The sequence below is a fragment of the Dehalococcoidales bacterium genome (assembly GCA_041652735.1).
Taxonomy (GTDB): Bacteria; Chloroflexota; Dehalococcoidia; order Dehalococcoidales; family RBG-16-60-22; genus RBG-13-51-18.
The window spans coordinates 57,672-105,947 of sequence record JBAZGT010000005.1; the positions used below are offsets into that span (position 1 = coordinate 57,672).

At 56.9% G+C, this 48,276-nt stretch carries 43 protein-coding genes (1 of these 43 cut by a window edge); 16 read left to right on the forward strand and 27 right to left on the reverse strand.

Features of this window, described 5'->3' with window-relative positions; translation table 11 throughout:
• On the forward strand, positions 1-16 hold the 3' end of the coding sequence (locus tag WC370_03165; GenBank protein ID MFA5308469.1) for a serpin family protein. 1,262 nt of this gene lie to the left of the window's left edge; only the last 16 of its 1,278 coding nucleotides appear in the window; its start codon lies off the left edge, out of view; its stop codon occupies positions 14-16.
• A gap of 83 nt (positions 17-99) precedes the next feature.
• On the opposite strand, the gene WC370_03170 is transcribed toward WC370_03165, so the two are convergent.
• The 4 genes from WC370_03170 to WC370_03185 are packed head-to-tail and all read right to left on the reverse strand — an operon-like array spanning position 100 to position 3,750.
• Positions 100-1,047: an SDR family NAD(P)-dependent oxidoreductase gene (locus WC370_03170; protein ID MFA5308470.1), complete on the reverse strand. Its 948-nt coding sequence runs from the start codon at positions 1,045-1,047 to the stop codon at positions 100-102.
• Positions 1,048-1,088: 41 nt separating this feature from the next.
• Complete coding sequence (locus WC370_03175) at positions 1,089-2,030, reverse strand: SDR family NAD(P)-dependent oxidoreductase (protein ID MFA5308471.1); 942 nt, start codon at positions 2,028-2,030, stop codon at positions 1,089-1,091.
• 25 nt (positions 2,031-2,055) lie between these two features.
• Complete coding sequence (locus WC370_03180) at positions 2,056-3,324, reverse strand: hypothetical protein (protein MFA5308472.1); 1,269 nt, start codon at positions 3,322-3,324, stop codon at positions 2,056-2,058.
• 39 nt (positions 3,325-3,363) lie between these two features.
• Complete coding sequence (locus WC370_03185) at positions 3,364-3,750, reverse strand: hypothetical protein (GenBank protein MFA5308473.1); 387 nt, start codon at positions 3,748-3,750, stop codon at positions 3,364-3,366.
• 306 nt (positions 3,751-4,056) lie between these two features.
• On the opposite strand from WC370_03185, the gene WC370_03190 reads away from it, so the two are divergent.
• Complete coding sequence (locus tag WC370_03190; GenBank protein ID MFA5308474.1) at positions 4,057-5,202, forward strand: substrate-binding domain-containing protein; 1,146 nt, start codon at positions 4,057-4,059, stop codon at positions 5,200-5,202.
• On the opposite strand, the gene WC370_03195 is transcribed toward WC370_03190, so the two are convergent.
• The 6 genes from WC370_03195 to WC370_03220 form a co-directional block, all read right to left on the reverse strand.
• Entirely contained in the window at positions 5,199-6,326 is a 1,128-nt protein-coding gene (locus WC370_03195; GenBank protein MFA5308475.1) for a DVU_1551 family NTP transferase, read from the reverse strand. The two genes, WC370_03190 and WC370_03195, sit on opposite strands and share 4 nt — an antisense overlap.
• Entirely contained in the window at positions 6,323-7,381 is a 1,059-nt protein-coding gene (locus tag WC370_03200) for an XdhC family aldehyde oxidoreductase maturation factor (GenBank protein ID MFA5308476.1), read from the reverse strand. The genes WC370_03195 and WC370_03200 overlap by 4 nt, the downstream gene beginning before the upstream one ends.
• 119 nt (positions 7,382-7,500) lie before the next feature.
• Positions 7,501-10,149, reverse strand: coding sequence for a molybdopterin cofactor-binding domain-containing protein (locus WC370_03205; protein ID MFA5308477.1), 2,649 nt, complete (start codon positions 10,147-10,149; stop codon positions 7,501-7,503).
• Positions 10,150-10,317: 168 nt separating this feature from the next.
• Positions 10,318-10,719 carry a hypothetical protein gene (locus tag WC370_03210; GenBank protein ID MFA5308478.1) on the reverse strand — a complete coding sequence of 134 codons (402 nt, stop codon included), beginning with the start codon at positions 10,717-10,719 and terminating at the stop codon, positions 10,318-10,320.
• A gap of 23 nt (positions 10,720-10,742) precedes the next feature.
• Positions 10,743-12,086, reverse strand: coding sequence for an aminotransferase class V-fold PLP-dependent enzyme (locus WC370_03215; GenBank protein ID MFA5308479.1), 1,344 nt, complete (start codon positions 12,084-12,086; stop codon positions 10,743-10,745).
• A 254-nt stretch (positions 12,087-12,340) separates the two neighbouring features.
• Complete coding sequence (locus WC370_03220; protein MFA5308480.1) at positions 12,341-13,147, reverse strand: SDR family NAD(P)-dependent oxidoreductase; 807 nt, start codon at positions 13,145-13,147, stop codon at positions 12,341-12,343.
• A gap of 278 nt (positions 13,148-13,425) precedes the next feature.
• Here WC370_03220 and WC370_03225 point away from each other — a divergent pair, with 278 nt between their 5' ends.
• Positions 13,426-14,325 (forward strand): LysR family transcriptional regulator, encoded by a 900-nt coding sequence (locus tag WC370_03225; GenBank protein ID MFA5308481.1) that lies wholly within the window; start codon positions 13,426-13,428, stop codon positions 14,323-14,325.
• Positions 14,326-14,350: 25 nt separating this feature from the next.
• Here the strand turns inward: WC370_03225 and WC370_03230 are convergent, their stop codons facing one another.
• Complete coding sequence (locus WC370_03230) at positions 14,351-14,560, reverse strand: molybdopterin-binding protein (GenBank protein MFA5308482.1); 210 nt, start codon at positions 14,558-14,560, stop codon at positions 14,351-14,353.
• A 305-nt stretch (positions 14,561-14,865) separates the two neighbouring features.
• Here WC370_03230 and WC370_03235 point away from each other — a divergent pair, with 305 nt between their 5' ends.
• From WC370_03235 to WC370_03245, 3 genes are all read left to right on the forward strand, one after another.
• Positions 14,866-17,577: a GNAT family N-acetyltransferase gene (locus WC370_03235; protein ID MFA5308483.1), complete on the forward strand. Its 2,712-nt coding sequence runs from the start codon at positions 14,866-14,868 to the stop codon at positions 17,575-17,577.
• A gap of 232 nt (positions 17,578-17,809) precedes the next feature.
• Entirely contained in the window at positions 17,810-18,733 is a 924-nt protein-coding gene (locus WC370_03240; GenBank protein ID MFA5308484.1) for a universal stress protein, read from the forward strand.
• Positions 18,734-18,865: 132 nt separating this feature from the next.
• Complete coding sequence (locus WC370_03245; protein MFA5308485.1) at positions 18,866-21,280, forward strand: PAS domain S-box protein; 2,415 nt, start codon at positions 18,866-18,868, stop codon at positions 21,278-21,280.
• Positions 21,281-21,298: 18 nt separating this feature from the next.
• Here the strand turns inward: WC370_03245 and WC370_03250 are convergent, their stop codons facing one another.
• Positions 21,299-21,667, reverse strand: coding sequence for a response regulator transcription factor (locus WC370_03250; GenBank protein MFA5308486.1), 369 nt, complete (start codon positions 21,665-21,667; stop codon positions 21,299-21,301).
• Positions 21,668-21,941: 274 nt separating this feature from the next.
• On the opposite strand from WC370_03250, the gene WC370_03255 reads away from it, so the two are divergent.
• The 3 genes from WC370_03255 to WC370_03265 all read left to right on the forward strand — a co-directional run bounded on the left by WC370_03255 (position 21,942) and on the right by WC370_03265 (position 24,368).
• Positions 21,942-23,102: a trypsin-like peptidase domain-containing protein gene (locus WC370_03255; protein MFA5308487.1), complete on the forward strand. Its 1,161-nt coding sequence runs from the start codon at positions 21,942-21,944 to the stop codon at positions 23,100-23,102.
• Between the two features lie 172 nt (positions 23,103-23,274).
• The gene (locus WC370_03260) at positions 23,275-23,970 is read left to right on the forward strand and encodes a response regulator transcription factor (GenBank protein ID MFA5308488.1); all 696 of its coding nucleotides are present in this window, start codon (positions 23,275-23,277) and stop codon (positions 23,968-23,970) included.
• A 137-nt stretch (positions 23,971-24,107) separates the two neighbouring features.
• Positions 24,108-24,368, forward strand: a complete 261-nt coding sequence (locus WC370_03265) for a helix-turn-helix domain-containing protein (GenBank protein MFA5308489.1) — start codon at positions 24,108-24,110, stop codon at positions 24,366-24,368.
• Between the two features lie 121 nt (positions 24,369-24,489).
• Here the strand turns inward: WC370_03265 and WC370_03270 are convergent, their stop codons facing one another.
• The 6 genes from WC370_03270 to WC370_03295 form a co-directional block, all read right to left on the reverse strand.
• Entirely contained in the window at positions 24,490-25,809 is a 1,320-nt protein-coding gene (locus tag WC370_03270; GenBank protein MFA5308490.1) for an amidohydrolase family protein, read from the reverse strand.
• A 220-nt stretch (positions 25,810-26,029) separates the two neighbouring features.
• Complete coding sequence (locus tag WC370_03275) at positions 26,030-27,034, reverse strand: oligopeptide/dipeptide ABC transporter ATP-binding protein (GenBank protein ID MFA5308491.1); 1,005 nt, start codon at positions 27,032-27,034, stop codon at positions 26,030-26,032.
• The gene (locus WC370_03280; GenBank protein MFA5308492.1) at positions 27,034-28,023 is read right to left on the reverse strand and encodes an ABC transporter ATP-binding protein; all 990 of its coding nucleotides are present in this window, start codon (positions 28,021-28,023) and stop codon (positions 27,034-27,036) included. Before WC370_03280 ends, WC370_03275 begins: the two co-directional genes overlap by 1 nt.
• Complete coding sequence (locus WC370_03285) at positions 28,020-28,892, reverse strand: ABC transporter permease (protein MFA5308493.1); 873 nt, start codon at positions 28,890-28,892, stop codon at positions 28,020-28,022. Before WC370_03285 ends, WC370_03280 begins: the two co-directional genes overlap by 4 nt.
• 11 nt (positions 28,893-28,903) lie before the next feature.
• Positions 28,904-29,821 (reverse strand): ABC transporter permease, encoded by a 918-nt coding sequence (locus WC370_03290; GenBank protein MFA5308494.1) that lies wholly within the window; start codon positions 29,819-29,821, stop codon positions 28,904-28,906.
• Between the two features lie 76 nt (positions 29,822-29,897).
• Entirely contained in the window at positions 29,898-31,550 is a 1,653-nt protein-coding gene (locus WC370_03295; GenBank protein ID MFA5308495.1) for a peptide ABC transporter substrate-binding protein, read from the reverse strand.
• Between the two features lie 417 nt (positions 31,551-31,967).
• Between WC370_03295 and WC370_03300 the strand changes: the two genes are divergently transcribed.
• On the forward strand, positions 31,968-32,423 hold the full coding sequence (locus tag WC370_03300; GenBank protein MFA5308496.1) for an NUDIX domain-containing protein: 456 nt from the start codon (positions 31,968-31,970) through the stop codon (positions 32,421-32,423).
• The gene (locus WC370_03305; GenBank protein ID MFA5308497.1) at positions 32,381-33,892 is read left to right on the forward strand and encodes an FAD-dependent oxidoreductase; all 1,512 of its coding nucleotides are present in this window, start codon (positions 32,381-32,383) and stop codon (positions 33,890-33,892) included. Before WC370_03300 ends, WC370_03305 begins: the two co-directional genes overlap by 43 nt.
• Positions 33,893-33,901: 9 nt before the next feature.
• Here the strand turns inward: WC370_03305 and WC370_03310 are convergent, their stop codons facing one another.
• From WC370_03310 to WC370_03325, 4 genes are all read right to left on the reverse strand, one after another.
• The gene (locus WC370_03310; GenBank protein MFA5308498.1) at positions 33,902-34,279 is read right to left on the reverse strand and encodes a hypothetical protein; all 378 of its coding nucleotides are present in this window, start codon (positions 34,277-34,279) and stop codon (positions 33,902-33,904) included.
• A 30-nt stretch (positions 34,280-34,309) separates the two neighbouring features.
• Positions 34,310-34,891, reverse strand: a complete 582-nt coding sequence (locus tag WC370_03315; protein ID MFA5308499.1) for a hypothetical protein — start codon at positions 34,889-34,891, stop codon at positions 34,310-34,312.
• A gap of 23 nt (positions 34,892-34,914) precedes the next feature.
• Positions 34,915-35,589 (reverse strand): hypothetical protein, encoded by a 675-nt coding sequence (locus tag WC370_03320; GenBank protein ID MFA5308500.1) that lies wholly within the window; start codon positions 35,587-35,589, stop codon positions 34,915-34,917.
• Between the two features lie 99 nt (positions 35,590-35,688).
• Positions 35,689-36,465, reverse strand: a complete 777-nt coding sequence (locus tag WC370_03325; protein MFA5308501.1) for an SDR family NAD(P)-dependent oxidoreductase — start codon at positions 36,463-36,465, stop codon at positions 35,689-35,691.
• A gap of 325 nt (positions 36,466-36,790) precedes the next feature.
• Here WC370_03325 and WC370_03330 point away from each other — a divergent pair, with 325 nt between their 5' ends.
• The 4 genes from WC370_03330 to WC370_03345 all read left to right on the forward strand — a co-directional run bounded on the left by WC370_03330 (position 36,791) and on the right by WC370_03345 (position 42,120).
• Complete coding sequence (locus WC370_03330; protein ID MFA5308502.1) at positions 36,791-37,627, forward strand: SDR family oxidoreductase; 837 nt, start codon at positions 36,791-36,793, stop codon at positions 37,625-37,627.
• Between the two features lie 74 nt (positions 37,628-37,701).
• Positions 37,702-39,813 (forward strand): MmgE/PrpD family protein, encoded by a 2,112-nt coding sequence (locus WC370_03335; GenBank protein MFA5308503.1) that lies wholly within the window; start codon positions 37,702-37,704, stop codon positions 39,811-39,813.
• 254 nt (positions 39,814-40,067) lie between these two features.
• The gene (locus WC370_03340; protein ID MFA5308504.1) at positions 40,068-40,505 is read left to right on the forward strand and encodes a MarR family transcriptional regulator; all 438 of its coding nucleotides are present in this window, start codon (positions 40,068-40,070) and stop codon (positions 40,503-40,505) included.
• Between the two features lie 70 nt (positions 40,506-40,575).
• Positions 40,576-42,120, forward strand: coding sequence for an MFS transporter (locus WC370_03345; GenBank protein MFA5308505.1), 1,545 nt, complete (start codon positions 40,576-40,578; stop codon positions 42,118-42,120).
• A 105-nt stretch (positions 42,121-42,225) separates the two neighbouring features.
• Here the strand turns inward: WC370_03345 and WC370_03350 are convergent, their stop codons facing one another.
• The 5 genes from WC370_03350 to WC370_03370 form a co-directional block, all read right to left on the reverse strand.
• On the reverse strand, positions 42,226-42,531 hold the full coding sequence (locus WC370_03350; protein ID MFA5308506.1) for a ferredoxin family protein: 306 nt from the start codon (positions 42,529-42,531) through the stop codon (positions 42,226-42,228).
• A 10-nt stretch (positions 42,532-42,541) separates the two neighbouring features.
• Entirely contained in the window at positions 42,542-44,488 is a 1,947-nt protein-coding gene (locus tag WC370_03355) for an FAD-binding protein (protein MFA5308507.1), read from the reverse strand.
• A gap of 164 nt (positions 44,489-44,652) precedes the next feature.
• Complete coding sequence (locus tag WC370_03360) at positions 44,653-46,197, reverse strand: DHA2 family efflux MFS transporter permease subunit (GenBank protein ID MFA5308508.1); 1,545 nt, start codon at positions 46,195-46,197, stop codon at positions 44,653-44,655.
• Between the two features lie 19 nt (positions 46,198-46,216).
• Positions 46,217-46,714 (reverse strand): PadR family transcriptional regulator, encoded by a 498-nt coding sequence (locus WC370_03365; protein MFA5308509.1) that lies wholly within the window; start codon positions 46,712-46,714, stop codon positions 46,217-46,219.
• A 220-nt stretch (positions 46,715-46,934) separates the two neighbouring features.
• Positions 46,935-47,135, reverse strand: a complete 201-nt coding sequence (locus tag WC370_03370) for a hypothetical protein (protein MFA5308510.1) — start codon at positions 47,133-47,135, stop codon at positions 46,935-46,937.
• 182 nt (positions 47,136-47,317) lie between these two features.
• On the opposite strand from WC370_03370, the gene WC370_03375 reads away from it, so the two are divergent.
• Positions 47,318-48,085, forward strand: a complete 768-nt coding sequence (locus WC370_03375) for an SDR family oxidoreductase (protein MFA5308511.1) — start codon at positions 47,318-47,320, stop codon at positions 48,083-48,085.
• Positions 48,086-48,276: the final 191 nt, after the last annotated feature.

Consider the following 48,276-nt stretch of genomic DNA (forward strand, 5'->3'; position numbering starts at 1 on the left):
GAATCCCGCGGCCTAAGCCTCCGCGGGGTGGCCAAAAACAGGGGGGCGGGCAGATGTTACTGCCCGCCCCGGTTTTTTTCTTTAAAATACCTTTAACGCTTACCAGTCCGGCGGGCCTACCTGCTTCTGTTTCTCGTAAATGTCGTTATAGTAGACCGTCCCGAAATTCTTGATGATTTCCCAGCGTTTTTCATCGCGCGGCTCATCCGGGATAGCCCGGATAATGGCTTCATGCCGCGCTATATAACCCGCCTTGAACTCGGGGTGGGTGTGGATGAAAAGGTCGTTATTCCGGATACCCCGCAGTACCCTCTCCCCGGTCTCAACCGGGTCCATGGTGGCAATCCGGAAGTTTTCCATCATCTTCTTGGGCGGGGGGCCTTTAGGCATATCGGGCATCTTGGGCGGCCAGGACTCGCCCTCATTCTTCAGGTTCTCCGGCTTGTTCACGAAAGAGGACAGGCCGAGATTAGAGGCCGTCGGTCCGGGTATCAGCACGGAAGCGCCGATGTTCTTGTCCTGCATCTCGGAGGCCAGGCATTCCATCATGGCGAAAACGGCGTATTTACCGGTGCAGTAAATCATGAAGTTATTGGCGGCGGCCAGGCCGCAGGTGGACGAAGTGGAGACCACGTGTCCGCCTTCGCCGTGTTTCATGATGCGCGGTACAATCGTCATGATGCCGTTGACCGTGCCGCCGATATTGACGCCCAGGCTGTAATCCCAGTCGTTATAAGTCAGTTTGTCTATCGGGCCGCCGCCGGAGCCTACGCCGGCGTTATTGACCAGCACGTGTATTTTGCCGTATACCTTTTCCGCCTCGTCGGCGGCTTTGACGTAAGCCGCGCGGTCGGTGACGTTCAGTTTAATCGGATGGGCCGGCAGATTTTTCTCCTTGAAATAGGCCATCGCTTCATCCAGGGCATCCTGCCGGGCATCGACGATGCATACCTTCATGCCGTATTTGGCGCAGGCTTTGGCGATGCCCAGGCCGATGCCGCTGGCGCCGCCGGTAATAAAAGCTACTTTCCCTTTAAAGTCTTTCATGTTTCTTCTTCTCTTTCCTTTCCCGCTTATTTGCGGTCCGCTTACCAGTCCGGCGGGCCTACCGGTTTCTGTTTATCGTAAATGTCATTGTGATATATCGTCCCGAAGCTGCTGATGATTTCCCAGCGTTTTTCATTCCGCGGCTCGTTGGGGATAGCGCGGATAAGCGCCTCGTGCCGCGCGATATAGCCTTCCCGGAACTCGGGATGGGTGTGGATGAAGAGGTCGTTATTCCGGATGCCCCGCACCACGCGCTCGCCGGTCTCCGCCGGGTCCATGAACACAGATTCGACTTCATCCAGGGGCCGTCGCGGCCGCATGTCCTGTCCGGGCGGCGGCTTTGGCGGCCATGTCTCTCCCGCGTTCTTTAAGCGTTCCGGGCGGTTTTCAAAAGAAGACTGTCCCAGGTTTCCCCTGGTCGGCCCGGGGAACAGAATGGATACTCCTATGTTCTTCTCCTGGAGGTCGGTGGCCAGGGCTTCCATCATGCCGGCCACGGCGAACTTGGTGGTGCAGTAGGGAATCATGTTGCCCGCCGCCGCCACGCCCAGGGTTGACGATGTGCTTACGATGTGCCCGCCCTCGCCGTGTTTCAGGAGATAGGGCAGCATCGTCACCACGCCGTTGATAACCCCGCCGATGTTGACCGCCACGCTGTAGTCCCAGTCCTGGAAAGTAGTCCTTTCCGCGGACCAGCCGGCGCTTACCCCGGCGTTATTGATGAGGACGTGTATCTTGCCGAAGACCTTTTCCGCCTCGGCGGCGGCCCTGGCATAAGCCTCGCGGTCGGTAACATCCAGCTTGACGGCATGGGCCGGCAGGTTTTTCTCCTTGAAATAGGCCATCGCTTCATCCAGGGCAGACTGCCGCATATCCGCGATGATTACCTTCATGCCGTGCCTGGCGCATGCCTTGGCGATGCCCAGCCCGATGCCGCTGGCGCCGCCGGTGATAAAGGCTACCTTTCCTTTAATCTCGGTCATGCTTCACTTCTCTTTCTCTCTTTTTTTAATGCTCGATGCCGCAGGAGCCGTCTTTGCACATTGTCGCTTCCGGCATCCGCAGGGGTCTGGCGTCTTTCTTGACGCCGGCCTTGGGAATCCACGGGTCGATGAGTACCGTCTGGAAACAGGAGAAATCAGTGGTAACCCACATGGGATTCATTTCACCGCCGACGACGATGAAGCTCACCATCTCCGGCCGCTTGAAACGGGCGTTGGTCTGGTTCACCAGGTACTCGGCCAGCTTGTCCGGGTCATCGTAACCTTCCGCTTTGATGGCCTTGGGCACCAGGGGGTCGATAACGAAGGTGAAAGAGCCGCCGAAAGGCCCGCCGATGCTCTTCATCACTTCCGCCATGCGCTGGATGGGGCCGGTATTGAAGCCCAGCATGGTCCAGCCGCGGAACAGGCTTACCGTGCTTTCTTCCGGTTTGAACCCCTTGCGTACGTGGAAAGGCTTCCAGATGCTCAGCTCCTCATTTTCCGCGCAGCACATGTTATTGTAGTTGATGGTGGTGCCCGTGCTGGCCGTGAAAGTGGCGCCGGGGCGCACATCGCCGAAGTTGATGCTCATCAGCGTCCAGGCCCGGCCGATAACGGAGTTGGCGTAGTTTATCGGGCTTAAAGCGCCGAGCCCGGAGTTCATGCCTATTTCATTGCGGATGGGGCCGTTGACCACCATCATGCTGGCGAAGGAGGTGGTAGAGCTGGGCATGGAAGGCCGCCCGGAGGCGCCTAACGCCAGGATGACCGGGAAGTGCTCGGGGCGGCAGCCCGCCATAACCGCGATGGCCGCCACTCTCTCCACCGTGTACTGGAGCCGCTCTTCATGGGTGGTGACGGACATCATGCCCACGTACTCATCCGGGGCGCGGTCGGTGCCGGTAAGCATTTCCGCCACGCGCTCTTCGGTGGGCAGGATGATGGGCAGGCCGTCCGTCCAGCCGCTTTCCAGGAACAGGCGGTGCAGATTTTCTTCGGTATCCGGTTCCACCAGGCGCGGCCGTTCCGGTCTTTTCAAGATTTTAGGATGTCTTTCTTCATCCGTCAGCGGCGAGGTGAGGGCGAAAATAACTTCGTCCATCAGGGGCACGCCGGATAAGGGGTCATTTCCCTCTACGTAGCCGTGCAGTATCTCCTTGGGAATAAAGCCGACCGGGTAGGGCGGGAAGCTCCAGCGCAGATTCATGCCGTGAGAGCGTCCGTCACGCTGGACATAGTCCGCGAAACGGGAGGTGACGATAGGGGCGGTGGGAATACCAAAGTCGTTCTCCATTGTCCGGGAAAATTCGGCGATACTCGCCGAGCATCCGTCTCAGCCACCCACGCCGAAGACGACGGCGTCACCGTTTTTCTTGATTTCCGCCCACAGCTCAGGGTCATTGGTGAACATACTGGTCTTTTTGTGGGTTAATATAGTCTTCACATCAGGGCGGTGGCGCGTAAACCAGTCCAGGACTTCGTCCATGAACTCTTTGGCGCCGGCAAAACCCGTGTCAACCAGGTAAACGGTCTTGCCTTCGAGAGTATCCAGGCGTTCCGCCATCTGGAGATGCCCCAGCGCTTCAGCCGTATCCCTGGGCTGATATACGGGGTCGTGGATGGCAAATGGGGCGGAATCGGGGTCTAACATCCGCCCGAAGATGCCCGTGGGCTGGCCCCTTGGGTCTAAAACCGTTAATTTCTCCATATTTTTTTTCATTACTCGCTCCTTTTTATCTCCTTATCTGCTCGTTGTGATAACATATTTTTATGGGCGCTAACAGTAAGTTTAATTGAAATCCAAACAGCTTGAACAAAGGTATCATATCACTAGTAGATATTATATTATATGAAATAATTGTGTAATTCAAATCTATTCAACTATCCAATATTTTAAAGCCGCCGCTCCCCTTTTCCCCCGGCGTCGCCCCCTGTTTTTCAGGCACAAAATTGAACTAAAGTTTTACTTCAAAGTGAATATTTGATATACTTCCCATATTCACATATGGATACTGGAAAATCAAAGATGATTGACATAAGACTGGATTTAAGCTCTTCGACGCCGCTATACCAGCAGATAGCCGAGCAGCTGCGGCAGCTCATCGCCACCGAGCAGGTAAAGCCGGGCGACCGTCTTCCCTCTATACGGCAGCTGTCCCAGTCTTTGAACATCAACCCTAATACGGTATGCCGGGCTTACCTGGAGCTGGAACAGGAGCAGATACTGGTTTCCCGGCGCGGCGGCGGTACCAGCGTGATGTCCCAGGACAAGATATCCAACGTCCGGGTGGGACGCCAGAAAAAGCTGCTGGAAAACATGAACGACGATATTATAAAGTCGTTAAGCCAGGGCTACAGCCCGGAAGAGCTGGAAGCGGCTTTTTATCTGAGCCTGGAAAGGTGGCGGGAGGAGCGGCAGGAAGAGGTCAAGAAACCCGCGGAAGTCCCGGTCGCCAAAGAAGAGGCCAACGTTATCCGCATTGTCGGCAGCCATGATCTGGCCTTGAGCATACTGCTGGACCTGCTCCGGCAGCGCGTGGAGGGTCTCCAGACGGAGGTTACCCATGCCGGCAGCCTGGGCGGGCTGATTGCTCTACAGGAAGAAAGGGCGGATATGGCCGGCACCCATTTGCTGGACGAGGAAACGGGCGAGTACAACTACCCTTATGTAAAAAGAATTTTACCGGGACGGAAAATAGCCATCGTCAACCTTTCTTTCCGCATTCAGGGGCTGATGTACGTTTCCGGGAATCCCAAGAATATTAGCGGCCTGGAAGACTTAAAGCGACCGGGCATTACGTTCGTCAACCGCCAGGGGGGCTCCGGCACGCGGGTGCTGCTGGACTTGCAGTTGAAGCGGCAGGGGATATCGCCGTTTGAAATCAAGGGTTATGAAGTGGAGTTCGATACGCACCTGGCGGTCGCCTCCAGTATCGCCCACGGGGACGCCGATGTCGGCCTGGGCATCGAGGCGGCGGCGCTAAGCTGCGGTCTGGACTTTACGCCGATGTTCCGGGAAAGGTACGACCTGGTGATACCGATGGCCAACTACCGCAGCCCGCGTTTTGCGGTCATGCTGGAGATAATAGACAGCGACGAGTTCAAGAAAATCGTGGATGGGGTGGGGGGTTACGATACTTCCCAGACGGGCCAGACCACCTTTTTATCTTAAGCCGTTAACCCGCCGTCAATAATTTCTTCCAGGGAGCGCTCCAGGATATCTTCCAGTTCTTTTTTTACCTTTTTGGCTGCCTCCAGGCGTTCCTTAATCGCCTCCGCCGCTTCCGGCGTTACCTCAAAGGGGCGGTTGTCCAGGCTGTAGCGCTCTTCCAGGGAAACGGGTTTCTCTCCCCGGATTAATTTATCCGCGATGTAGACTACTTTAGCCTCTAAAGGCAAAGCGGTGTTTCCTCCCGCCAAATCCGAATGCACCGCCACGATGTCCGCCACCTTGCCGAACCCCACCCCCCGCAATACCTCCCCGCCGGCGATATCGTGTTTGGGCTGCCCTTTGGCGATGTCATGCAGGCCGGCGGCGGCATGGACTATCTCCGTGTCCACGGAGTACCCGGCGGTATTCAGCGCCCGGGCGATGGCGGCGGCGGCCTCGGCCACTTTAAGGCAATGCTTGATTCTTTCCGCGGGCAAACGGCAGATGGTATATAATATTTCGCGGCGTTCCTCGTCAGTGGGTAACTCGTAACGCCGGAAACGCTCCAGGATTTTCTGATAGTCTTGCGGCGTGTCCATATCCAGCAGGATGCTGCCGTCGGCCACCGCCACTTCCCGCGCCGTCTTTTCCTGCGTATCCAGGACGGCTTTAAGCCCGCCGCCGCCCTGCCAGGCCAGTATGGCGGGAATGAGGGCGGACGGAATAAGCGGCGGGTGCCCCCTTTTCCCCCCGAACGCCGGGTAAATAATATGGCCGGGGTTTTCCGCCGCCGCGGCCATGAGCTTTTTGATGGTGGCCGGCCGCACCAGCGGTATGTCCACCGGCTGGATGAAAAACGCCTGGTGTTCCGGCTTCAGGCGGCGCAGGCCGGCCTGGATGGAGCTGAACATGCCTTGCTCGTAGTCCGGATTGTAGATAAAAGTGATATCGCGACTTTTTACGCCGGCTAAAATATCCTCGTGACGGTAGCCCGCCACCAGGTAAACGTCCGCCCCGGCGCTTAAAAATGTGCTGATAACGCGGTCGGTCACGGTGTCCGCACCGAGGGGGAGGAGGGGTTTGAACTGTTTCATGCGGCTGGAAAAGCCCCCGGCCAGGACCACCGCCGCCAAGCGCGCGTTCACGCCGTCTGCCGGCTCCGCACCTGGATTAGCTCAGCCACGATGCTGACGGCGATTTCCTCCGGTGTTTCACCGCCGATGCCGATGCCGATGGGGGAGTGTACCCCGTCCAGTTGCTCTTTTGGCACGCCCTCGGCCGCCAGGGCTTCGTAGATGGCATCCCGTTTGCGTTTGCTGCTGATCATGCCGATGTAGCCGGCCTTGGTTTTCAGCGATTGCTCTAAAACAACGCGGTCATACTGGTGGCCGCGGGTAACGATGACGATAAAGGAGTCCTTATCGATATCCAGCCCCGCCAGGGCGCGGTTGAAGTCCGCCAGCACTTTGGTTTCCTGGGCTTCCGGGAAACGCTCCGCGTTGGCAAACTCCGCCCTGTCGTCCAGGACCACCACGCGGAAGCCCACCAGCGCCGCCAGGTGAGCGGTAGGCACCGCCACGTGCCCCGCCCCGAAGCAGTACAGCGTCCTGGCCTTGCGCATGCGGTCCACCATGACGCGGGTATCCTTGAGCGGCAGGACGGCGGTGGCGGAGATATTGTGCAGCTCCGGCTTAAGGTAGCCGGCGTCCGCCGCCGCCAGCGAGGTATTGCCCAGCATGTTGCCGTCCGGGAAGAAAACAGCCCGGCCGAGTACCCGGAAAGTCTCTCCTTCGCCATCAAGGTGGGTCAAAAGGTAAAAATCGTTCCCGTTACCAACGGCGTCATGCCAGTGCCGGGCAAACGCTTTATTTTCACCGGTGGCCGGCAGGTAGTCCAGCAGCACCTCGGCTTTACCGCCGCAAATCATGCCGGTAGCGGCGGCGTCTTTGCCGGTAAGCTCGTAGTACATGATTCTGGATTGGCCGGTAGCCAGCACCTCAACGGACTCCCGCACGGCGGCGGCTTCTATCAGGCTCCCGCCGATAGTCCCATAGCCTTTGCCGTCCGCCCCCACCACCATTTTGGTGCCGCTGTGGCGGGGTGTGGAGCCCTGTAAACTCATGATGGATACCAGCACCAGTGCCGCCCCGGCTTCAAGCTGCTGGCGGACAATCCCGGCGAGGTACTCGTTCTCGTTCATCTGGTGTTCTCCGGTGAAAGATACAGCATTATATATTGGTTATTAGCTTATCTGGCGTTAAAAAACCGAATCGGCAGGCTCCGCCAGAGAAAACCTGCCGATTCTGCGTTAACTATTGATTAGGCTTTCATCGCCGCTTTGACCTTGTCCGGGGTGGCGGGGAGGTCGTAAACCCTGGCGCCGCAGGCGTTATAGATGGCGTTGGTTACCGCCGGAGCGGTAGAGACCATCGTCATCTCGCCGATGCCGGTGGAGCCCAGGGTGCCGTTTTTGCGCGGCGTTTCCCGCGTGATAAACTCCACCTCGGCGGCTTCGTTAATCGTGGGGAACTTGAAGGTAATCCAGTCCTTGGTCTTGCCCAGGACGAATTCCTCTCTCAAAGCGTAGCCGATGCCCTGGTCCATGCCGCCTTCCAGCTGGCCTTCCAGGTTCTGCGGGTGGATGATGGGCCCGGCGTCCACGGCGGTGGTCATCTTGAGCACTTTGACATCGCCGGTTTCCGTGTTCACTTCCACTTCCGCCATCTGGATATTATGTACCTGGGAATCAAAGGAACTGCCCTGCCCGGTCTTGGGGTCCAGCATGTCCGACCCGGCTATTTGCTTGGAGCCTTCATAGCGGGTCGGCTTACCGGCCGCTTTAAGCGCCTTGTAAGTCTTGCCGCCGGCTTCTTTCATCGCCTTGGCCATCTGCTCCAGGCCGTTGACCATAGCGCCGCCGCCCATGTAAGTCTGGCGGCTGCCGGCGGAAGGCCCGGCGGCCACGGTCTTGGCCGTATCGCGGGTATAGAGGCGTATTCTGTCCAGCGGGATGCCCAGCACCTGCGCCCCCAGCTGTGAAAGCATGGAGTCGTTGCCCTCGCCGGGGTCGGCGATGGCGGCGTAAAGCGTTACGGTGTCATCCGGGTTGATTTCCACGGAGTTGGATGCCTGGTCGCCGGCTTCGGCGATGCCGAAGGACATGCAGGCGATGCCCACGCCGCGCTTTATCTTGCCGCCCTTTTTATTGAACGCGGCCGCGTCTTTCTTGGCGCGCTCGTAGTGCGGTTTGATGTCATCCATCAGCTCGGGCATGTTGGTCTGGTCGATGGGCGCGCCGGTGGAACGGGTCTGTCCCACTTTGAGGAGGTTCTGCTTGCGGAACTCCAGCGGGTCCAGTCCCATCTTCTCGGCCATCATATCCATCAGTGATTCCAGGGCGAACATGACCTGGGGCGGTCCGGCTCCGCGGGCGGCGCCGCCGCTGCCGTTATTGGTATAGACCAGTTTAACCATGGCGTCCACATTGGGTATGTTGTAAGCGCCGTTCAGCATATGCAGAGCGCGGCCCGGCATTACGGGGCCGAGCAGGAAGTAGGCGCCTTTGTTCATCAGGAAATCATTGACATAGGCGGTGATATTGCCTTTGGCATCCGCGGCCAGCTTCGTCTTCATGGAGAAGGGGTGCCGCTTGGAGCTGATGAGGAAGGAGTCCGCCAGGGTGGGGATATAGCGGATGGGTTTCTTGAAATGCATGGCGGCCGCGGCGGCAATGCCTTCCGAGGATATCGAGGCTTTGATGCCGAACTGTCCGCCGGAATAAGGTTCGATGTAGCGGACTTTTTCCGCGCCGACTGCTTCCTTGACCACGGCGGCGTGGGCGTGAATCATGATGCTCCGCCCGATAATCACCAGCTCATCGCCGTCCAGGTAGGAAACGCAGGTTTCCGGCTCCAGGGGTGCCTGGTGGTTCATCTGCGTGGAGAAATCATGCTCGACGACGAAGGCCGCCTGCTTGAGCGCTTTGGCCGCATCGCCCTTTATCTGGGGCTGCTGATAGCAGAGGTTGGGAGAGTGCGGGTGAATCTGGATGGCGCCCGGCGCCAGCGCTTCTTGCGATGTTTTCATCACCAGCAACGGCTCGTAAGTTACTTTCACGGCGGCGGCCGCGGCCCGCGCCTGTTCCCGGGTGGCGGCGGCCACGATAGCTACCGGGTCGCCGTAGGCCCTGACCTTGTCCTCGCAGAGGACGGGCTGGTCCGGGGCGATAACGCGCATGCGGTTGGTGCCTTTAATGTCTTCCGCCGTCATCACGCCTACCACGCCCGGCATTTTCAGGGCGGCGGAGGAATCTATGGACTTGATGATGGCGTGGAACTCGGTGCTGTGCACCGCGGCGATTTCCAGCATGTCGTCCATCTTGATGTCCCCGCCGAACTTGGCCACGCCGCAGGCTTTAATCATCGCGGAGGGACGGGGGTGATTTTCACCGATCATCTTGTTCTTGTTAATCTTGGCCTTTTCTTTAGCCGGGGTGGTCTCTTTGCGCAGGAATTTGCCCGCCAGCTTCACGGCGTCGATTATCTTGACATAGCCGGTGCAGCGGCACAGGTTGCGCGCCAGCGCTTTCTTGATGGCCGCGTTATCCGGGTTCGGGTTCTGGTCGAGCAGGGCTTTGGCGGCCATAATCATGCCCGGCGTGCAGAAACCGCACTGGATGGCCCCGGACAGCACGAAGGCCTCCTGGATGAGATGCGGGTTATCCGGCGTGCCCAGCCCTTCCACGGTAATTACGTCCGCGCCTTCCAGGTCAACCACTTTCCTGAGGCAGGAACGCACGGCTTTACCGTCAACCACAACGGTACAGGCGCCGCATTGCCCTTTACGGTCGCAGGACTGTTTAGTCCCGGTCAGATTGAGCTTCTCCCGGAGCAGGTCTATAAGCACCAGGTCCGGCTCAGCTTCAATCTTCCGTTTAACTCCATTAATGGTCAGAGTTACAGTTTTCATTATTTTCCCCCTTTCTTATGAAAAATCATCTTGATTTTTAAACGGCAAAATTATATCCGGGGATAACAAATCCCCTGACTAAATCTATTGTATTAGCGCCGGTAGTACATTTTCCATCAAAATATCATGTATGACGCTATTTTGTCAACTAATTTGAACATAGCGGCATCAGTTTTGGCCGGCTTTATACCGCGCGATGCCGCGGTGCAGCAGCTCTATCATGCCGCGGGCTTTTTTCTGGAATTCATCGCCCCCACCCCCCAGCGCCCCGGTAAAAGACGCCTCGGTCAGAGCTTCGGTTTCCTGGATGGTCTTGCCCCGGAGCAGCCCGCACAGTATTTCCACTACCACGTTGGCGGTGGGGTCGCAGGTGCAGAGATATTTGATATCCTGGATGACGCCTTCGCGGACGATGATATAGACGTGCATGTAGGCGTGGCTGACGTGGGAGCAAATCCTTATTTTTTCACCCACCGTGTCCATGAATATATCGGGGTTTTCCAGTTCGCCGGTATGCTCGAAGCCGGTTTTACAGAGTCGGCGGTAGAATTTGACCACCAGTTCATCCATGCGCGTCCTGCCTTTACCCGATATTATATATAGCTGCGTTCTTCAAAGATAGTATGCAAAGCGTCCAGGAAAACCCGGCACTCTGCCGCGGTGTTATAGAAGTATAGTGAGACGCGGTAGGTCATGCGGTGCTCGGTGGGCAGCCGGGGCTGCATCCACCCCTGCCCGTATTTGAAATTCAGATAGGAATGAACGCAATAAACGCCGTCCCGCACCATGATATTGCCGCTGTCGCTAAGCTCTTCGGCGATGCCCACGGCGTTGGGGCGTTTGACCTCGAAGGTCAGTATGCCGCCCCGGCTGGCGGCATCGGCCGGGCCGATTATCCTGAACCACCCCGCGTCCCCGTAACGCTTTAGCAGCTCACCGGTCAGGTAGCTGTTCAGGCTGTTCATCTGCGTGCGTATCCTGTCCATGCCCAGGTTCTGTAAATAAGTCACGGCGGCGCCGGCGCCTATCTGGCCGGGGTAGTTCTGGATGCCTACCTCGAAACGCTCCGGCGGCTCCAGCAGGGAATAGCTGTCGTAAGTGGTGTCCCCCACCGTACCCCCGCCCAGCAGGCAAGGCGCGATGGCCTCCGCGGCATCGTCTTCTTCATGGATGGCCTGCCCCAGGTAGGCCTCTTTGCCGTAAAGGACGCCCACCCCCCGCGGCCCGCAGGTCTTGTGGATGGAAAAAGCCAGGAAGTCCACGTCCAGCTTTTGCACGTCGATGGTGTGGTGGGAGGCCGTTTGCGCGGCGTCCAGCAAAACCTTGGCCCCGTTGGCGTGGGCGGCTTGAATGATGGCCGCCGCGGGCACCGTGCCGCCGGTCAGGTTGGAGGTATAGGCCATGCTGACCAGGGCCACTTTCTGTCCGGCCAGCTTCTTTTTATAATCTTCGAGGTCGAAATTGCCCTCGTCATCGGAGTCAACGTGGTCCACTTTTATCAGCCCTTTTTTCTGCAAACGCAGCCAGGGCAGCAGGTTGGAGTTGTGCTCCTTGTCCGTCAGCAGGACGGTATCGCCCGGCTGAAACTTAAAGCCGAGAGCGACGATGTTGAGGGCGTGGCTGGTGTTGTAGGTGAAGACGATTTCTTTTTCCGACCGTGCGTTGAGGAACTCCTTGATGAGGGTGCGCGAGCCTTTGATGTCCTTTTCCGGGTTTCCCTCGATGCGGTCGTTAACTTCCATGGCGAACCAGTGGCGGCTCCGCGCCCCGCCGCAGCCGGGAAAGCCGCGGTAATAATCATCCATGGCGCTGATTACCTGGCTGGGTACCAGGGTGGTGCAGGCGTTATCAAAGTAAACCGGGGGCTTACCGTTGCGCCGTTGCTGCAGCGGCGGGAAGTCTTCTCTTACTTGTTCCACCCATTTTGCGTTATCCATTATTTTCTTCGGTGTATCTAAAAAGGTCCCTGATTAATATATTATACTAATACAACTAAGACAACAACAAAAAAGGTATCATCCGGCACTAACGTATATCAGCTTGCCGCGTATCCGGAAACCCCGGCGCGGCGCCACCGCCGTCCCTGCCTGAAAGAGCTCGATGGCGCGCTTGCCGTGGGGTTTTATTCTTAAACATCAAAACTCGCTGAAGGCCGCGTGAGCGTTTTTCCTTTATACCGGAAGCCGCTAATCTAAAGCCTGGCGGACTGCCCGCCGTCTTCCACGAATACCTGGCCGGTGATGTAGCTGGAGGCATCGGAAGCCAGCAGTATCGCCAGACCCGCCAGCTCGCTCGCTTCCGCGATGCGTCCCATCGGGATTTCATCGGCGCAGTATTTGGCTATCCCCTTTTCCATTTCCTCCAAATTAAGTTTTGGGCCCGGATTGTTATGCCCCAGCTCCGATTTGTGCATGCCGGGGGCGATGCAGTTAACGCGGATGTTGTCTTTAGCGTATTCCATGGCGGCCACCTGGGTAAGCAGGATAATGCCCGCCTTGGCCGCGCCGTAGGCGGCCGGCGCTACTTCCGGCCACTCCGCCCGCAGACCGGCGATGGAGGAAATGTTGATGATGGAGCCGCTCTTCTGCTTTACCATGGCACCCAGGACGTGTTTTAAAGACAGGAACGCTCCCCTGAGGTTGGTGTTGATGACCGCGTCCCATTCCTCGGTGGGGGTTTCGTGGATGGGCCGGGGCATCCTGGCGATGCCGGCGTTATTGAAAAAGATATCTATTTTACCCAGCCGCTTCACCGCATCCGCCACCATTTTTTTAATTTCCGCTTCATCGGTGACGTCCGCCTTGATGGCGATAGCGCGGTGTTTGTATTCAGCTAAAATCTCCAGCGTTTCCGCCAGCTTGTCCGTGTCCCGTCCCACGCAGGCCACATCGGCGCCGTATTGCGCCATGGCGATGGCGAAGGCCCGCCCCAGCCCGCGGCTGGCCCCGGTGATAAGTGCGGTTTTCCCGGAAAGGTCGAATATGTTGTCTTTCGTCATTTCTTTTCCCCTTATCGTTACTTTTTTTGAGTTTATTATATCACGTTGCACTGTACAGGGATACCTGTTTATTAAACCCCCGGGAAAACAATTTTAACACGGCGGTTTGTCTTAATCACGGGGGCAATCGCGGACAGGCTACAGCCGCTTCCGTCACGTGTGTTTCAATATATCTTTAGGCACAATTGTGGTATTATTAAATGATTCTATTGTTCTATTAAAATATCTCATTATTAGAAACACACGGTATCAAGCCCGGGAGGCTGGAAAAAGTCTGCATGATACCCAAATTGAACCCTAATGACCTGGTGATATTCTACACCGTGGCGGAAGAAAAGAGCTTAAGCGCGGCCGCGGAAAAGCTTTTCCTCACCCAGCCCGCCGTCACCTATCACATACAGTCGCTGGAAGAATACACCCGCGTCAAGCTCATCGAGTTTAAGAAGCGCCAGATTGTCCTTACCGCCCACGGCCAGGGACTGCTGAAGTACGCCGCGGAGATATACCATCAGCTGGTTGACGCGGAGAGATTCATCGAGTTTATCCGGGAGTCCAATATCCGCATCGGCATCGCCACCGTGTATGACACCTATATCGGCCCGCTGCTGAACTCCATGTTTGAAACGGAAAACCCGGAAGTAAAGCTGGCGGTAAAAAGCGGCAACGCGTTTGAAATAGTGCAGGACGTGCTGGACACCAAGCTCGACCTGGCGATTGTGCCCCAGTTCGATTACATCAGTGAAAAGCTTAATCACGTCCAGGTCTCCCACCCGGAAAAGATTGTCTGCTTTGCCTCCCCCCACCAGGTTATTGAGAAGGAGTCGCTGGAATGGAAGGATTTGCACGACTATCCCCTGGTGGCCGGGCCGGAGTCCTCCGTTATCCGGAGAATTATCGATAACAAGTTCAAGAGCGAGGGGCTGACCGAGCCGTCACTGGCGGCGGAAGTAGGTTCCGTGTCATGGTGCGTGAGCCTGGTGGAAAACGGCAAAGGCCTGAGCTTCGCGCTGGTCAAGGACATTCAGCAAGAACTGGCCGAGAAGCGACTCAAAATAGTGCCCCTTAAAGAGTCCGTTTCCGTTACCGCCGAGGCGATAACCCGCGGGGATATGCAGAACCCCATTATCCGGCAGTTTATCGGGATGGTCAAAGAAGCGTTCGGCTATACGGACGTATAAAAGCTGTTTTACCGGCAAAAACCGGCTAGTCTATGCCTATCATGACGTTGGAAGCTTTTACGATGGCGTAGACGTCTTTACCGGGTTTCAAACCCAGTCTGTCCGCGGATGACTTGGTGATAATGGAGACCATTTCCACGCCCCCGCTCACCTCGATGATGATTTCAGAGTTGACGGCGCCCGGCGTGACCGCTTTCACCTTGCCCTTGAGAACATTGCGCGCGCTGATTTGCATGGCCCACCTCCGGTAAATATCTCTACCATTCATTAAATACCACCGCATCCTGCTGTACCTATGACAAATGTCACACGGAGGCATTTTGTTCGGCGGAGGTTGCTGGAGTCGGGTAATTGTCCGGCCATCCGGTTCCCTTTCTTAACGTTTTTACGCTTGAACGCCGTATGTGGCGGGTGTATGATTAAAAGGGGTAATTTACCCCCGCTTTACGTTTGTATTTGTACGCAATCCATATCTTTTGAGCCGGAAAATAGTCATCCGCAGAAGAACGTTAATCATGTGTGAAAGGGGGATGATGTCTGATGACAATCACACCCGAAGGCCTTGACCTCTCCCAGTACCGCCGCGAAGAAATCCTCAGGGACGGCTACCGCGTGCTGCTCCGGCCTATCGAGAAAAGCGATGTGCCGTTGTGGATGGCCTTGTTTTCCCGCTTGAGCGAGCACGCCAAGTACCTGCGCTTTCACCGGATTACCAAAGGGATGACGGAGGAAGACGCCCTGCATTACTGCACGGTGGACTATAAAAACTCTTTCGCTTATGTAGCGGAAATAGGTAAAGATAAAGACCGGAAAATCATCGCCGTGGCGCGGTATTACCGCCTGCCCAGGGGGCGCGCCGCGGAAGTCTCCTTCGGCATCGATGATGATTACCAGAGCATCGGCCTGGGCACCCGGCTGATAGAAGCATTGGTGGACGTGGCCCGGGAAAACGATATTAGCGTCTTTGAAGCGGATGTCCTCGGCGAGAACCACAAGATGATGGAGGCTTTCCGGGATTACGGCTTCCACGTTTCCAGCGTCATGGACGGGGGCGTCTATCACGTTACTTTCTCCATCAAGCAGACCCGCACCGTGGACTTGAAGGAAGCCTCCCGCGACCGCACGGCCATACTTGCTTCCCTCCAGCCGATAGTCAACCCCAGGTCAGTGGCCATTATCGGGGCGGCGCGCAATCCCGGCACCATCGGCAACCTGCTGATGCGCTGTATTTTACAGAGCGGCTTTAACGGCATCGTTTATCCGGTGAATCCCAATACGGAAGCGGTGCTTTCGGTCAAGTCCTATCCCTCGGTGATGGATATCCCCGGCAAGGTGGACATGGCTATCATCGCCGTGCCGGCGGCTATCGTCAGCCGCGTCGCCGACGAATGCGGCCGGAAGGGCGTGCGCGCCTTAATCGTCATCTCGGACGGGTTCCGGGAGAGAAACGCGGAGGGCGCCAAGCGTGAGGAGGAGCTGAGAAACATCGCCCTCAGCTACGGGATGCGCCTGGTCGGGCCCAACTGCATGGGTATTATTAATACCGACCCCCAGATAAAGCTTAACGCCACCTTTTCCCAGGTCTATCCCAACGCCGGGAACGTGGCTTTCCTTTCCCAGAGCGGCGCCATGGGGCTGACCATTCTGGAGCACGTGAAAAACCTGAACATGGGACTTTCCACCTTCGTCAGCGTGGGCAACCGCGCCGATGTCTCCTCCAACGACTTTCTCCAGTACTGGGAACAGGACCCGGCTACCAAGGTTATCCTGCTTTACCTGGAGTCGTTCGGTAACCCCAACCGCTTTGCCAGGATAGCCCGGCGCGTTTCCGCCAAGAAGCCTATCGTGGCGGTAAAAAGCGGCACCACCGCCGCCGGCGCCAGGGCGGCCTCATCGCATACCGGGGCGCTGGCCGCTTCGGATGTCGCCTCGGACATACTGTTTAAAAACGCGGGCATTATCCGGGTCAACGCCGTGGAAGAGCTTTTCAACCTGGCCACTTTGCTTTCCACCCAGCCGTTCCCCAGGGGCCGGCGCCTGGTTATCGTGACCAACGGGGGCGGGCCGGGTATTATCGCCGCCGATGCCGCCTCCCGCAACGGGCTGGAGGTCAGGGAGCTTTCCCCCGAGATTTGCGGCAAAATCCGCCCGCTGATGAAGCGGGATATCAACATCGGCAATCCCATAGATACCACCGCCGGGGCCACCGCCCAGGAATACGAGGGCATACTGCGCACGCTGGCCGCCGCTGATGAAGTGGACGCCGTGCTGGCGATATTCGCCCCGCCCATCGTCGTCGAGACCAGGGACATGGAGGACGCTTTGCGGCGCGTGGCGCCGGTGTTCTGGCGCTATAAGAAACCCCTGCTCGGCTGTTTTATCGGGCAGAAAGGCCTCGGCGCCCAGCTCGGTACCCACGGGCACTTTATCCCCCTCTACACCTTCCCGGAAGAAGCGATAGTGTCACTGAGGCGGGCGGCGGAGTATGACGAGCTGCGGCGCAAGCCCCGGGGCAAAATCCCGGTAATCAAAGATATTAAAAAAGTTGAAGCCCGCCACCTGATAAACCGCGTGATTAAAGACAGCGCCCAGCGGCCGCTCTGGCTTTCCCCCGACCAGATAGCGGAGCTGCTGGACTGCTATGGCATACAGCAGGCAAAGATAGTGGTGGCCAGGACCCCGGCAGAGGCCAAAGCCGCCGCGGAAAAGCTCGGGTTCCCGGTGGCGGTGAAACTGGAATCGCCCACCATTACCCACAAAACGGATGTCGGCGGCGTGGTGCTGAACGTGAAATCCAGGGCCGAGGTGGAAGAAGCCTATAAAGTCATCAAGCAGCGGCTGGAAAAACTGGGACGGGCGGGGGAAATGACCGGCGTGACCGTGCAGCAGATGATGAGCGGGGGTATCGAGACCATCGTCGGCGTGACGCAGGACCCCTCCTTCGGGCCGCTGATAATGTTCGGCTCCGGCGGCATTTACGCCGAGCTTATCAAGGACGTTACTCTGAAGCTGCACCCGATTACCGACCTCGATGCCGTGGAGATGATAAACTCGCTGAAAATGACCAAACTATTCGAGGGCTACCGCGGCGCTCCGCCCAGTGATGTTAAAGCCGTCCAGGACCTACTGCTGCGGGTATCGGCGATGGTGGAAGACATCGAGGAAATCGCCGAGCTTGACCTCAATCCGGTAAACGTCATGCCGCGGCAGGAAGGCTACCGCGTTATCGACGCCAGAATCATGCTCAAGTAAGGGCACGTTATCACCTGATATTAAACGTGGAGCTCCGGCGGGCCGGCGGCGGCGCTATGTTGTCGTTTTCGGTTCTCCGTAGCTATAAATGTCATAAATTCGTAATTATTCAAAGGGTCTTTTTATAACATTTTCACCGCAGACGGTTTATAATGTTAAAAACGTAAACAGTATTGGCAAAGACCGCGGCCAGTCCCGGCGGCTGCCAGTCAGTGATAAAGGAGTGAGTGATATGTACAAGAGATTATTAGTCCCGCTGGACGGGTCGGCGCTGGCGGAAAAAGCGCTGCCCTACGCCGTAGAGCTGGCGGCCAAGCTCGGCGCTGAAGTCGTTCTGGTGAATGTCCGCATGCCTTCGGAAGACCCGGAAAAACCGGAGCAGAAAGGCTATATCAGCAAAATCGCCGCTGATGTGGAACAGAATATCAAGAAAAATCCCGGCTGGAAAACGGGAGAAAAAGTTAAGGTGTCCTCGGCCATCATTGGTTCCACCGGTATTTTCGTACACGCCGGGGAGCAGATAGTGGACTACGCGGAGAAAGAAAACATCAGCCTTATTATTATCGCCTCCCACGGCCGGTCCGGCCTCCGGCGCTTTACGCTGGGCAGCACCGCCGATAAAGTGGCCGGCTCGGCTAAATGCCCCGTGCTGCTGGTGAGGGCCGGCAGCGCTATCGGGTCCGTTAACCTGGCCGGTTTGCTGGTAACCCTGGACGGCTCCAAAGAGTCGGAGGCGGTGCTGGAGCACGTGGTCTGGCTGGCGCCCCGGCTCAAGACAAAAGTGTCGCTGCTTAATGTGGCGGAGACCCTTTATCATTATTACCCCACCACCCAGACAATGGGGTATTTCGGGGGCGGCGGCATGATTAAGACGCCCTATAGCGAAGAAGAAATGAAGCCGACCGTGACAATCGGCGAGGAATATTTGAAAAAGGTAAATGACACTTTGGTATCACGCGGCGTTACGGCGGACTACCGGGTAAGAACGGGGACGGCCGCGGAAGCAATCATTGCGGCAGAGAAAGAAACGGGCGCGGATATCGTGGTCATGTCCACCTACGGTCATTCCGGTTTCGGGCGCTGGGACCACGGCAGTGTCGCGGACAAGGTTATACACGGCGGGGAAGTGCCGCTGCTGCTTATCCGTCCCAAGTAGGGCCGGATAGCCGGAATTATTGATGAATCGCAGCGTGGCCGGACCATTAATTGTCTCGGTTTCTCAATAATGCTAAGATAATGACACCGGGGCAGCCGGTCGACCCGATAACGGCTGCCCCGGCCTAAATCCATGCGTATAAATATCAGGCTGCACAAGTCACAGTTCGTCGGCTGGAAAGGCTATCTTTTCACCGCGGCGGCGGTGGTTTTGGCCACCTGGCTCAAGCATCTGGCGGAGCCGGACATTATCCCCGCCAACATCCCCATTCTCTACATCCTGGCTATCGTTTTCACCGCCACTTTCTTCGGGCTGGGGCCGGCTATTGTGTGCTGTGTTCTCAGCTTGATAGCCTACACCTATTTTTTCATACCGCCCATCCATGCTTTCACGCTGAATATAGAGCAGCTGCCTATCATGCTGGTGTTTTTCGTGGTAAGCGTGATTATCAGCTACCTGTCCTCCAATCTCCGGGAAAAGACGGAGGAAGCCCGAAAAGAGGTGGCCATACGCCAGATGCATGAAGCGGAGCTTATCTCCTACCGGGAACACCTGGAAGAGCTGGTGAATCAGCGCACCGCCGAGCTGGAAAAAGTAAATCTTGATTTGAACAATGAAATGACCGCGCATAAAAAGGATGAATGGGAGCTGCAAAAAGCCCATGACGAGCTGGAGCTGCGCATCCAGGAGCGCACCCGGGAGCTGGGCAAGGTCAACCGGGCGCTGGATATTGAAAGGCAGCGGTTCAATGACGTGCTGGAATCACTGCCGATATACGTGATTCTTTTAGCGCCGGATTACCGCGTGCCCTTCGCCAACCGCTTTTTCCGGGAACGCTTCGGCGATTCGTACGGCCAGCGCTGCTATGAGTATTTGTTCGACCGCACCACCCCCTGTGAAAACTGTGAAACCTTTAAAGTCCTCAAGACCAACGCGCCCCACCACTGGGAGTGGACCGGCCCGGACCACCGTAACTACGATATTTTCGATTTCCCCTTCCATGATGTTGACGGCTCGCCGCTGATTATGGAGGTAGGCATTGATATCACCACGCAGAAACAGGCGCAGAAAGAGCTGCTCCAGGCCCACGGCGAGCTGGAAATGCGCGTCCTGGAGCGCACCCGGGAGCTCAGTGAAACGCGTGACTACCTGGACAACCTGTTCAACTACGCCAACGCCCCCATCATCGTCTGGGACCTGGATTTTGAGATTACCCGTTTTAACCATGCCTTCGAGCGGCTCACGGGATATGCCGAGGCAGAGATATTAGGCAAACAGCTGGATATACTCTTCCCGGCTGACAGCCTGGAAGAATCTATGAAGCATATCCAGGCCGCCGCCTCCGGCCAGCGGTGGGAGGCGGTGGAAATACCCATTAAAAACAAAGACGGCCGGGTGTATCTGCTGCTCTGGAATTCGGCGAATATCTATGATAGGGAAGGCAAAACGGTGGTGGCCACTATCGCCCAGGGACAGGACATCACCGAGCGCAAAGAGGCGGAGGAAATAGAAAAGCAGGCGGCACATGAATGGCAGACAACATTCAATTCCATTACGGATATGGTCTCCATCCAGGATAAAGAATTCCGGCTGGTGCGGGTGAACAAGGCCTACGCTGATGCCCTCGGGATGAGCGGGGAGCTATTGAAAGGCAAGCCCTGCTATGCCGCGATACACGGTACGGACTGCCCCTTTGAAGACTGCCCCCACGCTGAGACACTGGCCACGCAAAAGACGGTAACCAGGGAGATATTCGAGCCGAGGCTGGGAACGTACTGTGAGGTCACTACTTCCCCCATATTCGATAAAAACGGCGAGCTTACCGGGTCGGTACACATCATCAGGGACATTACGGAACGGAAAAAGGCGGAGAGAATGAAGGACGAGTTCATCAGCCTCGTTTCCCACGAGCTCCGCACGCCGATGACCGTCATCACCGGTTCGTTAAAGACCGCCGCTGCCAAAGGGATATCCCGGGACGATAAAGAGATACTGCTGCAAAACGCCATTGACGGTGCCTCGTCTTTATCCGTCATTCTGGAAAACCTGCTGGAGCTTTCCCGCTACCAGGCCGGCCGCCTCCAGATTCACCGGGAGCCGGTAAACCTGCCGGAAATCGCCCGCGAGGTGATAGAGAAGCTGAAGAACCAGGGCGGCGACCACGTATTTATTACGGATTTCCCCCAAAAACTGCCGCTGGCTGATGCTGACCCTATCAGGGTGGAGAGAATAATCTACAATCTGCTGGAGAACGCGGTGAAGTACTCTCCGGAAGGAAGCGAGATAAAAATCTTTACGCGCCGGGAAAATGAGATGCTGGTCATTGGTGTGGCGGATAAAGGCTCCGGCATATCGCGGCAAGACCAGGGCCGGCTCTTCGAGCTTTTTGAACGGCTGGGTACGGGCGCCCGCTCTCAAGGGCTGGGGCTGGGGCTGGTGGTATGCAAGCGGCTGGTGGAGGCGCAGGGTGGGAAAATCTGGGTGGAATCAGCCCCGGGCAAAGGCGCCGCTTTCTATTTCACCCTGCCGGTACGCGGGCAGGCATGAAGCATTCCCCGCTTGCTATCAGAAGCGGAGCAGCGCGTTGATTTTCCGGGTGATATCTTCCGGATTAAACGGTTTGTGCACAAAGTCATTGGCGCCGGCGCGGAAGGCGGGGTCCTGGTTTTCCGGGCTGGCGCTGAAAGCTATCACCGGCATCGTTGAGGTAATCCGCAGTTCCTGCAGCACGGCAAATCCGTCTTTATCCGGCATGAACATATCCAGCAGCATGATATCGGGGCGGGCCGTGCCGACCAGTTCCAGGGCCTGTACGCCGGAGGAGGCGCAAAAGACCTCGAAACCCTGGAGTTTCAAACCTATTTCTATAAATTTTAAAACTTTAGGGTGGTCGTCAACCACGAGCACGCGCTTCTTCTTTTCCGGTTCAGTCATTATCGTTATGCTCAATCATTCTGCGGTTCATTAGCTTATATTATGAACCATTATGTATTTAGGTGTCATAAAATACAGTATAAAAGTGTAACATTATTGTTACATTAGTTATTAAAAAATGACTATTCATGCGCCGGGGTATAGAATAATCATGATGCCCCGGTTAATAATTGTTTAACAATTTGTGTGTAACAATTAAAGTAAATATCAAATCATTTGTTGAAAGTGGAACTCAAAGAAATTCGATGCATTATTAGCTTGTAAGGAGTTAGCCATGAAGAAGATACACCTCGTTATTATTACGGTGCTGCTGGCGGCGCTGCTTGCCCTGGCGGGTTGCACCGTTACCGGCACCACGGCGCCAGCCTCGGTCACCGCGCCGGTTACCACCGCCCCGGCCATAGTTGCCAACGCCAGTCTGGCCGGGCTGGAAAGCGCCTTTGAGGAAATTTACGCCCGGGTCAATCCCTCTGTGGTCAACATCAGCGTGGTGCAAAAGGTGGACAACCCCTTTACCACCTCGCAGTACAGCGGGGTATTGGGCTCCGGCTTTCTCTGGGACAAAGCGGGGCATATCGTGACCAACAACCACGTGATAGCGGACGGGGACAATATCACCGTGACTTTTTATGACGGGACGGAAGTCCCCGGCACGCTTATCGGCGCTGACGCCGATAGCGACCTGGCGGTGATCAAGGTGGATATGCCCACTGACGCCATCGAGCCGTTGCAGATAGCGGACTCCACCCAGCTTAAAGTGGGGCAGATGGCCATCGCCATCGGTAATCCTTTCGGACTTCAGGGCACGATGACCACCGGCATCATCAGCGGCCTGGGCCGGCTCATTGCCGCCAATGAGAATGCCGTGGGTCCGACTTACAGCATACCGGACATTATCCAGACGGATGCCGCCATCAATCCGGGCAACTCCGGCGGCGTGCTGCTGGACGATACGGGCAGCCTTATCGGCGTGACCAACTCTATCGCCACCACCACCGGCACCTCGGCGGGGGTCGGCTTCGCCATACCTTCGGCTATCGTGGAGAAAGTGGTCCCGGCGCTGATAGAGACCGGGCACTTTGACCATCCCTATATCGGGGCTTCCATTCTTTCCCTGACCTCGGCCCTCTCAACCGCCATGGATTTACCGGCTAACCAGCGCGGCGCCATGGTGTCCACGGTGACCGTGAACGGCCCGGCGGATAAAGCCGGCCTCCGTGCCAGCGGGAAGACCGTCACCATCAACGGCCAGGAGATAGAGGTGGGCGGGGACGTGATAATCGCCTATAACGGGCAAACGGTAAAAAGCTCGGATGATTTGATTACCCTGCTGGCCCGCACCGGCACCGCCGGGGACGTGGTTACCCTGACCGTGCTGCGGGACGGCCAGGAAGTCCAGGTGGCAGTTACCCTGGGCGTCCGCCCCGTTTCCTAAAAAGTAAAACCGCCTGGAATTATAACGGGCGGCGCCATTATTGACCTCTCCTCCCGCCCCCTTCTCCCGCGGCGGGTGGGGGAGCCGGGGGGTGAGTTCAGACTTTATATTTGACATTCCCCCGGCCTCCCCGCTATTATTTGGGTGCGATTTTGATTTCCGGGATATTATTTTGAAGCAGTTCCGCGTACTGATAGTGGATGATGAGCAGCGTATCATCAAGTTCTTAGACCTGAAGCTCAAAGCCTCGGGGTATGAGGTGATTACCGCCAGTAACGGGATGGAAGCTCTAGCCCAGGTGCAGACCCAGGAGCCGGACCTGGTGGTGCTGGATGTCATCATGCCCGGCATCGACGGCTTCGAGACCCTCAAGCAGATTCGCGCGGTGTCCCCGGTCCCGGTCATCATTCTCAGCGCCGTGGAAGGCAATATCGATAAAATTAAGGGTCTGAAGCTGGGCGCCGATGATTACCTGTCCAAGCCTTTTAATCCCGATGAACTGGTCGCCCGTATCGAGGCGGTACGGCGGCGCATGGTACCCGCGGAAAACCGCAAGGTGGTGGACTCCATTACGCTGGGGTATCTCACCCTGAATCAGAAAAATCACCTCGCCATCGTGGATGGGAAAGAGATACAGCTCACCCGCATCGAGTGGCTGCTGCTCAGTGAGCTTATCCGCAACGCCGGTAAGCTCATGCTGTACAGCGACCTGCTTACCCGGGTCTGGGGACCGGAGTACCGCAATGATGTGCAGATATTGCGTACCTGGATCAGCCGTCTCCGCCACAAGATAGAAAAAAACGGCGATAGCCCGCTTATCCGTACCATCCCCAAGACGGGCTACATGATAAATCAGCCACCGGACTAATACAAAAGGTTCTTTCCGCCGCCCCGCCTTTTCCCCCCACGATGTGATATTTTTGTTACAATTACCGCCGCTATTTTATGACTTTGCCACCGCCGTTCCTCTAAAATAGTAATATGTTGGCGTTAGAGGAAGCACCCATGACAATCACAGCGGACAATTCAAACTTCAGGCAGGCAAGGGGCGCGGTAGCCAGGGTTCTGCTCGACCATGCCGCGGCTAACACCGGTACGGGACTCGCCCAGCGGGACATCGCGGCCAGGACGGGCGCGGACTGGTACACCGTGCACATTTCTTTAAAGTCCATCCGTGACGAGGGGGCCATCAAGATGGAGCGCAACCGCATCATCGTCAATAAAGAGTCGCTCCAGAGACTGGCACTGGAGGCCGGCGCGGTATAAAGCCGGTGGGGCGGGGCGGCGGGGGTGGATTGCCTAGTTTCTTTTTCAGTATAGTTCCGTTTATTCACCTGCGGGCAAAATAGCGCCCGTTTTTGTTTATCCCCCATGATTTTCCATCACATCACGGTGTTGTCTCACCGAACAGGAAGCGTTCCGGGTTTACCGAGCAGAACAGACGCTTTTGCTCCGCCGTCAGGTACGGCGTGCCGGAAAATATCTGGATGTATCGGTTGTAAGAATCGACCGAGAACAGATTGATGGCAAAATCCGAGCCGAACAGGATGCGTTCCGTGAGTTTCTCCCGGTGTTTTTTATCCGGCAGGCTGTCGATGATAAATCTCAGGTTGCGGTAATAGCGCTCGCTGGCGCCGCGCATGGCAAAGTCCGCGTACACGTTTTCGTATTTCAGCACCAGGGCGATTATTGCTTGCAGACGGTCCTGTTCCGCCGGGGGCACCAGGCCGAAAAACCTCCGGCCGTTAGCCGGGAAATGGGCGATGTTGATTTTCAGCGAAGGGTATGCCGCCAGGACACTGGCCCATTTGGAAATCCTGGTGAAATCCTGCAAGTCCCCGGGGGAGACGGCCACGAACCCGCCCCGGCTGCCGTGGCAGGTGATAGGCAGGCGTTTGCGGCAGCAATAATCATACAGGTAGTTCACCCGGGACAGCAGCTCCGGGTTATACGGCCAGGGGTCGAACCCCAGCGGCGGGTACACCTTGATGCCGGTAAAGCTGTTGCCCTTCAACCGCTCGATATCGCCGTCGAAGTTCCCCGCGCTGGCCGCCAGCTCCGCCCGGCTGCGCCGGTAATCATGGAAATATTTTTCCAGCATCAGCTCCAGGTGCGGTATGTCATAGTTCTCCGTGTTCAGCCCCAGGAACGGGTAAACTTCCAGGATTCTCTCCGCGCCGTCCGCCAGGAAAGAGAACTTTTTAGCTAAATCCGGGGTGGTGGCGGTAGCCCGGTATTTCCGTATGGCGTTAAACACATCCGCCACCTGGGCCACTATCGGCTTTTCCCCCGGCTGGTAGTGCAGGGACGGGTCGTTGTGCCTGCTTTTGTACCCGAAGTCCATCATCAGCGGCGTCAGGACGATTCTCCGGTAGCTGTTCCCCCCCACCGTCATCTCACTGTCTTTCAATAGCCGGCCGGGGCGCTCCCGCAGGCAGTTTTCGATGATAAGAAAGAAGCTGCCGATATCGCTTTCCATGACGGATAAAAGATTGCGCGCTCTCCTTAACAGGCGGTTGACCGTGCGCATCACGGTGGACCTGAGCCGCGGTGACAGCGCCGGAATGACCAGCAGCAAGGACAAAAATGCCCCGGCCGCTAACGGGAAAAGCCTGATTTTGAACCTTTTTAAAAAGGCGTTAAAAGAGGGGTGGCTCAGGGTGAAGGCGTGCAGGTGGATATCATAGAACGTGTCATTGTTGGTCATGACGCTGCCTCCTGAATAACATAAGCTCTGAAACAGAACTCCGGCCGCAGTATCTTTCCGGCGGTTTTCAAGGCAAGCGGCAATCAAAAACGCTTGTTCCTGTGGATATTGGGGCTAAAGTCCGGTCAGCGTTTTAATCTAGCACCGGTAAAAAACGGCGTCAATAGTTGGCTGACGCATTATGAGGATATTTTCCGGGGGTGAAAGCGGACCGGCCGCGCTATTCCTTTTTGGGCCAGGAGGTAGGGTAGTGGAGGCAGGCTACCTGGTGCCCGTCGCCGGCATCGGCCAGCTGCGGCACGGTGGTGGCGCAGGGCTCGAACACTTTGAAGCAGCGCGGATGGAAGACACAGCCGGAGGGCGGATTAATGGGGCTGGGGACTTCCCCCGTGAGAATAATGATGTCCCGCTGTTTTTCCACGGAGGGGTCCGGGATGGGCACGGCGGAAAGCAGCGCCTGGGTGTAGGGGTGGAGGGGTGATTCGTAGAGACTATCGCGGTCGGCTATTTCCATGATTTTCCCCAGATACATCACCACCACGCGGTCGGAGATATGGCGTACCACCGCCAGGTCATGGGAGATAAACAGGTAGGCGATGCCGAACTGCTCTCCCAGGTCATCCAGCAGGTTGATAATCTGCGCCTGGATGGAAACGTCCAGCGCCGAGATAGGCTCATCGCAAACGATGAAAGTGGGCTGTAAAGCCAGCGCGCGGGCGATGCCGAGACGCTGACGCTGGCCGCCGCTGAACTCGTGGGGATAGCGGTCCGCCATGTAAGGGGAAAGGCCGACGATGCTGATAAGCTCATCGATTCTGTCCCGGTAAGCCGGGGTATGGTGCATGTTATGGATGCGCATCGGTTCGCCGATGATATCGGAAGCGGTGAACCGGGGGTCAAGGGAGTCATAAGGGTCCTGGAAAATGAGCTGGAGATTGCGGCGTAAAGGCCGCAGCTCCTTGTTGGATAGCCGGCACAGGTCTTTCCCCTCGAACAGCACCTCCCCGCTGGTGGCGCGGTAAAGCTGGAGCAGGCATTTGCCCAGGGTGGTCTTGCCGCAGCCGCTCTCTCCCACCAGCCCCACCGTTTCCCCCCGGTGGATTTTAAAAGATACGCCGTCCACCGCTCTCAGTTCACCCACCCTTTTCTGCCGGACAAGACCGGCGGTGATGGGGAAATACTTGGTAAGATTTTTTATTTCTACAATTACTTCGTTGTTGGTCATTATTCGGTCCTATCCGGTGTAACCAGGTAGCAGGCTACAAAATGCCCCGGTGTTATTTCCGTTACCGGCGGGAAAGTCTGGCGGCAGATATCCATGGCGTGGGTGCAGCGCGGATTGAAGGCGCAGCCCGGCGGCGGCGATATCATATCCGGCGGCTGCCCCTCGATAGGCTGGAGGCGCGTCTTCCGCGGCTCGTCCAGGCGCGGCACCGAGCCCAGCAGCCCGCGGGTATAGGGGTGGGAGGGGTTATGGTAAATATCCAGCGCCGAGCCGTTCTCCACGATATGCCCGGCGTACATGACATAGACGCGGCGCGCGTAACGGGCGACGATGCCCAGGTTGTGCGTAATCAAAATAAGAGCGGTGTTGAGCCGCTGGGTAATGCCGCGGATTAGCTCCAGCAATTGCGCCTGGATGGTGACGTCGACCACGGTGGTGGGTTCATCGGCGATAATCAGTTCCGGCTCGCAGGAAATGGCCAGGGCAATCATGGCGCGCTGGCGCATGCCGCCGCTGAACTGGTGCGGGTACTCTTTCACCCGCTGGTCGGGCTGGGGAATGCCCACCAGTTTGAGCAGCCGTACCGCTTCTTCCCACGCCTCGGCGCCGTGCAGGTCGCGGTGCTGTTCCAGCGCCTCGGTTATCTGGCGGCCGATGGTCAATACCGGGTCGAGCGAGGTCAGCGGCTCCTGGAAAATCATGGCGATGCGGTCGCCGCGGATATCCAGCAGCTTGTCCCTGGGCATGGTTACGATGTCCTGCCCGTCGAACATGATTTTACCGCTCACTATCTTGCCCGGGGGGTCCGGGATAAGGCGGAGGATGGAAAGGGCGCTTACGGTCTTGCCGCAGCCGCTTTCCCCCACCAGGGCGATAGTCTCCCCCCGGTTCACGGCATAAGACACGCCGTCAACCGCCTTGACGATGCCGTCCTGGGTGTGAAACTGGGTGGAAAGGTTAAGGACTTCCAGTAATGGTTTTTCACTCATCTTCTTAACCTCGGGTCAAGGGCGTCACGGAGTCCGTCACCCAGGAAGGTGAAGGATAACATCAGTATGGCGATGGCGATAGCCGGGAAAAGGACGAGGTGCGGCGCCGCGAAAATAACGTTATTGCCGTCCCTTATCATGGCGCCCCAGCTGGGTGTGGGCGGCTTGACGCCGATGCCGATGTAGGCCAGCGCCGCCTCCGCGAAAATGGCGCGCGGGATGTTGAAAGTGACCGCCACGATAATCGGGCCGAGTGAATTGGGGATGAGATGGCGCATGGTAATATAGCTGCCGAAGCCGCCGAATACCCGCGCCGCTGTCACAAAGTCACGCTGCTTCAAAGCCAGGGTCTGGCCCCGCACCAGACGGGCGACATTCACCCAGGAAACGAGGCCGATGGCCAGGAATATCATGTAGATGCTGCCGCCCAGGATGCTGCGCAGAAGGATGATGAGCAGCAGGTCCGGGAAGGCGTAAACCACATCCACGAAGCGCATCATCAGGTTATCTACTTTACCGCCGGCGGCGCCGGAAATAGCCCCTAAAGGCAGGCCGATGCCGATTACTATAAGCTGGGTAAAGATGCCTACCGCCAGGGAGGTGCGTGCGCCGAAAATCAGCCGCGTTAAAACATCCCTCCCCAGCTCATCCGTGCCCAGCCAGTGTGCCGCGCTGGGGCCCTTGAGGACACTGTTCAGGTCCTGGCTGGCGAAGTCATACCGGCTGAAGAAGGGGTAAATGATGGTGGTAAGTGCAATGAAAATGATGATAATGCCGCCGGTTATCGCCAGACGGTTCCGCTTGAGCCGGATAAAAGCATCGCTCCAGAGGCTGCGGTGCGGCCGGATTGAATCTGTAATTACTGTCACGGTTTCATTCCTCAATCAAAACGTATCCGCGGGTCTATCACCGCGTAAAAAACATCAACGATAAGGTTGATGGCGGCTACCGCGAACGCATAAAACAAAATACTTCCCATGATCAGCCCGTAATCGCGCGCGAAGACCCCGTTAACGAAGAGCCGTCCGATGCCGGGTATGGAGAAAAGGTTTTCAATAATAAAAGACCCGGAGATAAGGAAAGCCAGCTCCGGGCCGGCCACGGTAATCACCGGTATCAGGGAGTTGCGCAGGATATGGCGGAAAAGGATAACGTGCTGCCGGATGCCCATAGCCTGGGCGGTGCGTACATAGTCCTGCCGCATTACTTCCAGCGTGCTGGCCCGCGTAATGCGTGCGATGAAAGCGGCCGGCAGGGTGGCCAGGGCAAAAGCGGGCATGATAATCTGCTTGACGCTCCCCCAGCCGCCGGTAGGGAGCCAGTGCAGCTTCACGGAAAAAATAATAATAAGCAATATTCCCAAAACAAAGCCGGGAATACTGGCAAAAATGGTGGAAAATAATACGGAGAGATAATCAATTATTGAATTTTGTTTGAGGGCGGCCGCCATTCCCAGGGGAATGCCGATGATAATAGCCAGGGCGAAAGCTACTACTCCCAGGGTGGCTGTCTTGGGCAGCCCGGTCAATAAAATGGAGGTCACGCTGCGGTCCTGGCGGGAATAGGATACCCCCAAATCGCCGTGGAGCAGGTTTACCAGATAATCGCCGAACTGGACGAAAAACGGCTTGTCCAGCCCGTACTTCTTATTGAGGGCGTCCACCACCTGTGGGGCCAGGGTCTTTTCTTTATCCCACGGCCCGCCGGGGACGAGATGCATCAGGGAGAAGGTGATAAAGCTGACCACCAGCAAGACCACGATAAGCCAGAATATACGGTGGATTATGAATTTTGTCATCTCGTCCTAACAGGGAGAACCAGGGGAACCATTTCAGCCCCCTGATTCTCCCCTAAAGCTGCTTTTTCAGCGGTTATTACTTTATATAGACGTTGGCGAAGAACATGTCGCCGGGGGCGTCCCCGTCCATGCCGGTGTATTTCAGACCCTGGACGGAAGGTTTAACCAGGCGGAAACGCTCGCGGTACTGGATGAAGAGGACGGGAGCATCATCCACGATCATTGCCTGAGCGTCGGCCCACAGCGCCAGACGTTTGGTATTGTCAAGCTCTTGCTTGGCCTGAACACAAAGATCATCGAAGGCCCCGTTGCTGTAGCCGGTGTGGTTGTTGCCGGCGCCGGTGCCGAACAGTTCCGGCAGCCAGTTATCGGGGTCGGGATAGTCCGCGCCCCAGCCGTACCACGCCCAGGTGTATTGCTCGGCGTTGACGGCCTCGGTGAAGGCCTTGCGCTCCATCGGCTCAATAGAAACGTCGATGCCCAGGTTGACTTTAATCTGGTTCTGGACGAACTGGGCAATCGTCGGGTTGACGCCGGTATCGGCATACTGGAGCCGCAGTTCCGGCACATCGCTGCCGTCCTCTTTGTAGCCGGCGGCCACCAGGAACTCTTTGGCTTTGGTCACGTTAAAGTGGTAGTCGGCCCCCAGGCTGGCATCGTAGCCAGGCATGCCCGGCGGAATCCAGCTGTAAGCCGGTTGGCCTACGCCCGCCCGCACGTTATTGATGAAAGACTCGCGGTCAATGGCGGCGTTCAGCGCCTTGCGCAGGTTCTTGTTATTAAAAGGCTCCACGTTGACGTTGAACTGGAAGGCGAAGGTGACCAGCTCCGGATAACGCAGGATTTCTTTACTCAGGGTCGCGTCGTCCATGACGGATTGTTCGATGCCGGCCGGGACCTGGGAGATATCCAGCTCGTTGTTCAGGTAGGCGGCATACTCCGAGTTGATATCCGTAATCATCTTGAGGACCACCTGGTCCAGCTTGGGTTTGGTGCCCCAGTAATTGGTGTTCTTCACCAGGGTGATATGGTCTTCATGCGCCCATTCCGTCATGATGAAGGGGCCGTTGCCGATGTAATGCGCCGGCTCCGTCCACTGGTCGCCGTACTGCTCGATGATGTCCTGGCGAACGGGGTAAACGGGCCAGAGGGCCATCAATTGCAGGAAGGTGGGGCGGGGGGCGTAAAGTTTGATTTCCAGGGTGGTGTCATCGATAGCTTTAACACCGATAGCATCCTTGAGCTGTGCTTTGGTGGCGTCATCGGCATCGATAGCCGAATAGTAAGTTTCACCGCCGACGATGTCGAAATAGAACGATGTGTATTCAGCCGCCAGGTCGGGGCTGAAAAGGCGTTTAATACTGTATTCATAGTCGCTTGCGGTGACCTTCTGGCCGTCGCTCCAGGTGACCTTGGAGTTCAGTTTGAAGGTGTAGGTCTTGCCATCGGCGGAGATGCCCTTGTTGGCCACGGTGGGGATTTCCTTAGCGCCGACGGCGGTGAGGCTCAGGTCCTGGTTGAAGCCGAGCAGCCCTTCAAAGACCTGCATGATAACGGTGCGCTCGGTGGACCATGAGGCGCGGTTGGGATCGATCTGGGAAGGCTCTCCCGAGATATTGGCGCGCAGTACTTGCGGCGTGGAGGAGGTGGATGAAGAACAGGAGGGAAGCACCACCAGCGCGGCAATTACCACAAGAGAGAAGAAAAGAGTAAGTAATTTCTTGACCATTGTTCCTCCTTTTTTATTTTTCCGGGCAAATCACGCTTCGCCCGATTCCATAACTTAAGAAAGCAGGAAATATATTAAAAAAGGCGGATAGCTACCACCTTTGTGTTGGAGAAGAGAACACCCCCCTTTCAGCGATATAACTTTAGAATTATATCTTTAATATTATAACCACAAACTTTGCATATATCAAAAAAATGTTTCTGTATTGTTAAGATTAGCTTAATATATGTGTTTTTTTTAAGAATGTCAAGGGCAAAGCTGATATTTTGCCCCGCCCGCCTCAGAAATATTTGTTTCCCCCGGTTTCATATAATATAATTGCGTAAAGAATCCGCGCTGCTTAAGTCATCCCTTAGCCCATTCATTAGCGTCTATAATCAGGGTATTTTTCCGGCGCGGGCGCGCCGCGGGAGGTAAATGAACAGGGAGTTCAGGATTTCCGCCGGGGCTATCGTCATACATGAGGCTAAAGTGCTGCTGGTGAGGTATAACGACCGCTCCGGGCGGAGCTACCTGGTGGGGCCGGGCGGCGGCGCGCTGATTAACGAGAGCACCAGCCGGGCCGCGGTAAGAGAAGTGCGGGAAGAGACCGGCCTTGAAATAAGCCCCGGAAAGATACTCTTCGTGGAAGACATGCTTTCACTCAGGCACCGGATTACCAAGATATGGTTCCTCTGTGAACTGGTGGGCGGGAAGCTGGCCGGGACACGGGGCGCGGCGGAAGAAGCCATAATCGAGGCCGGATGGTACCGGAGAGACCGGCTGGATAACGAAGTTGTTTACCCGGCCCCGCTTTTGCGGTATGACTGGGGTGCTTTTTATAAGGATAACTGGCAGACCATCTACCTGGAACTGCGGGAAGTCGACTTTTAGTTAACGGAGGAGGTACTGACATGGACCGGATACCGGCACAGGCTGATGTAATCGTAATAGGAGCCGGGGCGGCGGGGCTGGCGGCGGCTTTAACGGCGGCGGAGGGGGGCGCTAAAGTCGTTTTGTTCGAGAAGGAGCGCTCGCCGGGGGGCACCTCCAACTTCTTCGAGGGTACCTTCGCCGTGGAAAGCGATATGCAGCGGGAAAGGTACATCACCTACAGCCGGGACGAGGCTTTCAAGAACATCATGGAGTACAACCACTGGCTGGCCAACCCGCGGCTGGTGCGCGCCATCGTCAACGAGTCCGGGGCTACCATAGGCTGGCTGCAAAAGCAGGGAGTGGTCTTTACGGACGCTACCATCAATATGCCGGACGCGCCGCGCACTTACCACGTGGTGAAGGGAAAAGGGGAGGCGGCGGTCATGGCCCTGACCCTGAAAGCCAGGGAAAAGGGGGTGGATATCAGGCTGGCCGCGCCGGTAAAGAACATCGTGAGGCAGGGCGAGCGCATTACCGGGGTGACGGTGGAGACGGACGGGCAGAAAGTAACGGTCAGCGCCGGGGCGGTAATCATCGCCAGCGGCGGCTACGCCAACCATAAAGAGTGGCTGAAAAAGTACACCGGGTTCGACCTGGGGGTCAACCTGGTGCCGGTGGGCAATGTGGACAAGACGGGGGACGGTATCAGGATGGCCTGGGAGCTGGGGGCGGCGGACGAGGGCAAAAGCCTGCTGGAGCTTTACCGGGTGGGACCGGCGGGGCCGGACTTCAACATGGGCAGCCAGCTGGAATACGCGGTCGTCCAGCCGGACCTCTGGGTCAGCCCGCAGGGCGAGCGCTTCTGCGATGAGAGCATCGCTTTTTATGACGCCACGGTGGGGAACGCCAACGCCAGGTTCAAAGAGGGCTTCACCTACAGCCTGTTTAACGACGCCATCATACAGCGGATGCTGGAGAGGGGCATCGACAAGAACCCGGTAATCAGCGTGCCGCCGGGCAGCAAGCCGGTGGACATCTATAAGGAAATAGACACCGCGCTGGCGAGAAAGACCTCCGAGCTGTACGCGGGGGATACGGTAGAGGAGCTGGCCGCGCAAATGAAGGTGAGTCCGGCGGTGCTCCGGGCCACCATCGACGAATACAACGCTTTCTGCGATAAACGCCATGACGACCTTTTTGCCAAGGACCCCCGGTATCTTTATCCCCTGAAAAGCCCGAAGTACTACGCGGTGAAAGCCCGGACGGTCTTCCTGGGGACGATGGGGGGCATAAAAATCAATGAAAGGGCGGAGGTGGTGGCCAAAAGCGGGGCGGTCATGCCCGGGCTATACGCCGCCGGGTTCGACGCCGGGGGGATGTACGGGGACAGCTACCCCATCAAGTGCGCCTCCGGGCTGTCATCGGCGTTTGCATTCAACTCCGGCCGCATCGCCGGGAGGAACGCGCTGAAATACACCGGGAAATAGGACTTTCTGTCATTGAAAAAAGGCCGGCGGAACAGGCGGCAGTCTCCCGTCCTTCTTTCCCCCTGTCCCTTCCGCCCCGACATTATCCTCTTGTTTTTTCCCGTTCTTGGCTGCATTATTAAATAACCTGTCCGTGTATTGCGTCTTGTCATTAATAAATGATGGTATTTTCGACTGCTTGACATAAATTAAAAAACAAATACCCGGTTTTTGAAGCTGACTTAACATATAACAAAAAACAAATACTTGAAGCTGATTACTCGTGGGAAAAGGAAAATAAATAAAAAAAACAATTACAATTCTTTTACCCGCCCGTCCCGCCGCCTGGATTCCCGCTTTCGCGGGAATGACATTTTGGTTAAAGCCATGATAGAGATTGCCAAACAATGACGGGGGGAACTGGTTTCACTCCCGCCCTTATAATCCGCCGGCTATTTTTTCTTTATCCTTAAATTTCCACTCGCGGATTTCCCCGCGCGGCACCAGAACAAGACCGGCGGTTCCCGGAGCCCGGACAATATCGAGTATTTTCCCCGCTACTTCTTCCGGTGTCTTGCCCGTGGTGTCCAGATGAATCGCATCCTGTGCTTTGGCCGCGCGCGCAAACCGTAACTCCGGCCCGGTCACGCCGTCCCGTGCGGCGCTTCTGGCGGCCAGGGCGGGAGTTGAACAATGCAGCATGAAGAACAGCAGGTCATAGTCCTTTGCTCCAATCCCGTTAAGGATGCCATCGGTAATCCATTTTTCCGTAAGGACCACGGACGATAATAGGACGTAATCGAATTTGGATTCAAGGTAGGTATTGAGGACGAAAGACATATTCCTGTCGCTATTGCGCAGACGCGGGTCTTCCACGGAAAAAGGATTGACGCACCAGACATCGTCGCCGTCCAGCCAGGCCGCGTTCTGCAGAGATGCAAACACTTTCGCCGCGCAGGTAGTTTTGCCGACCCACGGCGGGCCGCTTATCATGATCAGAAGCTGTCTTTTTGGTGCCATATTTACTGTAGTTCCTGTTTCTCTTAAGCGCTGAACGAAGAATGGACCGGTGAAAACCCCAACCTCCCGGCGATGCGTAATGACGGTATGTTGTTCGCGTAAGCCCCGTACCAGGCAATCCCACCCTGGTCGAGAATAAATAGCGTGCCCGCGGCAACAACATCGAGGGCATAACCCTGTCCCCGTAGCGGTCCTTCCGTCGCCACGCCAAACCCGGCCACATCATCGCCTCGCCAGAAAATGACGGCAACGCTGGCGCAGCGGGGGCCATATTCGGGCAAAAGAGCGGCGGGCACCGTGGGGTCGTTGTGGTAGCAGGCAAAGGCCCAGGTGAAATCACCCGTCTCCGATGAACGCCGTTCCCCTAGGCGTAATGCATAATCTCCGGCAGGGATGTCCTTCTTTTTTAAAGCCGCCACGTCATGCCGGGGCTTAACCGGGCGGAATTTTTCACGCTCCGTAAGAAAGTAGTCGAGACCGTACATCTCATCGAGAGATGCCGCATCGGCGGACGGCAACGCCCTTTTTATTGCCGCGAGGCCGAAGGGCGAAAACAGCTCCCGGTCCGTCAGCGATTCCGCACAATCTTTCACCGCTGTCACGATGCGCGGAATGCCGGTTACCAGGATGCCGCTATTACCTGTAATACGCTGGACGAGCAGCCGGTTCTTTGGCTTATCCGTCCTTGCCCCGGACACGCGAACGCGCACTCCTTCATCCGGGAACGCCTGGAGAGGCAGTCCGGCGGCATTCTCGACCCATTGGCGTACACGGTCATCCATCGCCAAAACCCTTCCCTACAGCTTATCCTCGTCCAGCGGGGATAAAGGCAGGCCCCCGCCCACGCAGATATCTTCCCCCGTCACGTAAGAAGAAAGCCCGGAGGCCAGGAATAAAGCCACCCCGGCGATGTCCTCCGGCGTGCCCATACGGCGCATCGGGACTTTTTTATTGAGCTTTTCCAGCAGGCCCGGCTGCTCTTTCAGGATATCGGTATAAAAGTCGGTCAATATCGGGCCGGGCAGGATGGCGTTCACGGTGATATTCAGGTGCGCCAGCTCCACGGCCAGGTCCCGCGTCAGTCCCAGCACCCCGCCCTTGGCGGCATGGTAATGCACGATGGGCGCTGGCGGGCTGACGGCCCCCATGGATGAAAGGTTGATAATCTTGCCGTACCTGTTCTTTTTCATTACCGGCACCACCGCCCGGCAGCACAGGAACTGGCCTTTCAGGTTGATGTCTATTATCTTGTCCCAGGCCGCCTCCGTGGTGTCCTCTATTTTAGCGTCGCCGGAGACGCCGCCGGCGTTATTCACCAGGATATCTATTTTCCCGTACCTCTCTACCGCGAGGTCGGCCAGGGCCTGGACCTGTTGACCATCGGCAACGTCGCACCTGACAAAAAAAGCCTCCCCGCCCCCCTTTTTAATGTCCGCCGCGGTCTTTTCGCCCTTGTCCGGGGAAATATCCGCGATAACCACCTTCGCGCCTTCCGCGGCGAACCGTACCGCGATGCCCCGCCCGATGCCCGCCGCCCCGCCGGTTATGACAGCCACCTTGTCTTTAAGCAGCATTGCAGCCTCCCGTGAACGCATTTCAAGTCTCAATATACCCGATATGACGGTAAGTGACAAGTAATAGGGGACAAGTAACCAACCTCTCTCCCTCTTATCCCTTTCCCCGCTGGCAAGGAGAGGGAGGATGATTGTGTTAAGTTTCAAGTGACAAGTAACAAGAACAGATAACGTATCAGAAAGCTTCAGTTTTTTTATCATGGTTTTAAGTTTTGATTTTTGAAATTATTTAGTATTTAGAGCTTAGGATTTAGAGCTTTCCCTCCGATATTGTATAATAGGTCAACAGTCTTATTCTGATTGCAAAAAGGAGATGATGCCTATCATGAGCAGCCTGCAAGGAAAAACAGCCCTGGTCACCGGCGCCGCCAGCAAGCGGGGCATGGGCCACGCCATCGCCATAAAGCTGGCTAAAGAGGGGGCGGATGTCATCGTGGCGGACAAGTTCGCTACCCCCAAGAGCATGTTCCCCGGCGATGAAAAATGGGGCGGCCTGGAGGAAATCGTCAGGGAAATCAAGGCGCTGGGCCGGAAAGGCCTGGCGTTGACGCTGGATATCAATGTCAACCGGGAAATAGAAGCGGCGATGGGTAAAATCCTGGAGCAGTTCGGCCGGCTGGACATACTGGTTCATGCCGCCGCCATCCGCGGGCCGGTGGGCGTTAACGTTATCGACCTCGCGGAAAAAGACATAAGGTCGGTTATCGACATCGACCTGGTGGGGGCGTTCCTGGTCTGCAAAGCGGCAGCGCGCATGATGGTGGCGGGGAAAAAAGGGGGGAAGATGGTCATCTTCTGCTCGCTGGCGGGCACTCACGGCGTGACGGGCAGCGCGGCCTATTCCGCCGCCAAGTACGGCACCATCGGGCTTACCAAGAGCCTGGCGCTGGAGCTGGCCAAATATCAAATCAACGTCAACGGCATCAACCCGGGCATGATTGTGACCAACCTGCGGGATGATGCCTTCCAGAAAATGGCGGAGGCGGAGGGCATCAGCTGGGAAGAGGCGCGCAAGAAAGACCAGGGCGGACTGGCTAACCGCATCCCCTGGGGGCGGCTCGGCACCCCGGAAGAGGCGGCGGACCTGACCTATTTCCTGGTCTCCGACCTGGCAACCTACGTCACCGGCGAGGTGATTGCGCTGGGCGGCGGGGTGACTTAGGGGGAAAGGGTGAGTTTACGGTAGACAGTTTTCAGTTGACAGTTGACAGTAGGGGTTAGGGGCAAAAGATAAAAATGAACTACCCTATAGATAAAAACTACTATACAGACCGCCGGGATAAGCTTTTAGCCGATTATGCCGAAGACGCGCGGCGCTGGAGTCCGCTGGTATTCGGCCGCTATGGGGAAATACAGGGGTTCCGGATTTTGCAGGAAGCGCGCCAGAATTTTGAAAACCTGATTCCGCAGATACCCTACATCGGCGGGGACGAGAATATTTATACCAAAAACCTGGTCGATTCCGTGCGCTACCTGGCGCTTTACCAGGCCATGAAGAAATTCGGCAAGAGCGTGGAAGAGGCGGGGAAAATAATCTATGACGTCTGCCTGGTTAAAGCCGGCGAGCCGCGCCCGCCCATCCCGCCCGGCGAGTTTCTAACGCCGGAACAGCTATGGGAACGGAGTAAAAAAGCCGCGGCAAGGACACAGGAAAAGCGCTATCCCGGCGATTACGTCTATACGTTCGTCCCCGGCGACGGTAAAAAATTCGATAGCGGCCTGGATTTCACCGAATGCGCCTCCATGAAGTTTTACCATGAGCAGGACGCCGATGAGCTTCTGCCGTACTACTGCTATCTCGATTTCGCGGCGGCTCAAGCGCGCGGTACCGGTTTTACCCGCACGATGTCCCTGGGCGAGGGACAGGGCAAATGCAATCACCGCTTTAAGGTTAAAGGCAAGACGGAAGCGCCCTGGCCGCCGCCGTTTTTAAAGAAAGACCGCCGGAAACGAACTAAAAAAAATAATGTGGCCGCCATAGCCGCTTTCGCGGAATACCTGACCTCCACCTGTTATGAAGATTTACCGGAAGCCGCGGTAGCGTCCGCCAAGCAAGAGGTGCTGGACAGTCTGGCTACCGCCCTGGGGGGTTCCGGCAAAGCGGGCGTGGCCGAGCTGGTGGAGGTGGCGCAGGAGTGGGGCGGTGCCGCCCAGAGCACGGTTATCGCTCACGGTTTCAAGTGCCCCGCCCCCAACGCCGCCCAGGTCAACGGCACCATGATACACGCGCTGGACTACGATGACGGCCACCAGATGGCGCTGGTGCACATCGGTTGTGTGGCGGTGTCCACCGCTTTCGCCGCGGCGGAGCGCATGGGCCGGATAAGCGGCAAAGAGCTGATTACTGCCATCGCGCTGGGCGGGGATTTCACGGCGCGGCTGGGACTGGCCAGCAAACCGGGCAAGAGCGCCCTGGCCTCCGGCTGGCACCCCACCACGCTCTTCGGCTACCTGGGCGCGGCGGCTGTCGCCGGCCGGCTATTCCGGCTCGATGAAGACAGGATGATTAACGCTTTGGGCCTGGCCTACCATCAATGTGGCGGGGCGGGTTCTGGCGTGGCGGACGGCGCTTTGGCCAAGCGCATGGGGCCGGGGCTGGCGGCCAAGGCCGGGATAACCTCCGCCCTGATGGCGGAGCGGGGCATTACCGGCGAGCGCGACCCCCTGGAGGGGAAGTCCGGGCTGTACATTACCTACATGGGCGGGGACTACGACCCCTCCATACTCACCGCCGACCTGGGGAAAAGGTGGGAGGGGATAAATATCGGGGACAAGCCCTACCCCTGCTGCGGGCTGACCCACGCCGCCATCGACGCGGTGCTGGCGATTAAAGCCAAACACGATTTTAAAATAGAGCAGATTAAAGAGGTCACCGTTACCGCCGGGCAGGCCGCTTACGACCTTTCCCGGCCGCCGGAGGTAAAGAAAAACCCGCGGACGATTATCGACGCCCAGTTCAGCGTGCCATACGTGACGGCGGCGGCTTTGTTTAACGGCAAGGTAACGGTGGACAACTTCACCGAAGAAGCCATTAAAAGGCCGGAAATCCTGGGCATGGCGCAAAAAATCAACACCGTGCTGGATAGCGCCATGGACCGGCACGGGGTGGGGCCGTCCCGCGTCACGGTCGACATGGCGGACGGCGCGTCATACACGGAGTATGTGGAGCACTGCCTGGGCAGTACCGAGCGCCCCATGAGCTTCCAGGACGTGGTCAGGAAGTTCCGGGAGTGCGCCGCCTGCGCTGTCAAACCGGTGGGGGAGGATAAGGTGGAAAAGGTCATTCAAATGGTGAGCATAATGGAAACCCTGCCGGATGCCACCGAGATTATACGGGTGTTGGGATAGGGTGTTTTTTATAATTCCGGGACATTGACTTAGTTCAGGGTAAAATCCGGCCGGAATCCGTTTATTGTATTCATCATTTTATATCAAGAGCAAATGAGGCTCCACCCGCCAGCGTCTTCTCAATAACCCGCGCACAGCAATCAGCCGTAACAAACCACCAGGATACCCAACCATTTTCCCTGGAACCGGGCACTATTGACAAATATATAGTTAAGATACTAATATATTAAGTAACTTACATAAATTATTCCAGTATGTTAGACAGAAGAAGTCAAATAGAGGGTATCCTGCAAAGCTTTCACGCTATCAGGCACAGATTGCTGACAGGCACCTATATTCTCTCCGCCAAAAACCAGATCCCTAACTCTCAATGGATGGTACTGCGTATCGTATACCAGAATGAGGGCATAGGGGTGAAAGAGCTCTCGCGGATGCTGGGTATCAGCAGCAGCGCCGCCACACAACTGGTGAATAGCCTGGTAAAAAAGGGGCACCTGGTCCGCGAGGTAAACCTTGAAGACCGCCGCGCTTTAAAAATACGGCCATCGAAAAAGACTAAAGAGCTTATTGATATTTCTAATACCCAGGCTTTAGGGAAAGTGTACTCGCTGTTTGACGTGCTATCGGATGAAGAGTTGCAAAAATATTGCGACTTAAGTAAAAAAGTCGCCGTTAAAATCCTGGAGAAATAAGATATTCGGTTGGATTATATGCATTGCGCTATAGAATATTCTGGTTGGCATAGTAAAGGAGTACAATCCCGTGGAATCAACAACAGCCAAAAGATACCGGCAACGCTGGCTAGGTCTGACCTTTTTAGGCGTTGCGTTACTAATAATCAGCATCGACAACACCGTCCTGAATGTAGCCTTGCCTTCCATAGCCAACCAGTTAGGGGCCAGCACCAGCGGGCTACAATGGATTGTTGATGCCTATACGCTGGTGTTTGCCGCGCTACTCCTGACTTCGGGGTCGATTGGCGACCGGACCGGCCGCAAGCGAGCCCTCCAGGTGGGGCAGATAGTCTTCGGCATAGGGTCACTGGCCTGCGCACTGGCCACATCGGAAGGGATGCTTATCGGTTTCCGGGCGTTCCTGGGTATCGGCGGGGCAATCATTATGCCTTCCACCCTTTCCATCATCACGGCCACCTTCACCGATGCGAAAGAAAGGGCCCTGGCCATAGGGATTTGGGCGGGAATATTCGGGCTCGGTTCCGGTGTCGGCCCGGTTATCGCCGGGAGCCTGCTGGAACACTTTTCCTGGAGTTCAGTTTTTTACATCAATCTGCCGGTGGTCGTTATCGGATTAATCGGAGTGAATTTCTTCGTGGGAGAGTCCCGTGATGAAAAAGCCCCCAGAACGGACATTCCCGGGTTGCTGATGTCCATTATCGGCCTGTTCGCCCTGGTGTATGGCATTATCCAGGCGGGGAGAGGAAGCTGGACGGAGGGCCAGGTAGTATGGTCTTTAGGCACGGCGGTGGTGGTACTGCTGCTGTTCATCTGGTGGGAAAGGCGTTCTCCCAACGCCATGATGCCGATGAAGCTGTTTAAAAACATGTCCTTCACGGGAGCGAATATCGCCCTGGCGATGGTCATGTTTTCCATGTTCGGCTCGCTGTTTTTCCTGGGCCAGTATTTCCAGTCCGTGCAGGGCTTCACGCCGCTCCAGGCCGGATTACGTCTTTTGCCGATGGCGCCCATATTGATGATTATGGCCGTCAGCTCGGCGCGCATCGCCAGAAGCATCGGGATAAAGCTGAGCGTAGGCTTAGGAATATTGATAGCGGCCGGCGGTCTTTACTACGTTTCACAGATAGTACGTGTGGATACTCCCTACTGGGTGCTTTTAATTGCCATGATCGTCCTGTGCTCCGGAATGGCGATGGCCATGAGCCCGGCCACGAACTCTATAATGGGTTCCGTACCGGTCAACAAAGCGGGTGTAGGGTCGGCGATGAATAACACCTTGCGCCAGGTGGGCGGCGCGCTGGGCGTAGCGGTATTGGGCACATTAATGAACAACACCTATATCAGCAAAGTCAACCTGGCGCTGGGTAATCCACAGATGGGCCTGCCGGCGCAGGGGCTGGATGCCATCCGCAGCGGTATCCAGGGCGCCCATATCTTCGCGGATAAAATGGGTGACCCTGCCGTTACGAAGACCATTATCGATGTCACCAACAACGCCTTTGTCTCCGGCATGAAAGAGGCGCTGGTGATAGGCGCGATCATTTCCGCCGCCGCCGGACTGATTACCCTGATTATCCTGCCGGCTAAAATCCAACCGCCAATCGAAGACTAGAAGCGACAGGCTGATAAACAGTCGGACTATGACGGCATTCAAGGCCATGAGATTGCTGCGCCGCCGTGGCCTGGCAAAATCACCATGAATGCTCATGGCGATGACCTATGTCTGGCTGTCTCTTAAGACCTTCCCGGTGGCTTTGTCCTTCCAGTAGGCCCGCTGTTGCACCGGCCAGTTGAAGCTTATCGAGCCGGGGCGGGGGCAATCGTTCACGCAGCAGCCGCAGTACCAGCACTCGTCCGGGTGTAAAATCACCGGCGGCTTGCCTTTCTCCGGGTTGGGGATATAGACGTCCACCTGGCAGACCTCTACGCAGTGGTTGCAGCCGTTGCACACCTCCGGATGAAAAATCACGTTGGTGTTCGGGGTGGTGATGTTGGGTAAAGCGTATATCTTGTTTTGAGCCATCGACGTCTCCTTATTTTCCTTGATACACACCGGTGTAGTCTTTATTATGCGCCTCGTAGTTGGCCACCATATCGCCCCAGTACTTCTGCGGCAGCTCGCCGGTGACCACCTTGCCGTCGGCCATCTTGATGGTGAGGTATTTGTTCCAGTCCGGCGGGTCGAGCTCGGGGTAATCGATACGGAAGTGGTTGAGCATCAGGCCGCTGGCGCGCCGCGCCAGGGTGGCGTTGATCATAATCCGGCCGTGTGTCAGCAGACTGAAATCCTCCACGCTGCGCATCAGCTTGTGCGGGTCCAGCGCGTAGAGCCGGGGCACGTGGACCTCCTCGATTTCCTGGAGCGCCTCCAGCCCCATTTTCAGCAGCTTTTCCGTCTTGTATTCCGTGCAGAAGTACTGCATGGCGCGGGCGATGCCGGCGTGCAGCTCTTTCCAGTCTATGCCCGCGGTGCGCTTAACCGGCGCGTAAATGCGGGTCTTTTCCAGGGTCAGCTGGTCTTTGGACACCGCGCCGGGTCCGGTCTGTTTAGAGAAGGCCGCCGCTTTGCGTCCGGCGTACCGGCCCGTGGCCGCCGCGTAAGAATGGTCGCCGGCGGCGAACATGTTTTCCCCAGCCACGTAAAGGCCGTCCAGCGTCGTCTTTAAATCCCAGTCCACCACCGGGCCGCCGCCGCCCGCGGTGCGCCACTGCGAGGGGCTGTTGCCCTCGATGAAATTATAGTTTTGGAGGAGGTGCCTGGCGGGGTCGAACCCGGCCTTTTCGTACGACTCCGTAATGATTTTGCAGGTGGACTCCTCACCGAGCATCAGCTTCCAGGTAGCCCGGCGCTCCAACTCGGACATGGCCGGGAAGTCCCCGTAGAAGGGCAGGGCGTACTCGCCGGTTTTTATGCCTTTGATAATCTGCTCCATGGTTTCCTGCGTCGGTCTCATGGCGCCGCCGTCCGCCCAGCCCTGGGTGGGCCAGGGCAGCTTTTTGCCGTTGGCGTCCACCAGTTGGACGTTCTCGTAGCTGGCATCGCCGGCGCCGCCGTACCAGGTATGCTTGTAGCCGGTGCCTATGTTCAGGATGCCGGTGCGCTCCATCAGGGTGAGGGCCGCGCCCGCGCGGAAAGCCATGGCGTTGCCGTCCCCGGTCATGGTGCGGGAGCGGAAGGTGTTATAGCCCGTCAGCTCCGTATTTAACATAAAGAGCGACCAGTCCCCGGCGGTAGCCACCACCGCGGCCTTGCACCTGAATATCATGAACTCTCCGGTGCGGCCGTTCAGACCGGTAGCGCCGATAACCCGTCCGCCCTGGATGCCTTTTTCCGTCAGCAGGCTGGTAATCATCACGCGGTCGAAGATTTTAACGCCCAGCCGCTTGCATTCCTTTTTCAGCGCGGGCTTGAAAGTCGTACCCCATATCCTGATGACCACGTTGTTGAGCTTGCCTTCCGGGTTGCTTTTAAGAGGTACGCGGGTCATGGATTCGGCGCCGAAGCCGACGCTGCGGGTGTAGCGCGGGGATATCATTATCCTGGTCTTATCGTCCCGGCCTTCCACGCCGAGGTACTCGTCTTTGGTGTCCCTGATTTTGCCCCCCATCTGCTCCATTTCCGCCAGGGTGTCCCAGTCCTCGCGGCACTGTATCTGGTTGCCGATGCCGTTGCAGTAGGGCATGGTGGACATGTGCTGCGCCCATTCGTCCGGGTCGACATTGGAGAGCGGGTTGGCGGGGACATTGCACCAGTGGTCGCAGCCCGGGCCGCCGGCGCCGCTGCGGACAACGTCCCCCTTTTCCGCCAGCGCCACCCGCACGCCCTGCCGCGCGGCGTTGATAGCCGCCCAGCACCCCGCGATACCGCCGCCGATTATCAGGACATCGGTATCGATTTCCTGTTCCTGGTCATAGCGGATGGGGTAGGGCCAGGAGGGCGCTTTGCCGTCTTTTTCCATGAAGTCATGCCATCGGGTCATAAAACCAGCCTCCTTTAGCTTTGTTAACAGTCGTACGAAAGTGCCGCGACGGGAATGGGTCGCAGTTTTTGTATGATTGTACTCCTTTTAACGGCGTACTGGCAATAAAAAAACAGGGCAGGTTTTTCAGGCCTGCCCCGTAATACCAAAGCGGCGTTAAGCGACTAGCTGTCTTCCTGCGGCGGCCTTACCCGGTTGGGCAGGATGAAAAGCGTCAGCACGGCGCTGACCGCCATGATAATAGCGGCTACCACCAGCGCCCGCTCCGAGCCGGAGGTAAAAGCTCTGTGGGATGTATCCGTAATCAGCTGCGCCAGCTGCGGCGACTGCGCCTGGACGGTCTGCGCCACGGCGTTGGCCCCCTGGACGCTCCCCCCGATAATTTCCACCGCCGAAGCGGGAAGCTGCGGCGGCCAGGCCACGGCATTGATATCCGCGATGTAGGTGGAGTTGAGTATCGTGCCCAGCACCGCCACCCCCAGCGCCCCGCCAATTTGCCGCACGGTGCTGTTTACCGCCGAGCCGACGCCGGACTGGTCCACCGGCACCGAGCCCATGATGGAGTTGGTGGACGGCGCCATGGTGAAGCCGATGCCCAGCGAGACGATGCACATCGCCAGCACGAAAGAGGAATAGGGGACGTCCACCGCGGCGATGACGGAAAAATAGTAGAAACCCACGGCCGCTATCAGAATGCCTAACGCCACGGTGTATTTGGTGCCGATGAGCCGGGCAATAGACGCGGAGACGATAGCCGCCACGAAGGATACACCCGCCATCGGCAGCAGCCTGACGCCGGCCTGGAGCGGCGTGAAGCCCTGCACGGACTGTAAAAACTGCCCCAGGAAGAAGAAGGAGCCCATCAGCCCGAAGTGCACCAGCGTCAGCGCGATGTTGGCGCCGGTAAATGACATATTTTTAAAGAATTTCAGCGGCAGCATAGCGTTTTTGTACTTGAACTCCCAGAGGATAAAACCGCCCAGCAGCACCGCCGCCCCGGCAAAGGAGGCAAGCACATGGGTCTCCGTCCAGCCGTCGTTGCCGGCCTGGATAATGGCGTAGACCAGGATAAACATCCCGGCGATGGAGGCCAGCGCCCCCGGAAAGTCCAGCTTGCGGGGATTTTCCGACTTCGAGTTGGCGATGAAAATGCCCCCGCCGATGAGCCCCACCGCGATGACCGGTATATTGATATAGAATACCGAGCTCCAGTGGTAGTTCTCCAGCAGCCAGCCGCCCACCAGCGGCCCGATGCCCATGCCAAGGGAAAATACCGCCGCCCAGAGCGCGATGGCCGTGGCCCGCTCTTTCGGCTCGCGGAAAGTGGCGGTAAGAATGGAAAGCGTGGCCGGCATAATCGTCGCCGCCCCGATGCCCATCAGCGCCCGCATGGCGATGAGCGTTACGTTGGACTTGGAAAGCGCCGCTCCCAGTGAGAAAACGGCGAAGATTACCAGGCCAACCATCAGCGTGGGCTTGCGTCCCAGCCGGTCGCCCAGGTAGCCTATCGTCAGTAAAAGCCCGGCGATGGCCAGCACGTAGGCGTCCACAATCCACTGGAGCTGGCTGCTGCTGGAGCCCAGGTCTTTGGCAATCGAGGGCAATGCCAGGTTCAGTACCGTATTGTCCAGGGAGATAATCAGCAGGGCAACACCCATGAAGGCAAGGGCGATCCAACGCTGGCGGTAGGCTTTTGTCTGGTCCGGCATAGATGTCTCCATTTTACATTTATCCTTCTTCATCGATGATATTTTCAATATTGTTGCAGGCCGCGGCGATGATGTCCTTGATTTCCGCCAGCCTTTTCTTGCTCAAATGCTGTGTTTTACGGTCGACTAAGCGCACCATTCTTCTCAGCTCGCGGTAGGCATCGCGCAGCTCGTCCCGGCTGCTTTCCTGCTGCCAGTGGAGCATGTGGTTTTTAATGCGGATGACAGTGTCCCGGCTTTCCTCCAGGAAGCGGGTGCCGGCCGCGCTGATAACATAGACTTTTTTGCCGTCCCGCACGGAGGAGGAAACATAGCCCATGTCTTCCAGCATTTGCAGGGTAGGGTAAACGCTGCCGGCGCTGGGGGTATAAAAACCGTGGAAGTGTTGCTCCAGGGAATGGATGATTTCATAGCCGTGGCTCGGCCCGCTCTGTAGCAGGTTGAGGATAACGTACTTGATATCGCCCTTGGCGAATAAGCGGGAATGATGTTTGGACTCAAAGATGTGCTTCAACATATCGTACGCCAATGTATGTATTACGATATATTGTAATGTGTTGTAGTAGCTTTGTCAACGGGTTTTGAAAAAATATATTTTCGGCTGGTGGGGCGGCGGAAAAGGAAGGGCAGGCCAAACGGCCTGCCCCGTAAGATGCCCCTGCCGCCACCGTCATGGCGCTAACCGGGCGCCTCTCCGGCCCCGCGGCGGCTTTCCTTACCGCTAAAAGCCTCCCCGGTTAGTCGTGCCGGCGCCCGCGGTGGGCGGTAGCCAGCGGCGCCACGGCCAGCCAGAGGGTGATGTTTACCAGCATGGCGTTGACGTAGCTAAGCGTGAGGCTCAAGTCCAGGTGAGACGCAATCACGCCCCAGAGCAGCATCAGGAAAAAGGAGCTCAGGAAAAACCCGGGAATAGCGGCCAGAATTCTAAAGTAACCCATTTTGTGCCTCCTCAATAATCTATGCCACTATTATAAGACAGAAAAATCCCGAATACTATATCCGGAAGAATAGCTTAACCTGTACGTAAGTATAGTTTTTTGAACTTGACATACCGCTAGTAGTGATGTACATTTTTTTCAGTCGGCTATTACAAAGATGCAACTAATTTAAGGAGGAACGGATGCCTGGAGTATTAAAAGATAAAGTAGCCATCATTACCGGGGGAGGCAGGGGACTGGGTAAAGCCTTCGCGCTGAAGTACGCCGAAGAAGGGGCCAGGCTGCTGCTGCCGGATGTCGGGCTGAAGCAGGCGGAAGAGACCGCCGCGGAAATCAAAGCCAAGGGCGGCAAAGCGGCGGCCATCATGACGGATGTTTCCGATGAAAAGGCAACGCAGAAAATGGCGGAAGAGGCCATGAAGCTCTACGGCCAGATAGACATCCTGGTGAACAACGCCGGCATCTGGGCCGGGCTGAACATTACCCCCTGGGACGCCTGGAAGGTGGAGGACTGGGAGCGGATATTGAAGGTTAACGTCATCGGGACGTGGCTGTGCTGCAAGGCGGTGGCGCCATTTATGACCAAAGCCAAGCAGGGCAAGATAATCAATATCGCCTCCAACGTACCGCAGGTGCCGGCGGCGCAGGTCTTCCTGCCTTACGCCTGCTCCAAGGGCACGATTTACACCTTTACCCATGCCATGGCCCGCGCTCTGGGCGGCGCCAACATTAACGTCAACGCCATCGCGCCGGGATACACTACCACCGCCGCCAGCCTGGACCAGCGCGACAGCGAGGGGACATTCAAGCTGGCCACCGCCGAGCAGGCTTTCCAGCGCCGCGAGGAGCCGCAGGACCTGCTGGGAGCGGCGGTATTTTTAGCCTCCGCCGCGTCCGACTTCATTACCGGGCAGGTGCTGTACGTGGACGGCGGCACGGTGATGCTTTAAGCGAGCAAGTAACAAGGAATAAGGAAGTATTAAGCAATAAAGGGGAAAAGGGGAGGGGGGCCGAATGAACTGCACCCCTAAAGTTGGACAGTATGATATGCTGGAAATAACTTTAGGGGTGTATTTTTATGCCAAAAGGGAAACCGTATACCGGGAAGTTTAAACAAACGGTAGTAGAAGACATCAGGAAG

Bases quoted from the DNA above. Each gene is read 5' to 3' on its own strand.
- WC370_03300 (MFA5308496.1), top strand. From the start codon at position 31,968: ATGAACAGGGAGTTCAGGATTTCCGCCGGGGCTATCGTCATACATGAG.
- WC370_03185 (MFA5308473.1), bottom strand. From the start codon at position 3,750: ATGAAAAAAAATATGGAGAAATTAACGGTTTTAGACCCAAGGGGCCAG.
- WC370_03200 (MFA5308476.1), bottom strand. From the start codon at position 7,381: ATGAACGAGAACGAGTACCTCGCCGGGATTGTCCGCCAGCAGCTTGAA.
- WC370_03295 (MFA5308495.1), bottom strand. From the start codon at position 31,550: ATGGTCAAGAAATTACTTACTCTTTTCTTCTCTCTTGTGGTAATTGCC.
- WC370_03190 (MFA5308474.1), top strand. From the start codon at position 4,057: ATGATTGACATAAGACTGGATTTAAGCTCTTCGACGCCGCTATACCAG.
- WC370_03245 (MFA5308485.1), top strand. From the start codon at position 18,866: ATGCGTATAAATATCAGGCTGCACAAGTCACAGTTCGTCGGCTGGAAA.
- WC370_03230 (MFA5308482.1), bottom strand. From the start codon at position 14,560: ATGCAAATCAGCGCGCGCAATGTTCTCAAGGGCAAGGTGAAAGCGGTC.
- WC370_03290 (MFA5308494.1), bottom strand. From the start codon at position 29,821: ATGACAAAATTCATAATCCACCGTATATTCTGGCTTATCGTGGTCTTG.
- WC370_03240 (MFA5308484.1), top strand. From the start codon at position 17,810: ATGTACAAGAGATTATTAGTCCCGCTGGACGGGTCGGCGCTGGCGGAA.
- WC370_03330 (MFA5308502.1), top strand. From the start codon at position 36,791: ATGAGCAGCCTGCAAGGAAAAACAGCCCTGGTCACCGGCGCCGCCAGC.
- WC370_03250 (MFA5308486.1), bottom strand. From the start codon at position 21,667: ATGACTGAACCGGAAAAGAAGAAGCGCGTGCTCGTGGTTGACGACCAC.
- WC370_03180 (MFA5308472.1), bottom strand. From the start codon at position 3,324: ATGGAGAACGACTTTGGTATTCCCACCGCCCCTATCGTCACCTCCCGT.
- WC370_03215 (MFA5308479.1), bottom strand. From the start codon at position 12,086: ATGGATAACGCAAAATGGGTGGAACAAGTAAGAGAAGACTTCCCGCCG.
- WC370_03265 (MFA5308489.1), top strand. From the start codon at position 24,108: ATGACAATCACAGCGGACAATTCAAACTTCAGGCAGGCAAGGGGCGCG.
- WC370_03280 (MFA5308492.1), bottom strand. From the start codon at position 28,023: ATGAGTGAAAAACCATTACTGGAAGTCCTTAACCTTTCCACCCAGTTT.
- WC370_03335 (MFA5308503.1), top strand. From the start codon at position 37,702: ATGAACTACCCTATAGATAAAAACTACTATACAGACCGCCGGGATAAG.
- WC370_03220 (MFA5308480.1), bottom strand. From the start codon at position 13,147: ATGACGAAAGACAACATATTCGACCTTTCCGGGAAAACCGCACTTATC.
- WC370_03355 (MFA5308507.1), bottom strand. From the start codon at position 44,488: ATGACCCGATGGCATGACTTCATGGAAAAAGACGGCAAAGCGCCCTCC.
- WC370_03340 (MFA5308504.1), top strand. From the start codon at position 40,068: ATGTTAGACAGAAGAAGTCAAATAGAGGGTATCCTGCAAAGCTTTCAC.
- WC370_03375 (MFA5308511.1), top strand. From the start codon at position 47,318: ATGCCTGGAGTATTAAAAGATAAAGTAGCCATCATTACCGGGGGAGGC.
- WC370_03255 (MFA5308487.1), top strand. From the start codon at position 21,942: ATGAAGAAGATACACCTCGTTATTATTACGGTGCTGCTGGCGGCGCTG.
- WC370_03370 (MFA5308510.1), bottom strand. From the start codon at position 47,135: ATGGGTTACTTTAGAATTCTGGCCGCTATTCCCGGGTTTTTCCTGAGC.
- WC370_03270 (MFA5308490.1), bottom strand. From the start codon at position 25,809: ATGACCAACAATGACACGTTCTATGATATCCACCTGCACGCCTTCACC.
- WC370_03325 (MFA5308501.1), bottom strand. From the start codon at position 36,465: ATGCTGCTTAAAGACAAGGTGGCTGTCATAACCGGCGGGGCGGCGGGC.
- WC370_03205 (MFA5308477.1), bottom strand. From the start codon at position 10,149: ATGAAAACTGTAACTCTGACCATTAATGGAGTTAAACGGAAGATTGAA.
- WC370_03170 (MFA5308470.1), bottom strand. From the start codon at position 1,047: ATGAAAGACTTTAAAGGGAAAGTAGCTTTTATTACCGGCGGCGCCAGC.
- WC370_03225 (MFA5308481.1), top strand. From the start codon at position 13,426: ATGATACCCAAATTGAACCCTAATGACCTGGTGATATTCTACACCGTG.
- WC370_03235 (MFA5308483.1), top strand. From the start codon at position 14,866: ATGACAATCACACCCGAAGGCCTTGACCTCTCCCAGTACCGCCGCGAA.
- WC370_03210 (MFA5308478.1), bottom strand. From the start codon at position 10,719: ATGGATGAACTGGTGGTCAAATTCTACCGCCGACTCTGTAAAACCGGC.
- WC370_03315 (MFA5308499.1), bottom strand. From the start codon at position 34,891: ATGGCACCAAAAAGACAGCTTCTGATCATGATAAGCGGCCCGCCGTGG.
- WC370_03360 (MFA5308508.1), bottom strand. From the start codon at position 46,197: ATGCCGGACCAGACAAAAGCCTACCGCCAGCGTTGGATCGCCCTTGCC.
- WC370_03350 (MFA5308506.1), bottom strand. From the start codon at position 42,531: ATGGCTCAAAACAAGATATACGCTTTACCCAACATCACCACCCCGAAC.
- WC370_03175 (MFA5308471.1), bottom strand. From the start codon at position 2,030: ATGACCGAGATTAAAGGAAAGGTAGCCTTTATCACCGGCGGCGCCAGC.
- WC370_03365 (MFA5308509.1), bottom strand. From the start codon at position 46,714: ATGTTGAAGCACATCTTTGAGTCCAAACATCATTCCCGCTTATTCGCC.
- WC370_03275 (MFA5308491.1), bottom strand. From the start codon at position 27,034: ATGACCAACAACGAAGTAATTGTAGAAATAAAAAATCTTACCAAGTAT.